This window comes from Candidatus Pelagibacter sp. HIMB1485, assembly GCF_052048055.1.
GTDB lineage: Bacteria > Pseudomonadota > Alphaproteobacteria > Pelagibacterales > Pelagibacteraceae > Pelagibacter.
The window spans coordinates 400,595-458,265 of sequence record NZ_JBNAIN010000001.1; the positions used below are offsets into that span (position 1 = coordinate 400,595).

56 protein-coding genes and 1 rRNA gene (2 of these 57 running past the window's edge) are annotated in these 57,671 nt (G+C 25.1%); 52 read left to right on the forward strand and 5 right to left on the reverse strand.

Going from position 1 to position 57,671, the window contains the following annotated elements; translation table 11 throughout:
* The 5 genes from ACTTA4_RS02115 to ACTTA4_RS02135 form a co-directional block, all read left to right on the forward strand.
* A 23S ribosomal RNA gene (locus tag ACTTA4_RS02115) occupies positions 1-1,099 on the forward strand (it extends 1,654 nt beyond the left edge of the window).
* Between the two features lie 96 nt (positions 1,100-1,195).
* The gene (locus ACTTA4_RS02120) at positions 1,196-2,203 is read left to right on the forward strand and encodes an SDR family NAD(P)-dependent oxidoreductase (RefSeq protein ID WP_440633330.1); all 1,008 of its coding nucleotides are present in this window, start codon (positions 1,196-1,198) and stop codon (positions 2,201-2,203) included.
* A gap of 2 nt (positions 2,204-2,205) precedes the next feature.
* Positions 2,206-3,249 carry an N-acetylneuraminate synthase family protein gene (locus ACTTA4_RS02125; RefSeq protein WP_440633331.1) on the forward strand — a complete coding sequence of 348 codons (1,044 nt, stop codon included), beginning with the start codon at positions 2,206-2,208 and terminating at the stop codon, positions 3,247-3,249.
* A gap of 10 nt (positions 3,250-3,259) precedes the next feature.
* Positions 3,260-4,420, forward strand: a complete 1,161-nt coding sequence (gene neuC, locus ACTTA4_RS02130) for a UDP-N-acetylglucosamine 2-epimerase (protein WP_440633332.1) — start codon at positions 3,260-3,262, stop codon at positions 4,418-4,420.
* Entirely contained in the window at positions 4,408-5,421 is a 1,014-nt protein-coding gene (locus tag ACTTA4_RS02135; protein ID WP_440633333.1) for a nucleotidyltransferase family protein, read from the forward strand. Before neuC ends, ACTTA4_RS02135 begins: the two co-directional genes overlap by 13 nt.
* A 33-nt stretch (positions 5,422-5,454) precedes the next feature.
* Here the strand turns inward: ACTTA4_RS02135 and ACTTA4_RS02140 are convergent, their stop codons facing one another.
* The 5 genes from ACTTA4_RS02140 to ACTTA4_RS02160 are packed head-to-tail and all read right to left on the reverse strand — an operon-like array spanning position 5,455 to position 10,121.
* Positions 5,455-6,270 carry an AAC(3) family N-acetyltransferase gene (locus ACTTA4_RS02140; protein ID WP_440633334.1) on the reverse strand — a complete coding sequence of 272 codons (816 nt, stop codon included), beginning with the start codon at positions 6,268-6,270 and terminating at the stop codon, positions 5,455-5,457.
* Positions 6,242-6,481, reverse strand: a complete 240-nt coding sequence (locus ACTTA4_RS02145) for a hypothetical protein (protein ID WP_440633335.1) — start codon at positions 6,479-6,481, stop codon at positions 6,242-6,244. Before ACTTA4_RS02145 ends, ACTTA4_RS02140 begins: the two co-directional genes overlap by 29 nt.
* Complete coding sequence (locus ACTTA4_RS02150; protein WP_440633336.1) at positions 6,481-7,677, reverse strand: pyridoxal phosphate-dependent aminotransferase; 1,197 nt, start codon at positions 7,675-7,677, stop codon at positions 6,481-6,483. Before ACTTA4_RS02150 ends, ACTTA4_RS02145 begins: the two co-directional genes overlap by 1 nt.
* The gene (locus tag ACTTA4_RS02155; protein WP_440633337.1) at positions 7,667-9,148 is read right to left on the reverse strand and encodes an ANL family adenylate-forming protein; all 1,482 of its coding nucleotides are present in this window, start codon (positions 9,146-9,148) and stop codon (positions 7,667-7,669) included. The genes ACTTA4_RS02150 and ACTTA4_RS02155 overlap by 11 nt, the downstream gene beginning before the upstream one ends.
* Positions 9,149-9,155: 7 nt before the next feature.
* The gene (locus ACTTA4_RS02160; RefSeq protein ID WP_440633338.1) at positions 9,156-10,121 is read right to left on the reverse strand and encodes an aminopeptidase; all 966 of its coding nucleotides are present in this window, start codon (positions 10,119-10,121) and stop codon (positions 9,156-9,158) included.
* A gap of 322 nt (positions 10,122-10,443) precedes the next feature.
* Between ACTTA4_RS02160 and ACTTA4_RS02165 the strand changes: the two genes are divergently transcribed.
* The 47 genes from ACTTA4_RS02165 to ACTTA4_RS02395 all read left to right on the forward strand — a co-directional run.
* Positions 10,444-11,151 carry an acylneuraminate cytidylyltransferase family protein gene (locus ACTTA4_RS02165; RefSeq protein WP_440633339.1) on the forward strand — a complete coding sequence of 236 codons (708 nt, stop codon included), beginning with the start codon at positions 10,444-10,446 and terminating at the stop codon, positions 11,149-11,151.
* A complete protein-coding gene (locus ACTTA4_RS02170) occupies positions 11,144-11,944 on the forward strand; it encodes an SDR family oxidoreductase (RefSeq protein ID WP_440633340.1) in 801 nt (266 codons plus the stop codon). Before ACTTA4_RS02165 ends, ACTTA4_RS02170 begins: the two co-directional genes overlap by 8 nt.
* Complete coding sequence (locus ACTTA4_RS02175; RefSeq protein WP_440633341.1) at positions 11,941-12,870, forward strand: Gfo/Idh/MocA family oxidoreductase; 930 nt, start codon at positions 11,941-11,943, stop codon at positions 12,868-12,870. Before ACTTA4_RS02170 ends, ACTTA4_RS02175 begins: the two co-directional genes overlap by 4 nt.
* Complete coding sequence (locus ACTTA4_RS02180) at positions 12,863-13,798, forward strand: Gfo/Idh/MocA family oxidoreductase (RefSeq protein WP_440633342.1); 936 nt, start codon at positions 12,863-12,865, stop codon at positions 13,796-13,798. Before ACTTA4_RS02175 ends, ACTTA4_RS02180 begins: the two co-directional genes overlap by 8 nt.
* A 5-nt stretch (positions 13,799-13,803) precedes the next feature.
* Positions 13,804-14,712, forward strand: coding sequence for a hypothetical protein (locus ACTTA4_RS02185; RefSeq protein WP_440633343.1), 909 nt, complete (start codon positions 13,804-13,806; stop codon positions 14,710-14,712).
* Between the two features lie 147 nt (positions 14,713-14,859).
* Positions 14,860-15,636 (forward strand): glucose-1-phosphate cytidylyltransferase, encoded by a 777-nt coding sequence (gene rfbF / locus ACTTA4_RS02190; protein WP_440633344.1) that lies wholly within the window; start codon positions 14,860-14,862, stop codon positions 15,634-15,636.
* A complete protein-coding gene (gene rfbG, locus ACTTA4_RS02195; protein ID WP_440633345.1) occupies positions 15,627-16,682 on the forward strand; it encodes a CDP-glucose 4,6-dehydratase in 1,056 nt (351 codons plus the stop codon). The genes rfbF and rfbG overlap by 10 nt, the downstream gene beginning before the upstream one ends.
* Positions 16,679-17,239 carry a dTDP-4-dehydrorhamnose 3,5-epimerase family protein gene (locus tag ACTTA4_RS02200; RefSeq protein ID WP_440633346.1) on the forward strand — a complete coding sequence of 187 codons (561 nt, stop codon included), beginning with the start codon at positions 16,679-16,681 and terminating at the stop codon, positions 17,237-17,239. The genes rfbG and ACTTA4_RS02200 overlap by 4 nt, the downstream gene beginning before the upstream one ends.
* Positions 17,239-18,465 (forward strand): methyltransferase domain-containing protein, encoded by a 1,227-nt coding sequence (locus ACTTA4_RS02205; RefSeq protein WP_440633389.1) that lies wholly within the window; start codon positions 17,239-17,241, stop codon positions 18,463-18,465. Before ACTTA4_RS02200 ends, ACTTA4_RS02205 begins: the two co-directional genes overlap by 1 nt.
* A 24-nt stretch (positions 18,466-18,489) precedes the next feature.
* Positions 18,490-19,320, forward strand: coding sequence for an SDR family oxidoreductase (locus ACTTA4_RS02210; RefSeq protein WP_440633347.1), 831 nt, complete (start codon positions 18,490-18,492; stop codon positions 19,318-19,320).
* Between the two features lie 19 nt (positions 19,321-19,339).
* Entirely contained in the window at positions 19,340-20,089 is a 750-nt protein-coding gene (locus tag ACTTA4_RS02215; RefSeq protein ID WP_440633348.1) for a cephalosporin hydroxylase family protein, read from the forward strand.
* A 20-nt stretch (positions 20,090-20,109) separates the two neighbouring features.
* Positions 20,110-21,084, forward strand: coding sequence for a phytanoyl-CoA dioxygenase family protein (locus ACTTA4_RS02220; RefSeq protein WP_440633349.1), 975 nt, complete (start codon positions 20,110-20,112; stop codon positions 21,082-21,084).
* 2 nt (positions 21,085-21,086) lie between these two features.
* A complete protein-coding gene (locus tag ACTTA4_RS02225; protein ID WP_440633350.1) occupies positions 21,087-22,052 on the forward strand; it encodes a hypothetical protein in 966 nt (321 codons plus the stop codon).
* Between the two features lie 87 nt (positions 22,053-22,139).
* Positions 22,140-23,204: a TIGR00180 family glycosyltransferase gene (locus ACTTA4_RS02230; protein WP_440633351.1), complete on the forward strand. Its 1,065-nt coding sequence runs from the start codon at positions 22,140-22,142 to the stop codon at positions 23,202-23,204.
* Between the two features lie 2 nt (positions 23,205-23,206).
* Positions 23,207-24,304 carry a hypothetical protein gene (locus ACTTA4_RS02235; RefSeq protein ID WP_440633352.1) on the forward strand — a complete coding sequence of 366 codons (1,098 nt, stop codon included), beginning with the start codon at positions 23,207-23,209 and terminating at the stop codon, positions 24,302-24,304.
* A 91-nt stretch (positions 24,305-24,395) separates the two neighbouring features.
* Positions 24,396-26,180: an ABC transporter ATP-binding protein gene (locus ACTTA4_RS02240; protein WP_440633353.1), complete on the forward strand. Its 1,785-nt coding sequence runs from the start codon at positions 24,396-24,398 to the stop codon at positions 26,178-26,180.
* A 13-nt stretch (positions 26,181-26,193) separates the two neighbouring features.
* Entirely contained in the window at positions 26,194-26,754 is a 561-nt protein-coding gene (locus ACTTA4_RS02245) for a hypothetical protein (RefSeq protein WP_440633354.1), read from the forward strand.
* Positions 26,751-27,647, forward strand: a complete 897-nt coding sequence (locus ACTTA4_RS02250) for a 3-oxoacyl-[acyl-carrier-protein] synthase III C-terminal domain-containing protein (protein WP_440633355.1) — start codon at positions 26,751-26,753, stop codon at positions 27,645-27,647. Before ACTTA4_RS02245 ends, ACTTA4_RS02250 begins: the two co-directional genes overlap by 4 nt.
* An 18-nt stretch (positions 27,648-27,665) precedes the next feature.
* A complete protein-coding gene (locus ACTTA4_RS02255) occupies positions 27,666-27,881 on the forward strand; it encodes an acyl carrier protein (protein ID WP_440633356.1) in 216 nt (71 codons plus the stop codon).
* A complete protein-coding gene (locus tag ACTTA4_RS02260) occupies positions 27,878-28,669 on the forward strand; it encodes an AAC(3) family N-acetyltransferase (protein ID WP_440633357.1) in 792 nt (263 codons plus the stop codon). The genes ACTTA4_RS02255 and ACTTA4_RS02260 overlap by 4 nt, the downstream gene beginning before the upstream one ends.
* Before the next feature lie 40 nt (positions 28,670-28,709).
* Positions 28,710-29,990 (forward strand): DUF4910 domain-containing protein, encoded by a 1,281-nt coding sequence (locus ACTTA4_RS02265; protein WP_440633358.1) that lies wholly within the window; start codon positions 28,710-28,712, stop codon positions 29,988-29,990.
* Between the two features lie 29 nt (positions 29,991-30,019).
* Positions 30,020-30,907: a class I SAM-dependent methyltransferase gene (locus ACTTA4_RS02270; RefSeq protein ID WP_440633359.1), complete on the forward strand. Its 888-nt coding sequence runs from the start codon at positions 30,020-30,022 to the stop codon at positions 30,905-30,907.
* Between the two features lie 139 nt (positions 30,908-31,046).
* Positions 31,047-32,048, forward strand: a complete 1,002-nt coding sequence (gene pseB / locus ACTTA4_RS02275) for a UDP-N-acetylglucosamine 4,6-dehydratase (inverting) (protein WP_440633360.1) — start codon at positions 31,047-31,049, stop codon at positions 32,046-32,048.
* 85 nt (positions 32,049-32,133) lie between these two features.
* Positions 32,134-32,691: a GNAT family N-acetyltransferase gene (locus ACTTA4_RS02280; protein ID WP_440633361.1), complete on the forward strand. Its 558-nt coding sequence runs from the start codon at positions 32,134-32,136 to the stop codon at positions 32,689-32,691.
* Positions 32,692-32,695: 4 nt separating this feature from the next.
* Positions 32,696-32,941, forward strand: a complete 246-nt coding sequence (locus ACTTA4_RS02285) for an acyl carrier protein (protein WP_440633362.1) — start codon at positions 32,696-32,698, stop codon at positions 32,939-32,941.
* Positions 32,941-34,311: an AMP-binding protein gene (locus ACTTA4_RS02290; RefSeq protein ID WP_440633363.1), complete on the forward strand. Its 1,371-nt coding sequence runs from the start codon at positions 32,941-32,943 to the stop codon at positions 34,309-34,311. The genes ACTTA4_RS02285 and ACTTA4_RS02290 overlap by 1 nt, the downstream gene beginning before the upstream one ends.
* Positions 34,311-35,348, forward strand: a complete 1,038-nt coding sequence (locus ACTTA4_RS02295) for an iron-containing alcohol dehydrogenase (RefSeq protein ID WP_440633364.1) — start codon at positions 34,311-34,313, stop codon at positions 35,346-35,348. Before ACTTA4_RS02290 ends, ACTTA4_RS02295 begins: the two co-directional genes overlap by 1 nt.
* A complete protein-coding gene (locus ACTTA4_RS02300) occupies positions 35,335-36,453 on the forward strand; it encodes a LuxE/PaaK family acyltransferase (protein WP_440633365.1) in 1,119 nt (372 codons plus the stop codon). The genes ACTTA4_RS02295 and ACTTA4_RS02300 overlap by 14 nt, the downstream gene beginning before the upstream one ends.
* Before the next feature lie 3 nt (positions 36,454-36,456).
* Positions 36,457-37,746, forward strand: coding sequence for an acyl-CoA reductase (locus tag ACTTA4_RS02305; RefSeq protein WP_440633366.1), 1,290 nt, complete (start codon positions 36,457-36,459; stop codon positions 37,744-37,746).
* 56 nt (positions 37,747-37,802) lie between these two features.
* Positions 37,803-38,309, forward strand: a complete 507-nt coding sequence (locus ACTTA4_RS02310; RefSeq protein WP_440633367.1) for a GNAT family N-acetyltransferase — start codon at positions 37,803-37,805, stop codon at positions 38,307-38,309.
* Positions 38,310-38,324: 15 nt separating this feature from the next.
* Positions 38,325-39,347 (forward strand): pseudaminic acid synthase, encoded by a 1,023-nt coding sequence (gene pseI / locus ACTTA4_RS02315; RefSeq protein ID WP_440633368.1) that lies wholly within the window; start codon positions 38,325-38,327, stop codon positions 39,345-39,347.
* A gap of 36 nt (positions 39,348-39,383) precedes the next feature.
* Positions 39,384-40,100, forward strand: a complete 717-nt coding sequence (locus tag ACTTA4_RS02320; RefSeq protein ID WP_440633369.1) for a cytidylyltransferase domain-containing protein — start codon at positions 39,384-39,386, stop codon at positions 40,098-40,100.
* Position 40,101: 1 nt separating this feature from the next.
* Complete coding sequence (locus tag ACTTA4_RS02325; RefSeq protein WP_440633370.1) at positions 40,102-40,962, forward strand: aldo/keto reductase; 861 nt, start codon at positions 40,102-40,104, stop codon at positions 40,960-40,962.
* Position 40,963: 1 nt separating this feature from the next.
* On the forward strand, positions 40,964-42,256 hold the full coding sequence (locus ACTTA4_RS02330) for an aminotransferase class III-fold pyridoxal phosphate-dependent enzyme (RefSeq protein WP_440633371.1): 1,293 nt from the start codon (positions 40,964-40,966) through the stop codon (positions 42,254-42,256).
* 2 nt (positions 42,257-42,258) lie between these two features.
* Complete coding sequence (locus ACTTA4_RS02335) at positions 42,259-43,404, forward strand: aminotransferase class I/II-fold pyridoxal phosphate-dependent enzyme (RefSeq protein WP_440633372.1); 1,146 nt, start codon at positions 42,259-42,261, stop codon at positions 43,402-43,404.
* A gap of 11 nt (positions 43,405-43,415) precedes the next feature.
* On the forward strand, positions 43,416-45,227 hold the full coding sequence (locus ACTTA4_RS02340; protein ID WP_440633373.1) for a hypothetical protein: 1,812 nt from the start codon (positions 43,416-43,418) through the stop codon (positions 45,225-45,227).
* A gap of 144 nt (positions 45,228-45,371) precedes the next feature.
* Positions 45,372-46,655 (forward strand): CapA family protein, encoded by a 1,284-nt coding sequence (locus ACTTA4_RS02345; protein ID WP_440633374.1) that lies wholly within the window; start codon positions 45,372-45,374, stop codon positions 46,653-46,655.
* Positions 46,656-47,228, forward strand: a complete 573-nt coding sequence (locus tag ACTTA4_RS02350; protein WP_440633375.1) for an acyltransferase — start codon at positions 46,656-46,658, stop codon at positions 47,226-47,228.
* A complete protein-coding gene (locus ACTTA4_RS02355; protein ID WP_440633376.1) occupies positions 47,225-48,973 on the forward strand; it encodes an asparagine synthase-related protein in 1,749 nt (582 codons plus the stop codon). Before ACTTA4_RS02350 ends, ACTTA4_RS02355 begins: the two co-directional genes overlap by 4 nt.
* A gap of 12 nt (positions 48,974-48,985) precedes the next feature.
* Positions 48,986-49,750 carry a class I SAM-dependent methyltransferase gene (locus ACTTA4_RS02360; protein WP_440633377.1) on the forward strand — a complete coding sequence of 255 codons (765 nt, stop codon included), beginning with the start codon at positions 48,986-48,988 and terminating at the stop codon, positions 49,748-49,750.
* Between the two features lie 77 nt (positions 49,751-49,827).
* Complete coding sequence (locus tag ACTTA4_RS02365) at positions 49,828-51,003, forward strand: glycosyltransferase family 4 protein (protein WP_440633378.1); 1,176 nt, start codon at positions 49,828-49,830, stop codon at positions 51,001-51,003.
* An 87-nt stretch (positions 51,004-51,090) separates the two neighbouring features.
* Positions 51,091-52,416, forward strand: a complete 1,326-nt coding sequence (locus tag ACTTA4_RS02370; protein ID WP_440633379.1) for a hypothetical protein — start codon at positions 51,091-51,093, stop codon at positions 52,414-52,416.
* A gap of 10 nt (positions 52,417-52,426) precedes the next feature.
* Complete coding sequence (locus ACTTA4_RS02375) at positions 52,427-53,554, forward strand: glycosyltransferase (protein WP_440633380.1); 1,128 nt, start codon at positions 52,427-52,429, stop codon at positions 53,552-53,554.
* Positions 53,555-53,626: 72 nt separating this feature from the next.
* Entirely contained in the window at positions 53,627-54,649 is a 1,023-nt protein-coding gene (locus tag ACTTA4_RS02380; protein ID WP_440633381.1) for an NAD-dependent epimerase, read from the forward strand.
* Positions 54,636-55,922, forward strand: a complete 1,287-nt coding sequence (locus ACTTA4_RS02385; RefSeq protein ID WP_440633382.1) for a nucleotide sugar dehydrogenase — start codon at positions 54,636-54,638, stop codon at positions 55,920-55,922. The genes ACTTA4_RS02380 and ACTTA4_RS02385 overlap by 14 nt, the downstream gene beginning before the upstream one ends.
* A 92-nt stretch (positions 55,923-56,014) precedes the next feature.
* Positions 56,015-57,169: a glycosyltransferase family 4 protein gene (locus tag ACTTA4_RS02390; protein WP_440633383.1), complete on the forward strand. Its 1,155-nt coding sequence runs from the start codon at positions 56,015-56,017 to the stop codon at positions 57,167-57,169.
* Positions 57,170-57,217: 48 nt separating this feature from the next.
* Positions 57,218-57,671: the beginning of a hypothetical protein gene (locus ACTTA4_RS02395; protein WP_440633384.1), read on the forward strand. Its footprint extends 860 nt past the window's final position; the window shows 454 of its 1,314 coding nt (coding positions 1-454); the start codon lies at positions 57,218-57,220; its stop codon lies beyond the right edge, outside the window.

The following is a 57,671-nucleotide window of genomic DNA, read 5'->3' on the forward strand; positions in this document are numbered from 1 at the left end:
ATCAAAAACACAGGGCTCTGCTAACACGTAAGTGGATGTATAGGGTCTGACGCCTGCCCGGTGCTGGAAGGTTAATGCGGTTGGTGCAAGCTAACTTCTGAAGCCCCAGTAAACGGCGGCCGTAACTATAACGGTCCTAAGGTAGCGAAATTCCTTGTCGGGTAAGTTCCGACCTGCATGAATGGCGTAACGATTTCTCCGCTGTCTCCAACATCAACTCAGTGAAATTGAATTCTCCGTGAAGATGCGGAGTTCGCGTAGTTAGACGGAAAGACCCCGTGCACCTTTACTGCAACTTTACATTGGTATTAGGAAAAACATATTTAGCATAGGAGGGAGACATTGAAGCATAGGCGTCAGTTTATGTGGAGTCATCAGTGAAATACCTCTTTTGTTTTTCTTGGTATCTAACTGATCGCCGTTATCCGGCATCAAGACATTGTATGGTGGGTAGTTTGACTGGGGCGGTCGCCTCCCAAATAGTAACGGAGGCGTGCGAAGGTAGGCTCAGAACGGTCAGAAATCGTTCGTAGAGTGCAATGGCATAAGCCTGCCTGACTGTGAGACTGACAAGTCGAGCAGAGACGAAAGTCGGTCATAGTGATCCGGTGGTTCTGAGTGGAAGGGCCATCGCTCAACGGATAAAAGGTACGCCGGGGATAACAGGCTGATACTGCCCAAGAGCTCATATCGACGGCAGTGTTTGGCACCTCGATGTCGGCTCATCACATCCTGGGGCTGGAGCAGGTCCCAAGGGTTTGGCTGTTCGCCAATTAAAGTGGTACGTGAGCTGGGTTCAGAACGTCGTGAGACAGTTCGGTCCCTATCTGCTATGCGTGTAGAAGAATTGAGAGGAGTTGACCCTAGTACGAGAGGACCGGGTTGAACATACCACTGGTGGACCGGTTGTAGCGCCAGCTGCAGTGCCGGGTAGCTAAGTATGGAAGAGATAACTGCTGAAAGCATCTAAGCGGGAAACTCACCTCAAAACTAGTTCTTCCTATAGAGCCGTGGTAGACCACCACGTTGATAGGCTGGATGTGGAAGCGCAGTAATGCGTGCAGCTGACCAGTACTAATAGCTCAATTGGCTTGATTTATGCACTGAAAAAAATTTTTATTTGATATTAAATAGTTAAGTTAAAAAAACTATATTATTCATTTTAGTTTTGTAAAAATAAATATAATTTATTTATATGAGAATTTTAGTTACAGGAGCTGCTGGATTTATTGGATCTCATTTGTGTGAGAAACTTCTTAATCTCAAATATAAAGTAAGGGCTTTCGTAAGATATAATTCATCACAATCTCAAGGGTGGTTAGAAAATCTTTCACATAAAAATTTTCAAGTAGTGAGAGGCGATATAACAGATTTTGACTCTGTAAATAATGCATTAGCAAATTGTGATTATGTCTTTAATTTAGCCGCAAGTATATCTGTACCCTATTCTTTTAAAAATCCGCAGACCTTTATAGATACAAATATACTGGGAGCACTAAATATTTTCAGGGCATCAGCTATTAAAAAAAATAAAGTGAAAAAAATAATACAAATATCATCTAGTGAGGTTTATGGAAACGATTTGACTCAAAATTCAAATATACTTACAGAAAAAACTATTACAGTCTCGGAGTCGCCATATGCAGCATCAAAAATAGCAGCTGATAATCTGGCGATATCAATGTTTAAAGCAACTGGTTTACCTGTTGTTGTCGCTAGGCCATTTAATACTTTTGGACCAAGACAATCTTTAAGAGCAGTTATACCTACAATTATTTCTCAATTTGCAACGATAAACAAAAAAAATAATATTATTAGAGTTGGAAATCTAAAAACTAGTAGAGATTTTGTATATGTTAATGATACTGTTTCTGGTTTAATCAGTTTATTGAAACCTTCCTGCAAACCGGGGGAAATTTATAACATATGTACGGGTAAATCATTTAAAATTAGAGACGTTATTGATTCATTAAAAAAAATTACTGGGCATAACCCAAAAATCATTGTTTCAAAAAATAGATTTAGAAAAGCAGAGGTATATAATCTGAGAGGTTCATATAAAAAATTATATAGCAGTTCTAAGTGGAAACCAAAATATTTAAATTATACAGGTTTTAAAAAAGCTTTAAATGAAACTTACAAATGGTTCAAAGTAGAAAAAAATTTATCTAAATACTCAAATATTCAGAAATATAATATTTAATTATGAGTCAGACTGAATATATCCAAATAGGAAAAAGGAAAATAGGCCCAAATTATAAACCATTTGTAATCTTTGAATTGGGTATAAATCACAATGGGAGTTTGAAACTTGCAAAAAAAATAGTTGATGAAGCAATAAAATGCGGGGCTGAAGTGATAAAGCATCAAACGCATATTGCAGAAGATGAAATGAGTGAAGAAGCTAAAAAAATCATACCTGTGCATACAAAAAAAAATATTTTCGACATTATAAATAATTGTGCATTAAATGAAAAAGATGAACTTGAATTAAAAAATTATATTGAAAAAAAAAAATGTATTTTTTTAAGCACTCCCTTTTCAAGGGAAGCTGTTAAACGGTTGGTAAAATTTAAGGTTAAAGCATTTAAAATTGGAAGTGGTGAATGTAATAATTATCCCTTAATTGATTATATAGCTTCTTTTAAAAAACCTATAATTATAAGTACTGGTATGAACGACATTAAATCTATAAAAAAATCAATTAAAATTATAAAAAAATATAAAACAAAATATGCAATATTACACACTACAAATCTTTATCCAACACCTCACAGATTAGTTAGGCTCAATGCTTTAAAACAAATTAAAAAATTTTTTCCAAAAACAGTTTACGGATTATCTGATCATACTGGAGATAATTATACGTCTTTTGCTGCAGTTTCATTAGGTGCTTCAATAATTGAAAAGCATTTTATAGACAAAAGTACAAGATCAGGACCAGATATAACCGCTTCAGTAAACTCATTACAAATGAGAGATTTAATGAAAGGTGTAAATCTTATTCATCAAGCAATACCTGGTGAAATAAAACCTGTTCATGAAGAAAAAAAAACTGCTGAGTTTGCTTTTGCATCAGTGGTAAGTAATAATAATATTAAAGCAGGTGAAATTTTAACAAAAAAAAATATATGGGTAAGAAGACCTGGTACAGGAGATTTTAGTGCTGAAAAATTTCAAAGTTTAATTGGAAAAAGAATAAAAAAAGACATTAAGAAAAATACTCAAATTAAAAAAACTCATTTTTAAATTATCTATTATGAAAAAATTAAATATTGTTTTTTTTTCTGCAAATAGAGCTGAGTATGGATTAATATATCCTTTTATAAAAATTTTTTCAAAAAGTAAAAAATTTAATATCAAATTTGTAGTTGCTGGATCACACTTAGAAAAAAAATTTGGGTCATCAGTAAATGAAATAAAAAAAGATAGTATTAAAATTTTTAATAAAATAAAAATTCCACTTAAAACAAATGATTTGGAAAATACAGCAGATTATTTTAATAAACTTCAAAACAAAATTAATTTATTACTAAAAAAGAAAAATTTTGATTTAGTTTTTTTGTCATCTGATAGATTTGAAACTTTAGCATTTGCTGTTGCTGCATATTTAAAAAAAATACCAATAATTCATTATGAGGGTGGTGATGTAACTGAAGGGGGGGCTCTAGATGATAGTATAAGGCATGCCATTACTAAACTTTCACATTTACATCTAACATCTAATAAAGGATCATTGATAAGAATAATTAAAATGGGTGAGGAAAAGTGGAGATGTTTAAATGTAGGCTATTCTCCATTATATTTTTTAAAAAAAAATAAGTTTGATTTGAAAAAAATTCAAAATAATTTTTCTTTAAATAAAAAAAAACCACTTATTTTATTTACATTCCATCCTATAATAAAAATTAAGCCTAATCCAAACAAAGATGTAGATGAAGTTTTTAAATCTTTAAAGATACTATCAAAGAACTATAAAATTATTATAACATATCCAAATTTTGATCCAGGATACAAATATATAGTATCTAAAATAAATAATTTAAAAATAGATATACCGACTATAAGTGTATTTAAACATCTGGGAAGAGAAAATTATCACTCATTACTTTATTATATTGGAAAAAGTAAAAAAGGGTTCTGCATGGGAAATTCCTCAAGTGGAATTAAAGAGGCCGTTGTCTTTAATTGTCCAACTTTAAATATTGGTGATAGACAAAAATCAAGATTAAAACCAAATAATGTTATTGATGTTGAGGCAGATCAAAAAAAAATAATCAAAATGATAAATAGTAGGTTAAATAAATATCAAAAAATTAATAATCCTTATAATATTAACGCGTCAATTAAATCACTGCCTGAAAGTATTTTCCTTAAATTTAAAAGAAAAGATTTTAAATTAAAAAAATGTACAATTTAAAAAAAAAATTTCCAATAATTTATAATGACCAGAATATTTCTGAAGCCATAAATAAAATCACAAAATCAAAAATAAAAATACTCTTTGTAGTTAATAAAACAAACAAACTCTTGGGGTCTATATCAAGTGGTGATTTACGTAGGTCAATAAGAAAAAAAATTGACTTAAAAGATTCAGTCGAAAAAATTATGTACAGAAAGCCTAAATATTTTAGGCAAAATACTAATAATTCTTCATCTGTTAAGGATTTTATCTGTATTCCAGTTGTAAATAAAAAGAGAGAAATAGTTGATTTTAAATTTAACACAAATTTAATACGAAATAAGAAAAATACAGTTTTTTTAATGGCAGGTGGTAGAGGTTTAAGGTTGATGCCTTTAACAAAAAAAACCCCAAAACCACTTCTAAAAATAAAAGGAATACCTATTATAGAGAGAATTATATTAAATTTTATAGACCAAGGATTTAAGAACTTTATAATATCTGTTAATTATCTAGGACATAAGATTAAAAAATATCTTGGTAACGGCAAGAGATTAAAGGTTAACATTAAATACATAAATGAGAAAAAATTCCTAGGCACAGCTGGGTCTTTATCATTAGTAGATTTTAAAAAAACGGTATTTCCACTAATACTTACTAACTCAGATTTACTTTCTGATATTGATTACAATAATTTAGTTGATTATCATAATAAAAAAAAAGCTGATATAACAATTTGTGGAAAAAACAAATTTTTTGAAATGCCGTACGGTGAAATCTTGCAAAATCATGAAAAAGTCAAAGCCATTAAAGAAAAACCAAAAATTTATCATTTAATTAATGCCGGAGTTTACATAATGGATAAAAATATTTTAAAATCTATTGTAAAAAATAAAAAATTAATGATGAATGAATTTATAACACATCAAATAAAAAAAAATAAAAAAATTTTTTGTTATCCGATTTATGAAAACTGGATAGATATTGGAAATAAATTAGATTATAAAAATAATAAGTAGATTAATTTAATTTCAATTTAAATTAATATGATATTATCTCTTGAAAACACCGTCTCTTCCTTTAGACAGTCCATCAAAAGGAATTTGCCCCTTTTTATAATTTGGTTTTTTTCTTAATAAATAGTGTGGATTTTTAGATAATTTTTTTTTTATATAATTAAAATATTCATTAGCATCTAGTAGGTGAACTTTACCTAACCCTAATAAACTGCTTTTAATTTTAACTTTATTAGTTAAATCTAAATCTCTTTTTGTTTTTTTGCGATTGAAACTTAAATCATAACCTAAGTGTCTTACATACATGCTATAAAATTTATGTTTTTTTTTATTTTTTATTTTTAACCATTTACAATAAAAATAGGGCGCTCCACATAAAGCTTCAGCAACGTGTGTGAAAGAATTTATGTCATAATGAATTCCAATTCTTAAAATTTTTGCATTTAATTCTAACAACCTAAAATAAGGTGAATTTAAATCATAATTATTTATCCCATTATTACGACATATGTAGTTTGCATTATAACCATAAGCAGTAACAGAATGTGCTGGATGGTCACTAGTCTTGGAAGAACTTAATCCTCTCAAGAAATTATCAAATCCCCCAGCATTTGATGGTGTTTTTTTACCTAAATATACTTTACCGTATCTTACTACATTAGTAGTATATGAATTGACACAAAGAGTTCCTTTTTTTCCTATAATTTTAATAATTTCGTTAAGAAAAGTTTCATAATAATTTTCAACTTGAATTCTACCTAACGAAATTAAAGATGATGACATCAATAATGTCATATTTTTCTTCAAACCAACTTTTAATAAACTATTTCTTATTTGTTTTTTTGTTATCATTGATTAGCTTAATAATTCCTTTAATTGTATTAAAGCTAGTTGGCTTTATATTTTTAATTATTTGTATTTTGTAATGTCTTTCCAATTCTATAATAATTTTCATCATTGCTAAAGAATCTAAAAGATAAGTTTTTAACTGTTTATCATTAACAATCTTCTTTTTTGATATTTTACTTATTATTTTATATATTTCTATTTTTTCTATCTTCATTAATCAAATCTCGCTAAGGAATTTTTATCAAGTTTTTTTAAAGTATTCTGTGTCGTATAATTATTTTCTTCAAGTTTATATTTTAAAATTTTTAATGACTGATAAATTTTATCTTCACTTTCTGTTCCAATCGATATTCTTAAGAAGTTATTTGTATTTTCTCCATAAGCATTTCCTGGCACGATGCTTATAGACTCGTCAATTAATAAGTTAACGCATAATGTAAAAGCATTTTGTTTATATTCAGTTATATCAATAAAAAAATAAAATGTTGAATTTCCTTCCAAAAATTTAAATTTTAATTTTTTTAAAAATGCTTGAATTCTTTGTCTCTTATAAAGAAGATTTTTAATTTGGGGTAAAGTATATGATAGTATTTTTTCAAAGTTTTTTTCCATATACATTTGTAAAAATGTTGGGGCACAAGTAATCAAATGCTGATTAAGTTTTTCAATTAATATCAAAAATTTTGGGTTTGTAATTAAGTAACCAATTCTCCATCCTGACATACCCATATTTTTAGAAAGTGAGTTAACTATTATTAAATTTTCTAGCTCAGAGTCTAAATTAGCACAGGAAAAAAATTTTTTACCTATTACAAAATCACTATATGCTTCATCTACAATTAAATATATTTTTCTTTTTCTACAAATTTTAAAAATATAATTAAGTTCTTTTTTTGTATATAGTTTACCAACTGGATTATTGGGATTATTGATAACAAAAGCTTTTGTTTTTTTACCAATATATTTGTTTAAATTTTTTAAATTTTCATTGAATGGAAAAAATATTGGTTTCCCATTTGCCAATTTGACTTGCTCTTTGTAGCTCAGCCAGGCAGGTTCATGTATTAAAATTTCTTCCTTATTATTTAATAAGGAAAGAAAACACATATAAAGAATTATTTTTGATCCTGCTGAGATTAAAATTTTTTCATAATTTATTTTTGTATTATAAAATTTATTATAAAAATTGGCGATTTTAATTCTTAATTCTTTAAGACCTTTTGAGTCTGAATAATGGTAACCTTTTGAGAAATCAACATTTTCGATACCCAAGTAAGGTATATCAAAAAAAGACTCACCTAGTGAAAGCGTAACAATATTTTTTTTTCTACTTTTTAATTCATAAACAAGCTGATTTAAATATACAGATAATGCTTGAGGTGTTTCTATAACCTTTTTACTAAAATTCATTTTTTTTAAATTTTACATTATTCAATTTATATTTTTCTATTTTACCAGTGCTAGTCGTTGGAAAATTTTTAACTAAAAAGAAAGAATCAGGCCAAAATAATTTACTAAAACCTGTGTAATACCATTTTTTAAAATTTTTTAATTTTTGTTTAATTTTATTATTTGTATTTTCTATTTTTATAAAAATATCAAAACTTTCACCATAAAGATAACTATCCTTTTTAAGGCATACAGCCTCGATTAGGTTATCAAATTTTTTGATTTTATCTTCAAGCTCTTCGGGTAAAATCATTATTCCACCTTTTTTAATTATATTTTTTTTTCGAGATTTTATTTGAATAAGATTATTTTTTGTTAAACCAATGTCTCCAGTTGGAAAAAAAGAATTTTTATTAATTTTTTTTAAATTTCCTTTATAATAATACCCTTCAAATAAATATGGTGTTTTTACATAAATTTCACCGAATTTTGAATTTTTTTCTTTTAGTACCTTTATTTTTACTTGGTTTAATTTTTTTCCTAAGTATCCATTTTTTATTGATTTTTTATTATTTGAAAGTTCAGTAGATATAAAAGTAGTTTCACTTAAACCATAATTTTCTAAAGGGTATAATCCAAATTTTTCTTCAAATTCTTTTTTTAACTTAAAGTTTAAAGGAGCTGTACCAACAAATATTTGTTTTAATCCAATCTGCTTTAAATCAATTTTAGTATGTTTATGTAGAATTAGTAAAGATCTTAATATACTTGGTACTAACCAAATATTAGTTATTTGAAAATTTTTAATTGTAGAAATAAATGATAGCAACATCGTACTGTTAAAACTCTTGTCTATAAGTATCGTGGATCCAGAAGTAGCAGGAAGTATAAGTAAATTAAATAACCCTCCTAAATACGAAAATGGCAAGTAGTTCCAAAAGACACTATTATGTGGAACTTTATGAATCCTACAAAAATTCTCTCCTGACTCCCATAGTTTTTTAAAACTTAGACATATATTTTTACTAATCCCTGTGGTCCCACTACTTTTTACAATTAAATATCCATTATTAGATATTTTTAAATTTTTCACTATTTTAACCTTTTTTGGTAGATTATTTTTTATATGCAGAATTTTTATTTTAATTTTTTTACTTTTAAATAATGATTTATCTAAAGTTATTACAATTTTTGGTCTAAATTCTTCTATCATATTTGATAACTCTAAATTGGTAGGATTCCTACTAAGAGTTACTAGTTTTAGACCATATTTTATTGCTGCAAAAATTATAATTGAACATCTAATAGAGTTTGTACAAATTAGTAAGGCAGGATCTTTCTCATTTAATTTGTTTTTTTTAAAAATTTTAATTTGATAATCTACATATTTGTTAAACTCACTAAAAGTTAAACTAATACCGTCTCGCTCTTTTAAAAAAATTTTATCTTTTAGGTTTAAGTATTTACCTTTGTTTAAAAAGAAGTTTTTCATGATTTATTTAAATTATAATTTTACCTTTTTTAATTATTATTTTTTCATCAACATATAGACTATGTTTTTTTGTAATAAAATCTAAATGAAAATCTACTTTATTTTTTCCACCAACAGAAAAATTTGAACCAAATCCAAAATGAATGCATCCGTAAGATCCTTCGTCAGTTAACATATGACCAGTTAATTTTGCTTTTTTGTTTAATCCAATGCCAATTTCAGCAAGCACTTTTGATTTTGGACCAAATTTATAAAATGTTTTTTTTAATAAATTAATTATTTTTTTTGATTCAGATTTAATTTGTACTATTTTTCCTTTTTTAATAACTAAATAAACAGGTTTATTTAATAAACCAATCTTATCATTAGCAATTGATCCATTTATCGTCAAAAAACCATTTGATTGATTTTCAATAGGAGAAATATTAGCTTCAATATCAGGAGGTGATCCGAGTGATCCTTTTTCTATTACATGACCTGGACATGAGTTCGCTAGTCTTCCATTCATATCACATTCTAGATTAGTCCCATCTTCTGATAAAATTTTGCATCTTTTTCCTAGACTTAATATTTTTGATATTTTTTTTGTAATCGCTTCATGTTTTTTAAAATTTGCTAAAAACGCTTTATTAGATAAAATTTTTTTTGAATAACCAGGCATACTTAGAAATCTTCCACCTTTTTTTGAAAAATTATTTCTAGCTTTTGAGTGTGCCATTGAATATTTTGTTAAACATAAAACTAAGTTCGAATCATTCATAGCATTAGTGATACTAACTGGAGGTTCAAAACCGTGATTTTTTTTTAAATCAATCTTTTTACAAATTGTAAAAATATTTTTTTGATTTAGTGCAGAAACAAAATACTTTAATATATTGAGAGTAGAAGAGTCATATATTATTAATGCTCTTAGTTTTGACTCAATATTAATAGTATTATTTAAAAAGATATTTATTATTTTTTCGTAAAACATGTAATTTTATTTGTTAAAATTTTATCATCTTAGTATCTCAAACTAATTATTTAATTTCATATAATAGTAAATTTTACAAATAAAAAAACCTAATTTGAAAATTAAATAGTTGATGATCACTTGTCTAATTAATAGCTTTGTTGATTTTGTAAGCAAAGATTTATCAAAGAATTTTAATAATAAAAATTTAACGAGAAAATAATTTGTTAGCAGCCAGTTAAAAAAATAAGATATTGTTTAGTTGCTCGATTTATGAAAATTGGGTAGATTTGAGCAATAGAGATAAAAAGTAATAAAAATATATTTAGAATAAAGGATTAATATGAATAAACCAAGAGTTCTATGTATAATATGTGCTCGAGCTGGATCTAAGCGATTAAAAAATAAAAACCTTAAAAAATTATTTGGCAAACCTTTGATTTACCACACTATTGCACAAGCGAAATCTTCAAAAATATTCAATAAAATTGTTTTTTCAACAGACTCAATTAAATTAAGAAAAATTGCAGTAAATTATGGTGCTGAGGCCTGGTTCATTAGACCAAAAAAGCTTTCAAATGATAAAGCTGCAAAAATGCCAGTTATAAGACATGCAACTTTAGAGGCAGAAAAAAAATATAACTATAAATTTGATTACATTTGCGATCTTGATGTCACATCGCCATTAAGAAAAATAAATGACATCAAAAATGCTTATAAAAAACTTAAACACTCCAAGCAAGATATGTTGATTTCAGGAAATAAAGCTAGAAAAAACCCATATTTTAATATGGTTCAAAAAAAAGGAAAAAATTCACTTAAGCTTGTCATAAAGCCAAAAAAATTTTATGTAAGAACGCAAGACGCTCCTGTAGTTTATGAACTTAATGCTTCAATCTATTTTTGGAAAAGAGATGCATGTTTTAAGCAAAAGGGGCCTTTTTGTAAAAAAACTTATTTTTTTGAAATGCCATATAATAGATCAATTGATATAGATAGTTTATCTGATTTTAAAATGGTGGAATTTTTTGGTAAAAAAATTAATGACTGATTTTAAGAATTTATTTAGTTTAAAAGGTAAAGAGATATTTATAATTGGTGGTAGTGGCCTAATTGGGTCTCAGATTGTAAGTGCATTAGAGCAATATGATGCATTAATTACAGTATTCGACATAGACTTAAAAAATAAAAATAAAAATAAAAATTCAAAAACAAAATATATTAAATTTAATTGTGCTAACGAAAAAAATATTAAAAACTTTTTTATAAATTATATTAAAAAAAATAAATGTCCCGATGTATTAATTAATGCCTCTTATCCCGTCTCAAAGGACTGGAAAAAAAATACATTTAAAGAAATTAAATTTAAATCATTTAAAACAAATATTGAATTACATTTAAATAGTTATGTGTGGATAGCAAAAAGTATCGCTGATCAAATGGCAAAATATAATATTAATGGAAGCATTATTCAATTAAGCTCAATGTATGGTTTAGTAGCTCAAGATAGCAATCTATATAAGAATACCAATATTAGTGAAAATATGACTTATGGAATAGTCAAAAGCTCAACTATTCATTTTACAAAACAAATGGCATCTTATTATGGTAAATACAACATAAGAGTGAATAATCTTGTAATTGGAGGAATAAAGGGACACATAAAAGGTAGCAAAAAAAAACAGGACAATTTGTTTATAAAAAAATTTAATTTAAAGGTTCCTTTAAAAAGAATGGGGGCACCTCAAGAAATTCCTTCATCAGTAATTTTTTTAGCCTCATCAGCTTCCACTTATATTACTGGTTCAAATATTATAATTGATGGTGGATATTCAATTATATGAAAAAAAAAAATTTTAAAATAGGTATAATCGGAGCCGGTTATATGGCTGAAGAATATTTAAAAGTTTTTTTAAAAAAAAAAATAATTTTAGAAGCAATTTATTCAAGAACCATATCTAAATCTGAAATTTTAAAAAAAAAATATAAAATTAAAAAAATATATAAATCACTAAATGATTTAAAAAATGATGATCAAATTAATGCTTTGATAATAGCTGTAAATGCAGAGGCAACCAAAAATATAATAGATAATTTAAATGTTTGTAATTATCGAATTCTTTGTGAAAAGCCTGTTGGTATAAATTTTGATGAGACAAAAAAAATTATTACAAAAATGAAAAACAAAGATTTTTATGTAGCATTAAATAGAAGATTTTATAGCAGCAATCTTAAAGCATTTAATTTAATTATTAAAAATAATGGTAAAAGATTGATTTCAATTAGAGATCAAGAATTACAAAATTCTAGATCAAAACTTTACAATAAAAATTTGATGTATTGGAATTCTGTTCATTTAATTGATTTTATAAATATATACGCAAGAGGTAAATTGCTTAAAATACAACGATTGAAAAAATTTGAAAATAATAAATTTTCTGAAAATATAACTAGGTTATTTTTTTCTAGCAAGGATGAGGTATTGTATCATTGTAATTGGAACTCACCTGGTCCTTGGTCAATAAATATTATTCAAAAAAATCAGAGTTTTGAAATGAAACCACTAGAAAATCTAGTTCAAGAAAAATTAATAAAAGGAAAAAGAATAAGAATTTTTCACGATATTTCAAAAATAGATTTAAAATTCAAACCAGGATTATTTATACAAGTAAATGAATTTTTAAAAATGCTTAATGATAAAAAACATAAACTAGTAAGTTTAAATGACTATTTTAATACAGTTAAGCTAATTAAAAAACTATATGTATAAAATTGCTATAGTTGGTTTTGGATCACTTGGATATAGATATTATGAAGCTATAAAAAGAATTCGAATACCTAATATACAGCTTTTTATAATTGATAAAAAGATTAATTCGATTATGAAAAAACATAATTCGATTAGAAAATATGTCAAAGCTTCAAGCAATTTAAAATCTATTCCAAAAAAAATTAATCTATGTATTATTTCAACAACTTGCCAAAATCGACATATTTTATTAAAAAAAATAATTAATATATCAAATTTTAAAAATTTGATTTTAGAAAAACCATTGACACAAAGCCCCAAAGAATTACTTGAATTGAATAATATTTTGAAACCAGTGCAAAATATTTGGGTCAATACAGATAGAAGATGTGAGGATATTTATAAGTTTGTTAAATCACAAATAAATATAAAAGATAAAGTATCAATGAGAGTCGAAGGTAATAGTTGGGGAATATGCTGTAATAGTCTCCATTACGTTGATTTATTTAATTTTCTAACTAAACAACAGTTACATTCAATAAAGGAAAAAAATATATCAAAATGGTTCCCAGCAAAAAGAAATGGTTTTCAAGAAATAGATAATGCAAAATTACAACTTAAATTTGGTTGTAATGAACTTTTTCTGTTATCAAAAAAAAATTTTTTACCAAAAAACCTAAAGATAACTATTAGAAATAATAATAAAACTTTCTTTATCAAGGAAAAAGAAGATATTTTTGAAATAAAAAATAATAAAAAAAAACTATTTTTTAAAAATGATCCACTTAGTATAAAAATGACAAATATAATAAAAAAAATACTTTTAAAAAATAAATCAGATCTTCCACATTATATAAATTCAGCAAAGCTCTACTATCCATTAATTGATTTTTTTTTAAAAAAATGGAAAGTTAAATTCCCAAATTCCAAAAAAGTTCCAATTACATAATTTTGATGGATGCTTTAATTATAGGTTTTGGATCAGCTGGCAAAAGACACGCAAAAATACTTAAATCAAACAAAAAGATAAAAAAAATTTATATAAAAACAAATCAAAAAATTAAATCTTATAATAAATTTATATTTATTAAAAAAATAAATAAATTAAATCCTGACCTGATAGTGGTAGCTAACGAAACATACAAACATTTCTCTGTTTGCAAATTTCTTGAAAAAAAATTTAATAATAAATTAATACTTTGTGAAAAACCTATTTTTGATAAATTTCATAATTTTGAACCAAAAAAAAATAAATTTTTTGTTGCTTACAATTTTAGATTTCACAAATGCTTACAGTATATAAAAAAAAAAGTAAATTTAGATAATGTTTTTTTTGTAGAAGCTGAAACTTCAAGTTACTTACCTTTGTGGAGAAAAAATATTGATTATTCTAAAAGTTATAGTGCATTTGAAAGTAAAGGTGGTGGTGTATTGTTGGATTTGAGTCATGAAATTGACTATTTAAGATGGCTTTTTAAGGATTTAAAGATCTCAAAAATATTTCAAAAAAAAATCTCCAATTTAGATATTTTTTCTAACGATATTGCTTTAATTTTTGGAAGTATAAATAAAAATACTTTAGTAAAAATTAAATTAACTTACTTTAACAAGTTGCCTAGAAGACATTTATCAATTTGTTTGAAAGATGGTGGTCAAATTTATTTAGATCTATTAAATTCTGAAATTAAATTATTTAATAAAAATAGAAAAAAAACTTTAAAATTAGAAAAGTATTCTCAATTGAAAACTTCAAAAGATATGTACACTGAGATATTTAGGAAAAATTTTAAAAATATTTGTTCTTTAAAGCAAGCACTAGATTTATTAAAACAGATTAAATATAGCAAAAAAATAAACTTTTGATCTTATTTTAAAATCTAATAAAAAATTAAATTTCACCAAATTACAAGATATTATTTAAATTAAGAAAAGATAATTTGCTCTATTCAAGGAAAATTTAGTGAAATATTGATACAAATAATATAATTAAAACTTTAAATTATTAAATTTATGAAAGCAGTAATATTAGCTGGGGGGTATGGTACCCGTCTCTCTGAAGAGACTGATATAAAACCAAAACCAATGATTGAAATAGGCGGCAAGCCCATTATTTGGCACATCATGAAAGTTTATTCCGCTCATGGTATTAATGAATTTGTTATCTGCTGTGGATATAAAGGTTATGTTATAAAAGAATATTTTAAAAATTATTTTCTGCATCAATCCGATGTAACTTTTAATATGCAAGAAAATAAGGTGGAGGTAAAAAATAATAATACAGAAGCATGGAAAGTTTCTTTAGTAAATACTGGGGAAGATGCAAAGACAGGAGGTCGATTAAAACGTGTAAAAGAGTATATTAAAGATGAAGAAGCTTTTTGTTTTACTTATGGTGACGGCTTAGGAGATATAAATATTACTGAGTTAGTTAAATTTCATAAAAATCATGGTAAGCAGGCAACAATAACAGCAACTCGTCCACCTGGTCGCTTTGGAGCTTTACAATTTGGACCAAAAAATATTGTTAAAAGTTTTCAAGAAAAACCAGATGGCGATGGTAGCTGGATAAATGGTGGTTTTTTTGTGTTAAATCCAAGTGTAATTGATTTAATTGAAGATGATCAGACAAGTTGGGAAGCTGAACCTTTGAAAAATCTTTCGAAAAACAATCAACTATATGCATTCAAGCATGATAAGTTTTGGCAACCAATGGATACTTTGAGAGATAAGAAAATACTTGATGAGTTGTGGAACAAAGATCAAGCTCCATGGAAAATATGGAAATAAATTATAATTTTTGGAGTGGCAGATCAGTTTTTCTTACAGGCCACACAGGTTTCAAAGGAGGATGGCTTGCACTTTGGTTAACAGAAATGGGTGCAAAAGTTTATGGCTATTCGCTTGATGCCACAACTAGTCCAAATTTTTTTAAAATAGTAAATTTAAAGGATAAAATTGAAAATTCTACTATAGGTGATATTCGTAATTTATCTGATTTAATAAAATCTATAAAAGCTGCAAAACCATCAATTATATTTCATATGGCCGCACAAGCTATTGTTAGAAAATCTTATGATGACCCAATTGAAACTTATACAACAAATGTTATTGGTACAGTTAACATTTTAGAGGCTGCAAGAAAAGTAGATACTGTTGAAGCAATCATAAATATTACAACTGATAAGTGTTATGAAAATAAAGAATGGAATCGGCCATATCAAGAAACTGATAGACTGGGTGGATTTGATCCTTACTCAAGTAGTAAAGCTTGCTCTGAGCTTGTAACAGATGCTTATAGAAATTCATTTTTAAAAACCGAGATAAAGGTTGCGACTGCAAGAGCAGGTAATGTAATTGGAGGTGGGGATTGGGCACAAGACCGTCTACTTCCAGATTTTTTTCGTTCTATAAACAATAATGAGGTATTACATATTCGTTCGCCTAATGCCGTTCGTCCATGGCAGCATGTTCTTGATCCTTTGTCTGGTTACTTAATATTAGCTGAAAAACTGATTAAGAATGGAAATAATTTTGCAGAATCTTGGAATTTTGGTCCAGATGAGTCTGGTTCTAAAACAGTAATGTGGATTTTAGATAGAATATCAAAAAAATTCGCAAATGCTAAATGGATAATAGAGAAACAAGAACAAAAACATGAAGCGACATTATTAAAATTAGATATTTCTAAAGCAAAATTAAAATTAGGTTGGACTCCAAAATGGAATTTGGAAAATGCGATTGATAATATAGCTGAATGGCATATTGCGTATCAAAATAATGAAAAAATATCAGAGTTTTCAATTAAACAAATCAAACTTTATCAAAGTTTATGAGTAATTTTATTTTACAAAAAACATCTATAGAAAATCTAAAAATAATTGTTCATCAACCCAGTAAAGATGAAAGAGGATCTTTAAGTAGGTTGTTTTGTAAAGATAAACTTTCTCAATTAATAGATAAAAAAACAATACAACAAGTAAATAAATCGTATACCAAAAAAAAAGGAACAGTTCGCGGATTACATTATCAGCACCCGCCATTTGCAGAAATCAAAATCATTTCTTGCATAAAGGGAAAGGTGTGGGATGTAGCTGTTGATTTGAGAAAAGGATCTTCAACTTTTTTAAATTATCATGCCGAGTTACTAAGTAGTGATAATAATAAAAGCTATTTAATACCAGAGGGTTTTGCTCATGGTTTTCAAACACTTACTCCAGATTGTGAAATGCTGTACTTTCATACTGAAAATTATAATAAAGAATTTGAAGGTGCAATAAACGCTATTGATCCAATGATTAATATAAATTGGCCAGAACAAATTACTCAAATTTCAAATCGTGACAGTAATCATTCTATGTTAACTAATAACTTTAAAGGAGTAGAATTGTGATAAATTGTCGTCACTGCAAGACACCTTTAGAACATACTTTTTTAGATCTTGGTTGCACTTCACCTTCTAATTCTTATCTAGATAAAGAAGATCTAAATCGCGCTGAAGTTCATTTACCTTTAAAGATTAAAGTTTGTAATCAATGTTGGCTAGTCCAAACAGAAGATTATATTGATGCAGAGTCTCTTTTTTCACCAGAATATGCTTATTTTTCCAGTACATCGAGTAGTTTTCTTTTGCACGCAAAAAATTATACAGATAAAATAATAAAGTATTGTGATTTAAATGATAAGAGCTTTGTTATAGAAATCGCATCAAACGACGGTTATCTGTTAAAAAACTTTACAGAAAAAAATATTTCTTGCTTAGGAATAGAGCCAACCAACAGTACAGCAGAAGTTGCTGAAAAATTAAATATTCCAGTTTTAAGAAAATTTTTTAGTGAAGCTTTAGCCAAAAAACTTGTGGGTGAAGGAAAGAAAGCAGATTTAATTATTGGAAACAATGTATATGCACATGTGCCAGATATTAATGATTTTACTAAAGGACTGAAGACTATTTTAAAGCCAGGAGGGTCAATTACCTTGGAGTTTCCTCACTTAATGCGCTTAATCAATCAAACTCAATTTGATACAATTTATCATGAACATTTTTCATACTTATCTCTTTATACTGTATCCCGTATTTTTTCTCAGTTTGGTCTTCGAGTTTGTCATTTGGAGGAGATATCAACACATGGTGGAAGTTTAAGAGTTTATGGTTGTCATCAAAATGATAAACGTGAAACCTCAAAATCAGTACATGAAATCTTAAAAGAGGAAGAATCTCAAGGACTTAAGGATTTAAAAACCTATGTTAAATTTAAAGAAAAAGTGAATAAAATTAAAGATGATTTAGTCTTATTTTTAATTGAACAAAAACGTTTAGGAAATAAGGTTGTAGCATATGGTGCGGCAGCAAAAGGTAATACCATTTTAAACTACGCAGGAATAAAAAATGATTTGTTAAAGTTTGTGGTGGATAAATCAACACACAAACAAGGAAAATTTCTTCCTTCAAGTCGTATCCCTATAGTAAGCGAAGAGAAGATAATCGAATTAAAACCTGAATATATTTTAATATTGCCTTGGAATATTAAAGATGAAGTAATTGAACAGCTCAGCTATATTAAAAAATGGGATGGTAAGTTTGTAGTAGCTATACCTAAAATTAAGATCATGAAATGATAAAATTAATAATTTAATAAAAAAATGTATTTTTCTGAATTACGAAGTAAAAAAATTGGAGTTATAGGCAAAGGATATATTGGTTCAAACTTAATCAATTATTTGAAAAGTTTGAAAATTAATCCAATATCAATCACAAAAGAAAATATAGATATTATAGAAAAAGAGTTTTTTGATTATATTATAAATTGTGCTGGTAATAGTGGAGATTTTAGACAAAAATTAATTGAAACTGTAGAGTCAAATGTTAGTCTAAATAGTTATATTCTGGAAAAAGCAAAAATAAAATATAACTATATATATTTAAGCTCTAGTAGAGTTTATGGATTTTCGAATGATGATAATTTTATTTTTGAAGAAGATTCATATAATTGTTATAATAGTTTAAATTTAGATTATATATATGATGGAAGTAAAAAATTAGCTGAGAGCTTGCTAATTAATTACTCTGATTCTGTAAATTACAAAATCGCAATTTTAAGATTATCAAATGTCTATGGCAATTTTGATTTTTTGGATGATACGACTTTAATCAAAAAGATAATCAGATATAAGAAAGAGTCTCTTAATAATTTAAGCGTTAAGGAAAACAGATACTCAAAAAAAGATTATATTCATATAAATGATGTGGTAGAAAATATTACGAATATCTTGTTAAAAATAAAAAGAACAGATGTATATAACTTGTCGTATGGAAAAAGTTACTCTATTGATAACATCTCTAATTTTTTGAATTTAAATATAGAAAGTGATGAAACTATTAAACCAATTTATTCAAATTTATCTAATAGCAAAATTAAAAAAGAATTTTCTATTGATTTTAAGTATGATTTTGAAAATGGGTTAAAAATTTAATTTTATTTAGGAAGAAATTATGGAAAAAATACAACAATTTGTTAGAGAAAGAGAAGAGAGAATTAAAAAAAACAGTGAAGATACACAATTAAGAAGCTTAGCAGACCAGTGGTTGCAACATAGCATGATGAAACAATATGTTTACAATTTTTCCTGGTTAGGTAGGCCAATAATTCAAAGTCCACAAGATATAATGGCATTGCAAGAAATTATTTGGAATGTAAAGCCTGATATAATTATAGAAACTGGAATCGCTCATGGTGGTTCGCTCATACTCAGCGCTTCTATGCTCACACTTTTGGAGGCTTGTGGTGAGATAGAAAACGGTCAAGTGCTAGGAATTGATATAGATATACGAGAGCATAATAAAAAAGCAATAGAAGCTCACCCTATGAGCAAAAAAATTACAATGTTTCAAGGCTCAAGTATAGATAAAGAAATGATTGAAAATGTGCATCAGTTTATAAAGAAAGGTAAAAAAATACTAGTATGTTTAGATAGCAATCATACTCATGAACATGTTTTGGCAGAATTAAAAGCTTATGCACCGCTTGTGAGTATTGGAAGTTATTGTGTGGTATTTGATACTCTTGTACAAGATATGCCTAGTGAGTTTTCAAAGGAAAGGCCTTGGGGCAAAGATAATAATCCAAAAACAGCAGTTTGGGAGTATCTTAAAGAAAATGATAATTTTGTGATAGATAAAAACATAGAAAATAAAATATTAATTACTGTTGCACCCAGTGGTTACTTAAAACGTGTTATATAAAATATATAATAAAATATTAAATGAAAAATGTTGGCCTAGCAGAAGTTTTAAAAATTAATGTAAAGCCAATTCTTCATAGTTTTGAAAAACTGATTGGGCCAAGTTCAAAATGGAACAGATTGTTTAATAAGTCAAATTGGTCTAAATATACAAATTTAGGTAATCAACATGTAAAGTCTCCTATATTTAAAAAAAAATATCGTGATATTTTACGTGTTGCCAGTCAACATATGGGTTTAAGTGATTTTTATCATCAGGCTCAACCTACTTTTAGAATCCAATTGCCTGGCTCTAAATCGGTAACATTTCATAATGATTATTTAATATCAGGACACGGTAAGAATATTCTTAATTTCTGGTTTCCACTAACCAATGTAAATCAAGAAAATTGTCTTTGGTTACTTGAAGATAAACAGTCTAAAATGTTACTTAAAAAATTTAAGTCTGAACAATTATCTTTAAATTTGCTAGACTCTATTGCTAGAGAAAATTCTAAGCCTGCTTTGATTAGAAAAAATGAAATGCTATGTTTCTCTAACAAAATACTCCACGGGACAGTTCATAATAACAGCGATCAGGTCAGAGTTTCTTTAGATTTTCGATGCTTACCAATTGATGAAGATCCAGGCACCAGAGTGTTAGATGTTGATTATATAAAGTTATCTCAACCAAAAAAAAAATTGTTGACACAATGTGTATCTGTTGTCTTTCAGTCTGGTGATGTTAAACATATAGGGCACAATGCGCAAAGAGTAGTAATTAATGATTACGCTATAAAGCACGGCTTTTCTATTATAAAAGAAACTTCTGAATGGCATCATTTAGATTTTTATCCAGAGATATTAGATATTTTAGAAAGTCATCCAAATACACCTATTTTAATTTTTTCTAAATCTTCATTCAATTTAAAATCTAAAGCGTGGAAATCATTAGCAATTAAGTTAAAAAATCATGGCAGCAGGATATATTTTTGTTTAGAAAATGAAATTTTTTAATAATGAAAAACATTTTAGTAGTTGGTATAGGTAACTTCGGTTCATGGTGGGTTTTATCTTTATCCAAAATTAAGACGCCAGCAAAAATTTATTGTTTTGACACTGATCAATCAAAATATAATGTATTAAAAAAAAGACTAGATAATGACAAATCGCTTGCGTTAAATGAACACAAATTGTGTTTTATAAATTCTATTAGTGATGCACAAAAAAACTTAGATGTAATTGTTGTTTCAACCAATGCAGATATTCGTTTAAAGATTATTCAAGAACTTAGACAATTATATTCTACGAAAAATTGGATTATTGAAAAAGTATTAGTTCAGTCATCGGATCAACTTAAAACTTTAGTAGACTGTCTTGATAAACAAAAAGTTTATGTAAATCATAGTAGAAGATTGCAACCTGCAACTAAATTTTGTAAGAATATATTGGATAATAACGCGCCATTAAAAAAAGTTAGATATTTAGGAGGACGCTGGGAACTTTTAAGTAATTCTTTTCATTTTATAGATTTATTTTCTTATTGGTTTGATGCTGAGTTAATAAAAATTGACACAACAGAATTAAACAATCATTGGCATCCATCAGCTACACGCCATGGTTTTTTTGATGTTAGAGGAATTCTTAAAGTGAAATTTAATAACAACATTGAATTAATAATGGATTGGAGTAAAGATAATAATGATTCAACTTGGATTTTTGATTATGTTGATGAGGAGATTAAATATCACGAATTATCAGGAGAAATTTTTAAAAATAATATTCTTTTAAAAAGCATGCCCTTGCTAAAATTTAGTGAAATGGGACAATTTTTAGAGCCAATTTTAATAGGTAATAATAAAAGTGAAAAGATACTCCCACAATTGATAGAAGTTAAAAAAAGTACATCTCTTTTGCTTGACGCTTTTTTAAACCATTGGAGAGTCAGTAATGATAAAGAAAGTCAAATCGTACCGATCAGTTAATGCCATTAAGAATGAATTATATTTATTTCTTTTTAAATCTTTATTTCCTGGTATAGATTTTTTTTATTAAAATTAAATTTTGTCCAAATGTCACAAGATATATTAAATAAATTAACGATAGTTATAATATCTTATAATAGACAAAAATACTTAAAACGAATTATCAAATTTTGGTCAAATTATAAGGTGAATATTTTAATTATAGATGGGAGCTTAAATAAATTAGAAGATGATTTTACAAATTACAAAAATTTAACATACATACATAGTCAAAAAAGTTTGTACGAAAGATATTTGAATTCAGTTGATTTTATTAAAACAGAGTTTGTTATTTTAGCTTGTGATGATGAATTTTATCTACCTTCAGCATTACGTTCATGCATTAATTTTTTATTATCAAATCCAAGCTATTCAAGTTGTGGGGGTCGCGCAATAGGTTTTCGCACTAAAAAAAAAAAAATATTTGGCATTAGGCAGTATTCTAAATTAAAAGATTTTGATTTAATTGACAATAATGCGAAAGTAAGAGCTCATACTCATTTTTCAGCCTATGTCCCAGCTCATTTTTATTCAGTGATTACAACAAATATATGGAAAATTGTAATTTCAAATGTTTTTAAAAAAAAATTTAATTTTTTTGGTTCATTTGAATTACAAGTAGAATTTTTGATTACTATATCTGGAAAATCAAAAATAATTTCAGAACTAATGTGGTTGAGAAATAATGAAGAAACAAAAATCAATATCGAAAGTGATCCAAAAATAGATATTTGGTGGAATAATGGAAAATTTGAGAAAGAAAAAGAGATATTTCTATATAATATGAAAAAAATTGTTAATAAACTTGACTTAAATCAAGAGTCAAAATTAGACGAACATACTATTAAAAATATTTTTGAAACATATGTCCAAAAAATAAATCAAAATACTAAAAAAAATTATTTAAGGAAAATTTCAAAATTAATACCATATGAAATTAAAGCATTAATCAAGTTTATTAAAAAATGGTACCATATAAAAACTTACAGGTATAGACCTATTTTAAATGAAAAAAATTTTTCAGAGGAGATCAAAGTGCTTGAAAAAGAAAAAATTTTTATTAATCAAGAAGAATTAAATAAAATAACTTCAATCTTAATTGATCAAAAATAGTTATGTTTAATATATTTTTTAAAAAAATTAAGAAACTTATCAAAATCAAATTTCTTTTTAGTTTTCCAATTAAAAAGAAAATACTTCTTTATGACGAGTCTAATGTAAAAATATTAAAGGATATAATCAGACAAGATTTTAATGTAATTAAAATTCGAGAGATAGAAATTTATTTTTGGATTTTTATTAAACAAATTTTTTTTTTAGACTTTAGTTATACTACTTATTGCAAGAATTTTATAAGTTATACATCACCAAAGATAGTTATTTCAATTAATGACTCAAAAGTGCGATTTTTTGAATTAAAGAAAAAATTTAAAAATATAAATTTTATCTCAATGCAAAGTGGAGGTCGTTATCCAACAAATTTTAAAAACAAAGAATTCTTAAATAAAAATTTTTATTGTGATAATTTTTTTGTTTTTAACGAATACTATATTAAACAATATAAGAAGATTATAAATTCAAATTTTCATGTTTTAGGAGCTTACAGAAATAACATTGTTAAAGTTAAAAAATCTAGTAATAAAAATTTTTTACTTATTTCTGAATATGATAAAGATGGAAGAGATAAAAAAGTTATTAAATCTTTCTGTAAATTATTAGAATTGCTCAATATATATTTTTCTAGATCAAATAAAAAAATTCATATTCTTTTAAGACGTAAGAATTCCACTCAAAAAGAGGAGATGGAGTTTTACAATAAATATTTTGAGTCTAATTGTGTTTTTCATAATATTTTTGATTGGAAAAAAAGTTATCAAACAGTAGATAAATTTGAGAATATTATATTCATGCAGTCAACACTTGGTTATGAAGCGACTGCAAGAAAAAAAAAGGTTGCATGTTTTCAAACAAGTTTGACAGGAAGTAAATTTTGGTTTGGATGGCCAAAACCTTTTCAAAAGAAACATTATTTTTTTACATCTAAAAATTTGTCTTATAGTGAAGTAAAAAGAATTTTGACGAATTTAAATAATTGCAGCCAATCTACTTGGGAAAAAAAATATTATAACTCTATAAAAGATTTAGTATTTATAAATAAAAATAATGAAAAATTTAGAGAAATTTTATCTAAAATACTTAAAAATTCAATTTGACTTAAATTTTTTCTAAAAATCTGCCAATTGAATGTTAAGGTATTTTTAATTTTAGTTTTTTGATTTTAGACGATTAGATAATATTTTATTTATGCAGACAGTTAAAAAAATTTTATTTTTACTCACATCTAGTGAAATCAAAAAAGCCATATTACTATTAATCATGATTTTGGTAATGGCTTTATTAGACATGCTCGGTGTTGCATCTATACTTCCTTTTATGGCAGTCCTCTCATCTCCTGAGATAATCGAAACTAATATGATATATAATGAAATGTTTGAGATTTCTAAGAATTTTGGAGTTGAGAATGCTCGACATTTTATTTTTGGTTTAGGTGTCTTACTGTTCATATTATTAGTTACTTCTATTTCTTTCAAGGCTCTTACACTTTATGTGCAAGTAAGATTTGTTCAGATGCGCCAATACAGTCTTAGCAAACGTCTAGTTGAGAGATATTTGAATCAACCATATAGTTGGTTTTTAAATCGTAATAGTGCAGAACTAGGAAAAACTATTTTAACAGAAGTAAATCAAGTAATTGGATCTGGTGTGAGGCCTTTGTTGGACTTGATTGCGGGAATTTTTGTAACTATAGCAATTGTTGCTTTACTGGTCATAACCAATACTAAAATTTCAATGATAATTGGTTTTTCACTTATATTAGCATACGCAATAGTATTGATGATTTCACGAAAATATCTTCATAAATTTGGAGATCAGCGTTTGAAAGCAAATGAATTAAGATTTATTTCAGTCAGTGAAGCTTTTGGAGCGGCTAAGGAAATAAAAATTGGGGGATTAGAGAAAATTTATTTAAAACGTTTTTCTGATCCCGCCCACATATTTGCTCGAGCTATTACAAAAGCAAGTATTTTCGCTGAATTTCCTAGATTTGTTTTTGAAATTATTGCATTTGGTGGGATTTTGTTAGTAACACTTTATTTAATGACTCAAACAGGTAATTTTAGTGATGTTTTACCAATTTTAAGTTTATTTGTTTTTGCAGGTTATAGATTAATGCCTGCATTACAAAAAATTTATGCATCTATAGCCACACTTACATATATTGGACCATCTCTTGATAAACTGTATGCTGATATAAAGACATTAAAGAAAACCGATCAACATCAGTATCAAAATACCTTATCAATTAATAAATCTATTACTTTAAAAAATATACACTTCAATTACCCAAACACAACAAGGACAGCGTTAAAAAATATTAATATTTCTATTCCTGTAAAATCTACTGTAGCTCTTGTTGGTGCTACAGGAAGTGGTAAAACAACAATAGTCGATATAATTTTAGGATTACTTGAAGCTCAAAAAGGAAACTTAGAGGTTGATAGTCAAATTATAACAAAACAAAACCTTAGAGCATGGCAGCAATCCATTGGATATGTTCCTCAAAATATATTTTTAGCTGATGATACAATAGCCGCAAATATAGCTCTAGGAGTTGAAACTAAAGATATTAATCAATTAGCTTTAGAAAAAGCATCTAAAATTGCAAATCTACATGAATTTGTAGTAAACGAACTGCCAAATAAATACCAAACTTCTGTTGGCGAACGAGGTGTAAGGTTATCAGGTGGTCAGAGACAACGTATTGGAATTGCTAGAGCTTTATATCATGATCCTCAAGTGCTCATTTTAGATGAAGCAACAAGTGCTTTAGATAATCAAACTGAAAAAGCTGTAATGGATGCAGTAAATAATATTAAGAAAGATATTACTATTATCTTAATTGCTCATCGATTAAATACAGTAAAAAATTGTGATATAATATTTAAAATTGATAAAGGTCAACTTATAAGTGAAGGCACTTATAAAGATTTAATCTATCCCGTAGAAAATTCTAACACGATAATATAAAAAAGATTAATTAATGTTTATCTATAAAGGAAAAAGAAATTACCTGCATAGTTCTGATGTAATTAGCTTTATCAATAAAAATTATTCATTTAATAAAATTGATATAAAATTTCATAAAATATTAACATCTCAACCAAAAATTATTATTACTAATACACTAAATAAAAAAAGTCATCATGCAAGTATTGTGGCCAAAATTGAAAAAAAAAACATTAAAAAATTTTTATTATTCAAAGAGACAAAAGTTAAAATAAAAAATGATTATTCTTATGATGAAAACCTCTTGAATAAATTTTTTAAATTAACTAATAAAAATGTAAAATGTGATCTAAATACAGAAATTAAATATATTGATCTTATAGTTTCAATGTCAAAATTTTGGCATGTAACAAAAATTAAAAGAAAAAAATGGTTAGTAGCAAGGGTAAATTTATATAAAAAAATTTATGATAAACAAAATAAGCAAATATCAATTAGATTTAATAAAATAATGAATAATTCTTATACAGAGTCTGAAATAATGATTAATAAAAGTATATATGGTAAAATCTATTTTCAAGGTATTGGAAAATGATTACATTAAAACAAATAGAATTTTTATTACCCAAAAAAAAAATAAAAATTAAAGAAAAATATAAGTTAGTAAGTAATGCATTTTTAAAAAATAAAATTGGAGCCACTTCATTACCAAGGTTATCTAATAAGGAGTCGGTAGTAAATCTTTGTACTAAAGTGTCAAAAAAAATAGATATTAAAAAAATAAAAAAAAAGATTGGAGCTATAATTTTGTGTAGTCAAAATCCTGATTACAATGGTCTTCCACATAACTCATCAATTATTCATAATAATTTAGGATTAGATAATAACGTAGCATGTTTTGATATATCGCAAGGTTGTGCTGGTTATCTATTTGGCTTAGTAGCATCTCAATCATTTATAAAAAATAATCAATACGCACTTTTATTTACGTGCGATCCTTATTCAAAAATAATTTTAAATAATGATTTTAATACTGATATTTTATTTGGTGACGCAGCTACTGTTTCTATTTTAAAAAAAGGTGGACCTGGAAAAAAACTAATTGATTATGAATTTTTCAGTTATGGAGGAGAATATGAGGCAATTATAAACGATAATGGTTTAAAAATGGATGGAAAAAAAGTTATGAAATTCTGCACCAGTATTGTTCCTTTAAAAATAAAAAATTTTTTAAAAAAAAATAATTTAGATATTAATTCAATAGATCAATTTTATTTTCATCAGGGCAGCAAATATATTATTGATCAAATATCTTATCATTTGAATATTCCAAAAAGATCAAAACCACCGTTTATAAAAAATATTGGTAATACCGTTTCGTCAACATTGCCAATTTTAATGAAACAATATAATTACAAAACTAAAAAAAAAATTCTTATTTGTGGTTTTGGAGTAGGTTTATCGGTTTCTATTGGAATTTTAAATTAATAATATAGAGTTAATCAAATGTTTGATAATAAAATAAAAAAAAAAATAGAAAATGAAATTTCAAAAAAAATAAATTTTGAAAAAAATTTTATGGAAAACAACTTAGATTCGTTAGATTTAATTACTGCTATCAGCGTAATTGAGGATGAATATAAAATTGAAATAAAAGAGAAAGATTTAAAAAAAATTAATAACTTTAAAACGTTATATGCTTTTATTAAAAAACATAAATGAGAAGCAATTATAATTTAGATGATTTAATCAAATGTTGGAATAAATTAAATATTACTAAAGGTGACGTTGTTTATGTAACAGGAAACTTGTCCTATTTAGGACTTTATAAAACTCCCAAGAAGATACTTCCTGATTATTACAATACATTATTAAATGCTATTGGAAAAAAAGGGACAATTGTTTTTCCAACACATTCATGGAGTTTGGTTAAAAGTAACAAAACCTTCTCTCCAAAACATACCCCAAGTGAAACAGGAGTTTTAACTGAGTATTTAAGGATACAAAAGGGAGCGTATAGACAATTTCATCCTTTTTCATCAATATCAGCAATTGGTAAATATGCAAAGTATATTACCGAAAGTAAAAGTAAACATGCCAATGGTCCTAACTCTCCTTTTGATAAAATTATAAAATTAAATGCCAAGTTTATTTCGATAGGTCTAGCCCCAAATTTAACATGTTCACAAATTCATCATATAGAGTTTATGTTAGGTGTTCCCTACAGATTTGTTAAGGAGTTTAATGTCAAAATTAAAAAGAAAAAATTATTTAGAGAAAAATTTTACCTATCTGTTTGTTATAGTGAGATTAAAGATAATCATAGAGACAAAAATAAAAAAATTTTTGATAATTTTAAAAAAAAAAATAAAATTTATACAGACAAACTGGGAAAAGGTAATATCTACTTATATTCTATAAATGATTTTTATAAAGAAACGATGAGTTTAATGGAAAATGATATATATGTTTGGTTAAAAAAAATGCCAAAAATAAAAAAATGGATCTAAAAATAATTGCTAAATTAAGAGTTTAAAAAAAATTTAATACATGATTGGTAATGATATACATAAATTAGCTAAACAGCTTTGGCCATATAATAGGAGTCTAACTGGTCAGGGAGTAATTGATACTTTAAATCAAATTTCTAATCATATACCTAATTTAAATATTAAATCTATAAAATCTGGCACTAAAGTATTTGACTGGGTAATTCCAAAAGAGTGGGAAGTTCATGAAGCTTATATTGTAACTCCTAATGGTAAAAAAATATGTGATTTTTCTAAAAACAATCTTCACCTAGTTGGATACAGTATACCTTTTAAAGGAACTCTAAGTTTAAATGAATTAAAAAAGAATTTATATACTTTGCCAAAACAACCAAAGGCAATCCCATATATAACAAGTTACTATAAGGAAAGATGGGGTTTTTGTCTATCACAAGAACAGTTTGATACTTTAGATGATGGGTTATACAAAATTGTAATCTCTTCTACTTTGTCTGATGGTAAAATGAATTACGGCGAGCTGTTAATTAAAGGTAAAAGTGATAAGGAAATATTTTTAAGTACTTATATCTGCCATCCTTCCATGGCTAATAATGAATTATCTGGTCCAACAGTTGTTACTTTTTTGGCAAAATGGTTACAAATGGTTAACCAATTAGAGTATAGCTATCGTATAGTGTTTATCCCAGAAACAATTGGTTCCATTGCTTATTTAAGCCAAAATTTCAAAGAAATGAAAGATAAAACTATTGCTGGATATAATGTAACTTGTGTTGGCGATGATAGAGCTTATTCATTTGTACCATCAAGAAATGGTAAAACGATAAGTGATAAAATTGGCAAACATGTTCTTAAGTGGATTGATCGTAATTTTGTACAATATAGTTGGTTGGATAGGGGTAGTGATGAACGTCAGTATTGTGCACCTGGAATTGATTTGCCAATCGCTTCTATTTTAAGAACAAAATATGGAGAATATGATGAGTATCATACTTCGTTAGATGATTTAGAAAACGTAGTTACTCCAAAAGGTCTTAATGGGGGTTATTGGGCAATTAGAAAAGCAATAGAAGCAATCGAAAAAAATAAGAAATATAAAGTTTCTGTTAAGTGTGAACCTCAGATGAGTAAGCGAGGATTGTACCCAACTCTTTCTACAAAAGCATTTGACAAGGAAGTTAAGTTGATGATGGATTTCATTAGTTTTTGTGATGGTGAATGTTCACTTCTTGAAATTGCTGATAATCTAAATGTACCAATGTGGGATTTGTATGATATTGCACAAAAGCTTGAAAGTCATAACTTGATTCATGTAAATAAATGATAAAAATTTAAATAGTATAAAAATGAAATATGAAAATTAATAATCTTAATTTAAGTAATTTAAAAAAAAAAAAAATTAATTATAGAGAGTACTTAATTAAAAATACAAAATTAAGTATATCACAAATTACAAGTCTTTCCTACGATTTACAGTCAGGCAGTTATATTAAATTTCATAAAAAATTATTAAAAGGCAAAAAAAAAAACATCTATCTTCAAAATATGAAACGTCTATTCAAATATATTAAAAGTGAAAATTTTAAAACTATTTTAGACTTTGGAACAGGTGAAGGAACAAAACTTCCAAGTATTTTAAAATACAAAAAAAAACTCAAAAAACTTTATGCATGTGATGTTTCATTTAATAGACTGCATGTAGGATGTAATTATTTGAAAAAAGAATTAAAAAAAAATCAATTATCAAAAATTTTTTTATTTTGTAATAAAGACTTTGAATTACCATTTAAAGAGAGCTCTATAGACGTAGTTCTTACATTTGGTGTGTTTGAAAATATGACAAATAAAAAAATGAACGATATGTTTTTGGAATTATTAAGAGTTTCAAAAAAAAGATTAATATTAGTTGAGCCAAGAAATAGCAATATTACAGATACTGAATTACAAAGGATGAAAAAATTTAAATTAAATTTTAATTTAAACAAAATTTTAAAAAAAAATAATATAATATTTGTTGAAGATTTATGGAGTAAAAGCGTTAAAGATGCAACACCATATTCAATTAGAATAATAGATAAATATAGTAAATCCTCAAATGATATTAAATTTTATCTTAAAAATGAAAATTACCCGCTTGAAAAAATAGATAATTTTTTTTCCAATAAATTTGGAAAAATTATTCCCATAATAAATAATATTACAATATTTAGGTCCCTGAAAAATTTATATTATTTTAAATAAAATTAATTTAATTTTTTTTAAAATATTTTTTAAATTATATGAATTTATTTATAATTTTATAAGACATGTCTATCAGGATATATTTGCAATAAATTAATGACAATCTTGTATATGACTGCTAAGTATTAAAATATTTGATATGATTAAAAATTCTAACATTCTGATCACTGGAGGAACGGGCTCATTTGGTCATAGTTTTGTATCACTAACTTTAAAAAAATATAATCCCAAACGTTTAGTAGTCTTCTCACGTGATGAAATGAAACAATGGGAAATGGCAAAAAAGTTTAATGATGATCCAAGAATACGTTTTTTTATTGGAGATGTGCGCGATAAAGAACGATTACATCGCGCCTTACATAGTGTGGATTATGTTGTACACGCAGCAGCAACTAAAATTGTTCCAACTGCAGAATATAATCCATTCGAATGTATCAAAACAAATATTAATGGTGCCATGAACTTAATTGATGCTTGCATAGATCAAAATGTAAAAAAGGTAGTAGCACTCTCAACTGACAAAGCCAGTAGTCCTATTAATCTCTATGGAGCAACTAAGTTTGCATCCGACAAATTGTTTGTTGCAAGTAACTCATCTTATGCAAGTGGACATGAGACAAAATTTTCAGTGGTAAGATACGGAAATGTTATGGGTTCAAGAGGATCTGTAATACCATTTTTTTTGTCACTAAAAAACCAAGAGGTTTTGCCTATCACAGATAATAGAATGACACGTTTTATGATATCTTTAGAGCAAGGTGTTGAATTAGTGTGGCATGCTTTTAAAGATATGTTGGGAGGTGAAATTTATGTTAAAAAAATCCCTTCTATGAAAGTTACAGATATTGCGAAAGTTATTGCTCCTAAAGCAAAACATAAAATTATAGGAATTCGTCCTGGAGAAAAATTACACGAACAAATGATTAGTATTGAAGATAGTTATTCAACATATGAATATTTAAATTATTATAAAATTTTACCGCAGATTAATGACTGGGGAAAAGATAAGTTACGGATCAAAAATGGTAAAAAAGTACCCGAAGGATTTGTTTATAGTAGTGAAAATAATTCAGAGTGGGTCACAAAAGATGAATTAAAAAAATGGCTTTCTTTGAATAAAAATTACATAGGTCAAATATAAACAATAATATAACTTAAAAATATTATATTAAATAAATTAGTTAAAATTTAGGAATATAAACTAAGATGTATTTCAATTATTAATAATGAACATAAATCAAATACAATTTAGAGAAATTAAAATTTCAGATGCAAAAAAAATTTTAAATTGGAGAAGAAAAGATAGAATAACAAATTTTCAATTTACTGATATTAAAAATTCTATTAAACTTCAAAGAAAGTGGATTTTAGATTCTTATAAGAAAAAAAATTATTACCATTGGATTATATTATATAAAAAAAAAACAATAGGCTTTATTAGTATAAATGACATAGATCTAAAAAAAAAAGAAACAACATGGTCATGGTACATTGGTAATAAAAATTATTTTGCTTTAGGAGGTTACGTCCCTCCATATTTATATAATTGGATATTTAGAAAATTAAAAATAAATAGAATTTATGCCAATGTTTTTATTAATAACTATAATGTAATTCAAATTCATAAATTACATGGATACAAAACTTTAAAAAAGGTATACATAAGAAAAAAAAAAAACAAGGACATAAAATATATTAGAATGATATTGTCAAAAAAAAATTGGAATTTTAAAAAATATAAAAGATATAAATCTGATTTTCCAATTTTAAACTGGAAAAAATAAAATAATGAAAAAAAATAAAGTAATAGATTTAAAATTTATGCAATCTGTTTTCAAAGTAGCTTTAAATAATAATACCAAGATAATTCTTTCTTCTAAATTTGAAAAAGTAAAAGGTTGGGACTCGTTAGGTCACATGAAGATTATAAGTGAAATTGAAAAAAAATTATCTATAAGTTTTGAAATAGATGAAATTATTGGAATTAACACAGTTAAAAAACTAATTGAGTTAACAAAGAAAAAAGTTATGTAATGTCATCATTATATAAAATATTTTCAAAAAATATTAAAAAAGAACCTAGTAAAATTTTTATTTATAGTTTTAATGAAACTTTAAATGGAGATAGCTGTAAAAAAAGAATTAATTTTTTAAGAAAATTTATTAAAAAATATAAAATAAAAAACATTGGTATAAATTATAAAAATTCGACTGATTGGTTTTTCTGGTATTTGGCAGCAGATTCTTATGATTGTCAAATAGTTTTAATAAAAAATGACACTAAAAAAAAAGAACTTAATAAAATAAAAGCTAAATATCAGATAGATTACATTGCAGGTAAAATCCCAAAAAAATTTAATTTAAAATTAAAAATCAAAAGCAATAATAAAAGTAAAAGAAGAGATATATTATTTACATCTGGATCTCTAAACTTTGCAAAAGGAGTAATTATATCTGAAAAAGCTTATTTACACGTTGCGAAAATTTTAGTTAATAAATTAAATCAAAATGATAATGATATTGAGCTGTTATCAATGCCATTTGACCATTCTTTTGGATTAGTTAGATTGAGATGTTGTATTTTTGCAGGAACAAAAATTTTTATTTCTGATGGACTTAAAAAATTCCCAGAAATATTTAAATTTTCACAAGAAAATAAGATATCTGGTCTTTCATTAGTTCCATCTGGTTTAGAATTAATTAAATTATTACTTAAAGATAAAGTCAATTTATTTTCTAAAAAGCTTAATTATATTGAAATAGGAAGTAGCCACATAAGTAAAGAAGTGCGTGTTTGGTTAAAAGAGAATTTTTTAAAAACCAACATTATACACCATTATGGAATGACTGAAGCCTCAAGAAGTTTTTTGTTATCTAGGGGCAAAAGAGACGACCTAAAAAAAAATATAAATCTAATTGGTAAAATTATACCAGGATGTAAATATAAAATAGATGAAACAAATGGTGAATTATTATTAAAAGGTAAAAATTTATTTGATGGTTATTTCGATCAAGAAAATAAGAGTTTTAATAATGGATGGTTTAGAACAAGGGATATTGTAAAAAAGAAATCAAATAATTTGTATTTAATTGGTCGAGCAGATAATCAATTTAATATTGGAGGCAATAAGATTCAAGCAGAGATGATTGAAGAATTAATTGAAAATATAAATTATATTAAAAAATGTGTTTGCTTTACTCAACCGGATGTAATTTACGGCAGTAGTTTAGCATTAACATTAGAAATTAAAAAAAATATTAAAAAAGAAAATATTTTAAAAATAATAAAAAAAAAATTAATTGATTTACCCAATTATTACATTCCAAAAAAAATTTTTTTTAAAAAAATTTTACTAACGAAAAATGGAAAAAAAATTAGAACACCACAAAAAATAATTTATTAATGTATCAAAATTTTAGTAAAAAAATTGGATTTGGAAGCAAGGGATATAGCCTTTTTCTTAAAGAATTAAAATTGATTAACAAAGTTATTTTAATATCTGGGTTAAGTTCAGATTATGAAAATGTTTTAAATAAATTAAATAAAATTTTTAAAAAAAAAACTAGGCACATTAAGATAAAAGAAGATAGAGGTAATATAGACTCAGTAAATAAAATTTATACTCAAAATAAAAATATTGATACAATTATAGCTTTGGGTGGTGGTTCTATTATAGACTTTACAAAAAGATTGGTTTTAAAATTTAAAAATCATAAAAAAATTAATTTTTATATTTTACCAACTCTTTTAGGATCAGGTGCTGAGTCTTCAATTTCATCTATTATTAATACACCCTCTGAAAAAAATTTTGTTATAGATGAAAATTTTTTACCAGATGGAATAATTTATGATGAAAATTTGATTAAAACCGCCAGTAAATTAAGTTTATTGATGGGCATATTAGACGCGTTTTCACATTGTATAGAGTCTCTTACATCAGTAAATAAAAATCATTATCTTAATTTTTTATCTGTAGAAACATTAAATTCTTTTATTTACAAAAATTCTCTTAACTCTCTACTAAATAAAAATAAATTTAACTATTTAGATTTATCTATACTTTCTTTTAATGGTGGAATTGCACAGTCTAATGCGGGATCGGGTATTTGCCACGCATTGACTCATTCTTCTGAAAAAATTTTAAAAATAAATCATTCAGAAGGAGTAAGTTTTTTTATTAAACCTGTTTACAAATACCTATTATTAAAAAATAGAAGAGATTTAAAATCAGTAGATAAAAAATTATTTAAATACATTTCTAAGTTGGCTCAATATACAAACAAAAATGAGAATTCAAAAAAAATTAAAAGTTTAATACATAACAAAAATTTTATTGATAACTTGATAGATATATCAAAAAATGATATTTGCTGGAATTTATATAATAAGAATATTGATATAAAATTGTTAATAAATTTTCTTAAAAATGAAAATTCTTAGAAATAAAATTGAAAGTTATCTTGAAGTAGATCCCTTCATTTTGGATCAGAATGTTAAAAAAAAAAAATTTATTGATATAATTAGACATCAATTAAGACATCATATTAAGAACTGTAAAAATTATAGGCTATGGTATGAGAAAAATAATTTTCTAAAACCTGATAAAATTAATAAATATGAGGAAATTCCATTTGTACCCAGTGCAGTATTTAAAAATGTTGAATTGAAAAGCATTAAAAGTAAAACTAAAATAATAAGTTCAAGTGGATCCTCTGGTAAAAATAAAAGTTCAATAGCAATAGATGAAGCAACATCTAGTTTACAAAAAAAATGTTTAAGCAAAATCCTTAAAAGTACAATAGGTCAACAAAGAAGAATATTCTTTATTGCTGACGCTGAGCCTAAAGAAAATTTCGGACAAATGTTAATATCAGCTAGGTATGCAGGTATGTCAGGTTATCTTCTTGCATCAAAAGAGACAAATTATTTATTTAAACTTAATAATAAAAATCAATTGGAAGTGAATCATGATACTGTAAAAAAATTAAACAGCATAATTGAGAAAGAACCTATTGTAATTATAGGTTATACATATATTATCTATGATCATTTAATAAGAAACAAAGAGATTAAATTACAAAATTCTTTGTGTAATAAAAATACAAAACTTGTACATTTTGGTGGTTGGAAAAAACTTCACAATAATAAAATTACTAAACAAGAATTTAATAATCAGGCAATAACTAAATTTAAAATAGATGCAAATAATATAATGGATATTTATGGTTTTTCTGAACAATTAGGATCTATATATGTTTCTAATGGTAATGGTGGATGTAAAGTTAGTAATTATTCACATATTTTAATTAGAGATCCAAAAACTCTTAAAGTAGTTGAAGATGGACAAGTTGGGTTTATGCAATTTTTATCTATTTTGCCTTTAAGTTACCCAGGTATTTCAATACTTAATGACGATATCGGTTATATCTCAAAAAGAACTTTTGAAAAGAATGTTGAAAAAATTGAATTTAAAGTTCACTCTAGGCTAGATAAACTCGAGTTGAGAGGCTGTGGCGATACTTTACCAGATCATTATTATATTTAAAGAATGAAAATTATATATTCATATCTCAAAAAAAAAAACAGTAGTAGTTCTTCTAACAACATACAGATTATTAATAAATTTTATAAAAAAAAAAATCCTCTTTATTATGAAAGAATAGAAAATATAATTGAAACATTTGATGAAATATCTAGATATTGGATTTCTGAGGATTTTAAGTCTAAACACTTATTTATAGAAAATTCTTTAGGTTTTATAATACCTTGGATAAAAAAAAAAAATTCAATTGATGTTCTCAATTTAAATTTTGTTAATTATAAGCAACTCGATAATCCGTCTATTTATTTAGATCCCAAAATTAATTCATTTGCAAAACCGCAAGGTACTGCATTGCACTGGTTAGCAGGAAACGTTCCTGTAATAAGTTTAATATCCTTATTTCAAGGTTTACTTACTAAAAATAAAAATATCATAAAGGTTTCAAAAACATTCATAAACTTGTTTTCAATAATATTTTATGACTTAGAGAATAATTTTAAAATTAAAAAAAAATTAAAAAAAACTTTTAAAAATATCTTAGAGTCTATTCTTGTTATTTATATAGATCACACTGATACAGTTGGTATGGAATATTTATCAATAAATTCAGATATAAGAGTTATTTGGGGTGGTTCTGTTTCAGTAAAAAATGTTAGTGGATTAAAAAAAAAAATTAATTGCAAAGATATAATTTTTGGACCCAAAGTTTCTCTAGCTTACATTTCGAGAAAAAAAATTAAATCTGAAAAAGATTTAAAACTTTTTTCTGATTTATTTGTTGATGATGTTTTTAATTTTGATCAACTAGGTTGCAATTCTCCTCATAATTTGATCGTTGAAAGAGGTACAAAATTTAGTCTCAGTAAAATTTCGAAGATAATCGCGAATTCTTTCAACAAAAGAAAGATTAACAGTGAAACTGATCCAGTTAATAAATATAACTTATTGGTTAAAAATTTTATTTATTCTTTAGACAAGTCAAATTCAATGGTTTTTGCAAAAAACTATGAATGGAACATTTTTTTAAGTAAAAACATGAAAATTCATGAACCAATTTATAATCGATCAATTTTTATAAGCTATACCAAAAGTTTAAAAAATCTATGTGATGCATTGCCTGAAAATACACAATCAGTTGGTTTATATGTGTCAAGTTCGGAAAAACCAAAGATAGTTAGTAAATTGTCAGAAAAAGGTGTTGATAGATTTCCTTCAATTGGAACAATGTCAATTTATTCTAATCCTTGGGATGGATATTTGCCAATGCAAAATATGGTAAGGTGGATTTCTTATTAATATTAATTAAAAAACCTTAGCAAAAATCGATTATTAATTATAAATATAAATAGTAAATGAATATAACTTATCGCAAATTAAAATTTTTTGATGCCGAAAAAATAAGAATATGGAGAAATAACCAAATAAAAGTATTAAGACAAAATGAAAAAATAAAAAAACAAGAACAAAAAGTATATTTTAAAAAAAATATACTTCTAAAAAATCCCAAATTAGATTTGTTCGCTATAGATTTAAATCAAAAATTAATTGGATATGCTGGTTTAGTTAATATCTCAAGTCATTTCAAAACTGCAGAAGTTTCATTTTTAATAGATGATAAAATCAAACATAATTCAAACATATACCAGAAAATTTTTAATCACTTTTTACTTTTTATAAAAGAATACTCTTTTACAAGAATAAAGTTAAGGAGGCTTTACACTGAAACTTTCTCTTTTAGAAAAAAACATATAATGATATTAGAAAATTCAGGATTTAAGTTAGAGGGAATAATGAAAAAGCACGTAATTAAAAATAAACAAGCTTATGATTCCTTGATACACGGAATTTTAAAAAAATGAATTTTAAATTAAAATATGAGTATAACTTTATCTAAATTAAAAAAACCATTTATAATTGCTGAATTATCAGCAAACCATAATGGTAAAATTAATAATATTTTTAAATTAATTGATAAAGCTAAAAAAAATGGAGCAAGTGCTATTAAAATTCAATCATATACACCAGACTCAATGACACTTGATTGTAAAAATAAATATTTTTATATTAAAAATGGTCCTTGGAAGAATAGTTATCTATACGACTTATATAAAAAAGGGACAACACCATATTCGTGGCATAAAAAAATATTTAATTACGCCAAAAAAAAAAATATTTTATGTTTCAGTACACCATTTGATATTGATGCAGTGAATTTATTGGAAAAATTAAAAGTTAAATTATATAAAATAGCTTCTTTTGAAATTAACCATATTCCATTGTTAGAAAAGGTAGGAAAAACAAAAAAACCAGTCATTGTATCTACTGGAATGGCTAGTATTGAAGACATTAAATTTGCAATTAAAACACTAAAAAGAGCTGGTTCCACAGACATTGCAATACTTCATTGTATTAGTGCTTATCCTAGCAAACCACAAAATTACAATTTAAATTTTATTAATAAATTAAAAAAATTTAATCTTCCAATCGGACTTTCAGATCACACTGTCGGGAATTCTGTTGCTAAAACGGCAGTGGGCATGGGAGTAAAAATTTTTGAAAAACATTTAAAATTAGATAGCAAAAAAGGAATAGATTCAAAATTTTCTACAAATCCATTAAATTTTAAAAGTTATTTAGATGAAATTAATTTATCATTTGCTTGCATGGGAAATGAAAATTTTAATAGAAAAAAAATTGAGGGAGATAATAAAAAATATCGTAGATCTATTTTTATTTCAAGAAATGTGAATAAAAATGATACAGTTTCAGAAGATAATATTGTGGTTATTAGACCTTCAAACGGAATGCATCCAAAATATTTAAAAAAAGTGTTAGGTAAAAAATTTAAGACTAATTTAAAAAAAGGGTTTCCATTAAAATTAAGCCATACTACTTAAATAATTATTTAAGATTTAAAATATTTTTTTTATTAGATGAGAAACAAAAATAAAATTGCAATTTTTCTTGCAGCAAGATCAGGATCAAAAAGATTACCTAATAAACATTTTTTAGAAATTAATTCAAATTATAGATTTATAGATTTATGTATATTGAGATTAAAAAAATCGAAATTAGCAAATAAAATTTTCTTGTGTACTACTAAAAAAAAAGAGGATTATAAATTTGATAATATATGCAATAAACATAAAATAAAACTGTTTAAAGGGAGCAACATAAATGTTGCGAAAAGAATAATAGATTGTGCCAAAAAAAACTCTATTGAAACAGTTGTTAGAATTACTGCAGATTGTCCTATAATAGATCCACAATTAATTGATAAATGTGTTAAATTGCATTTTAATGAAAGATCAGACTATACATCAAATACATTAAAACTTACTTTTCCTGATGGGTTGGACGTTGAAGTCATACAATTAGATGCTTTAATAAGGTCACAAAAAATTTCAAAAAGTAGAAATAATAAAGAGCACGTAACTTATTTTATAAGGAAATCAAAATTGTTTAAAAAAATTAATTATGCAAACCATTTTAATTATTCAAATAGAAGATGGACATTAGATAAATTTGAAGATTATTTATATTTAAAAAAAGTTGTAAGATATTTTTTACCAAAAATTCATTTTTCTTGGAAAGATTTGATCAAAGCAGAAAAAATAGATAAATCTCTCGTCAATATAAAAGAAAGATAGAATGAGAAAAAATAACTTGAAAAAAAAGATCGTAATTGGATCTGCAAATTTTACTCAAATATATGGGGCAGATCCTACAAAAATAAAACATAATGAAATAAAAAAGATATTAAATTTAGCAAAAAAAAATAATATTTATAAGATTGATACAGCCGAGGCTTACTTAAATAAAAAAAATGTTTTTAAAAATATAGATAAAAAATTCAAGTTTTATACAAAGATTACTCCTGATTCTAGGTGGGTTTCATTAGAGTTTTGTCAAAAAAAATTAGAAAAACACTTTAAGATTTTTAATACAACAAAAATTGAGACAATACTTTTTCATGATATTAAAGTTTTATTTACAAAAAATGGATTAAAAATATTTAGAAATTTAGAAATATTAAAAAAAAAAAAATATTTTAAAAAAATTGGAGTATCAATTTATGATACAAAATGTTTAAGTTATCTTATTCAAAAATATAATTTTGATGTCGTGCAGTGTCCATATAATATATTGGATAGAAGAATATTAACCTCCGGATGGTTTGATGACTTAAAAAAATATGGAGTAGAAATTCATGCAAGATCTATATTTTTGCAGGGATTACTAGTAAATAAACTTATTCACAAAAAAAAATATTTTAAAAAATGGAAAATAAAGATTTCAAAATGGTTTATATGGTTGGAGGATAATGATATTTCACCAATTGACTATTGCATGAGCGATTTATTAAATCGTGATTTTGATAGAATAATAGTTGGTATTAATAACTCAAAAAATTTAGATGAAGTTATAAATTTTAAAACTATAAATAAAAAAAAAATGATTAATTTTAGTATAAATGATAAAAAATTAATTGATCCAAGGAATTGGGAATAAAATGAAAATTAGGAATGGAATAAATTTATACAAATATGCAAAAACTCTAATCCCAGGAGGTACTACTTTATTTTCTAAGAGGTCAGAGCTGTATTTACCAAATAAATGGCCTGCTTATTTTAAAAAAGCAAAAAAAATAAATGTCTGGGATTTAAGTGGAATAAAATATCTTGATATGTTTTGTGCAGTTGGAACAAGTATATTAGGTTATGGTAATGAAAGTGTAAATAAGTCAGTTTTTAAAAATATAGATAATGGCAATCTGTCAACTTTGAATTGTCCTGAAGAAGTAACTTTGGCAAAAACAATTATTAATCATCATTCTTGGGCATCAATGGCAAAGTTTACAAGGGGTGGCGGAGAAGCAAATGCTTTGGCAATAAGAATTGCAAGATCCTTTACTAAAAAAAAAAATATTGCATTTTGTGGTTATCATGGTTGGCATGATTGGTACCTATCAGCAAATATAAATTCAAAAAACAATTTAGACCAACATTTAATGTCGGGATTAAATTATGATGGAATACCTGAAAATTTAAGAAATACCTCGTTTCCTTTTCCTTATAATGATTTGGATTACCTGAAAAGATTAATAGAAAAAAAAAATATTGGAATTATCAAGATGGAAGTAATGAGAAACTTCAAACCACAAACTAACTATTTAAAAAATATAAGGAAAATTTGTAATAAAAAAAAAATTGTTCTGATTTTTGATGAGTGTACATCTGGATATAGACAAAATATGGGGGGTATCCATCTAAAATTTAATGTATTTCCAGATTTAGCAATTTTTGGAAAGGCATTAGGTAGTGGTTATGCAATTAATGCTGTAATTGGCAAAAAACATATCATGAAGAAAGCTGAAAATACTTTTATTAGTAGTACCTTTTGGGGTGAGAGAATTGGATATACCGCAGCGCTTGCATCAATTAAAGAATTCAAGAGATTAAATATTTTTAAAAAAATTGAAATTAATGGAAAAATGATAAAAAAAATTTGGTTAGAATTATCAAAAAAACACAATGTTCCAATAAAGATTATGGGAACAAATGCTATACCATCATTTGAATTTCAACATGATAATGAAAAAAGAAAAACATTTGTGTCTCAAGAAATGTTAAAAAAAAGAATATTAGCAACGAATGTTATTTACATTACTGTTTTTCATACAAAAAAAAATATCAGTAAATACATAAAAACTTTGGACAGTATCTTTAGCGATATATCAAAAAAAAACATAAATAAAATTTTAAAGTCCAAAGTAAGGTTTAAACCAATTAATAGAATAAATTAAACATGAAAAACATTCCCTACGGAAAACAATTTATTGATAATAAAGATAAAAAATCAGTAATAAATTCATTATCACATGATTTAATTACCACAGGTCCATATGTTGAAAAATTTGAAAAAAAAATAAAAAAATTTCTCAAATGTAACTATAGTTATGTGTGTAATAGCGGAACAGCTGCCATTCATTTAGCAATGCTATCAATTGGTTTAAAAAAAAATGATATAATTTTAATGCCAGCTGTGAATTTTATAGCTTCTTATAATATGGCTAAATCTATGCAGTTAAAAATTTACTTGGTTGATGTTGATGAGCAAACGGGTCAAGTAACTCCCGGTAAAATACAAGAATGCATCAACTACAATAAGCTTAAAAAGATAAAAGCACTTATTGTAATGTATAATGGAGGCTATCCAGAAAATATAGAAAAGATTTATAAAATTAAAAAAAAATATAATTTTTTTATAATCGAGGATGCTTGTCATGCACTTGGTGCCGAATATAAATATAAAAATAAATATTATAAAGTTGGATCTTGCAAACATGCAGATATTTCTACCTTTTCTTTACATCCTTTAAAAACTATCACATCTGGAGAGGGAGGTATAATAACAACCAATAATCACTCTATTGCTAAAAAAATTACTTTATTTAGAAGTCATGGGATCTTGAGAAATAAAAAAATGCATTGGAAATATGATATAATAGAAAATGGTTATAATTATAGATTGTCCGACATAAATTGTGCACTTGGATTTTCTCAATTATCTAAGATAAATTTTTTCTTAAAAAAAAGAAAAAAAATTTATGAAAAATATTTAAATGAATTAAAAACTTTTAATTTAAATTTAATAATACCAAAATATTCAAGTGATATTAAATCATCTTTTCATTTATTTATAATAAATATTCTTTTTCATAAATTAAAAAAAAATAAAGATCACTTTATGAAATATTTATTGCAAAAAAAAGTTATTGCACAACAGCACTACATTCCAATTTATAAATTTAGTATTTATAAAAAAAAAATTAGTTCATTAATTGGTTCAAAAAAATATTACAACAATTCGATAAGCTTACCTATTTATGTAAACCTAAGTAAAAAAAAACAAGATAAAATTATTAAGATTATTAAGAACTATTTTAATTAATAAATGATGATGTGAAAAAGTTACTTATTACAAATAATTGCAGTTTAATTAAAAAAACTTTTGACGAAATTTTTACAGACTCACCTAGTGTAATAGAATATTGTAAAGGAGCAAAATATTTAGATTTATTTTTAGATCATGAATATCATAATCAAATAAAAAGAATTAAGGAAAAAGGCATTCAATTAAATAAAAAAATAAAGCAAGAATTTTTTTCAAAATATAGTGACAAAAGTGTTGATATTCTAGATCTTGATCGTGGCTATACAAATATTTTTATAAATATTTATAAACTTGTAAATCTTATTAATTATTATAGTGATTATGAGATAACGATAGCAATATCTGAAGATGAGTTATACAATTATGACAGTACAAATACCATTGATAGATTTACAAATGTTTATTATTGGGTTGCTAAAATTTCAAAAATAAAAAATATAAAATTTGTATGTGAAAATTTAAAACGATCTGATTTATTTCAAGACCATTTACCAATGGATTCCTGGTTTTTAAGATTGGTTGATTTAGATAAGAAAGTTTTATTTTATAACTTATTGAAAAAAATTTCTTTCAATAAATTAAGGAATAATAAAATCTACATTTATCGTTGGAGCAATGTTCTGAGAGAAATAGAACCATATTTGTATGATTTAGGATTTAGCTTTGTCCACATGCCGCAAATGAGCAATGAAATTGATAATTCAAAATTATTATATGATGAAAAAAAATTAGAATTATTAATTGATAATTATTTTGGAGAAAATGAGTTTGAAAAAATTTTTAAATATGCGCTTAATATAATTTACAAAAAAAGAGTACATTACTATTTGAGTAAAAAATTATTTATCAATCAATATATAGAAAAATTAGACAAAAATATAAATACAATTGTTACAAATAGTATTTATGGCTTTGATAGATTTATTTTATTAAAAGAATTACAAGATAAAGGTTATAAAGTTGTTAACATTATGCATGGATTAACTTCAAGTTTTCGAAGAGATACAGCAAATTTAAAAGCTTTCAAATGTTCAGATCTAGATATGTTACTTTGTTTTAATAAATCTGAACTAAACATGTATCAAAAAATTGACCCAAAAGTGAATGTTTTTCCAATATCATCAGTTCAAGAGGCAAAAAAACCTAGATTTAATAAAATTAAAAGATTCATCGTACGTAGAAAGTTTAAAATAAGAAAAGAGACAAATGTATTTTATGCTTCCAATACATTTCCCCTAAATAATAACAGAGTATATCAACTTACAGAGTCTGATGAACTAAATTATAATTTTGAAAAGAAAATGATTAGTTTATTATCCAATATAAATAAAAAAGTTATTTATAAAACTTATCCAAGACGAAATTATATCGATCCTAGTCCTATGACAGAATATGCAAAAAAATTTGATAATATCAAAGTTATAGATGGAAATTTTGACTTTAGATATATCAATTCTATAGGAGATATTTTTATTTTAACAAGTATTGGAATCTCAAGCACAGTTACCTGGTTAATAAACTTAAATAGACCAGTAATATTTTTGTTTTCAAATAAAAATAAACTAATTAGTGAAGAGGCTATAAATTTAATGAAAAAGATTTTTATTTTTGTAGATAGAGATAAACAAAATTGGGAAGACAATTTGAAGAATACACTGAATAAATCATATGAGGAATTAAAAAAAATTTGGGAAGATAAGCAAGTTTTTAGAGATCAATATGATGCAGAATGGTTAACTGATAAAAATTCCCATGCAGGAAAACTTGGTGCTAAATATATAAAAAATTTTACCCAAAAAAGAATTAACAAAATAGAATGATATAAATAGTTATTTCTGGTTTTAAATTATCAAATAGAATATATTTTAAATATTTTAATAATTAATAACTGTAATAATAAGATAAGATTAATTAGAAATTTTTTTAAATTTTTTAATTAATAATTTTAATAAATAAATTAATTTATGTTTGAAATTGATAAAAAAAATTTAATTTTAAGAAATAAATTAACTAAAAATAATCAAGAATTAATAACAATAAATATTACAGGTGATTTTGCGCCTATTATTAGAGAAGCTTGTGATTTGATGTTAAAAAAAAATTATTTTGAAAATTTATTACCATTTTTTCAAAAAGGAGACTTGAATATCACAAATTTAGAAACTGTTATTGACCTAAAAAAAAGAAAGTTTAGCAAAAATGCGATTAAATTTATAAATGAACCGAAAATTCTTAATTGTCTAAAAAATATTAATTTAAATTTAGCCTGTCTTGCTAATAATCATATAATGGATAACGGTTATGTTGGATTGAAAAATACTATAAAGTATTTAAAAAAATATAATATAAATCATGTTGGAGCTGAATTATCTCTTAAAAATATTTATAAACCTTTTTTATTCAAAAAAAATAATCATAAGATTGCAATTATAAATACTTCTGAAGGAGAGGAGGCAAATGAAAAGTATAATAATCATATAGGATCTTCAGATATTGAATCATATAAGGTTATTGATCAAATAAGAAGTTGCAAAAAAAAAGGTTATTTAACAATCTTAATAGCTCATGCTGGTATTGAGTATATTCCTTTTCCGCCACCATATATCAAAGATATTTACAAAAATTTTGTTGATGAAGGTGCTGATTTAGTTGTTGGACATCATCCTCATGTACTACAAGGTTTTGAAATTTATAAAGATGTTCCAATATTTTACTCATTAGGAAATTTTACGATGTGGAAGAAAAATTTAAGAAAAAATTGTTACAGTTCAATATTCTTAAATATAAAGATTCGAGACAATAAAATATCTACAATTAATTTTGTACCCTATCAAATTGATAAAACTAATCTAAAGTTACTTTCTACAAACAAATTTACTAAAAAAATTACTGAATTAAATAACTTTTTAGTTCAAAGTGATAAATTATGGCTAACATACTTAAAGAGAACCAATCCTAATAATAATTTCTTCTCAGAGAATCTATCTTTTTTTTACAATTTTGATTTATATAGAAATAATTTAATTAATAAGTATACAAACCTTTCAAAAAAATATTCAGATCTAGATTATATGAGAAATGAATTTAAAAAAGATTATAATTTTGATCACATTTTAGATAGATGGCAAATTAAAAAGAATAAAAACTTTTTGTCATTATCATTATTTAAAAATATATTTTATCCAATATATAAAATTTTTTTTATTTTAAAAAATATACTTAAAAATTTAAGGAGAAAATTTCTTTAGATGATACAAACTTTATTAAATTATTTTTTTAGATATTTTCTATTTATCAGAAACAAAAATGTAATTTTGAATGGTAAATTAAAGATTAAAAATAAACCCTTAGTTCATATTTTAGATGGAACAAAATTGATAATAGGAGACAATGTTACTCTAAATTCTAAGAATGCAAAATATCATGTCAATATGTTTGCGCCTGTAAAGATTTATTTAGATAAAGTTGGAGCTAAAATTACAATAGGAAATAATAGTAGAATTCATGGAAGTTGTTTACATGCCTACAAATCTATCAATATAGGTGATAATTGTTTGATAGCAGCGAATTGCCAAATTTTTGATGGTAATGGACATGAAACCTCTTTAGATGATCCAACAAAAAGACTTAAAATTACTGGCATTTCAAAACCTATTCTAATAGGAAATAATTGTTGGATTGGCACCTCAGTAATAATATTACCAGGTACAAAAATAGGCAATAATTGTATAGTTGCCGCTGGATCAGTTGTTAAAGGAGAATTTAAAGATAATAGTTTAATAGCAGGTAATCCAGCAAAATTTATAAAATTTGTTAAATGAATTACTTTTCAGTGCTGAATAAAATTCCTAATGTTATTAATTACATAAATTTTAATAATAAATATATAACTTTAAATAGAAATTGTAATTTAAAGCATTGGAATTCTCATTTTGATAAAAAAAATAATATACAATTAATAATTTTAGGTAGACCAATAATTGAAGTTTCAGATTGGGAAAAATTTAAAAAATCAGAAGAAAGCTATATTACAAAACTTTTAATTGAGAAATATATTAATTTACAGATTGATGATTTTTGTAATCAGCTGAATGGAGCTTTTAGTATTTTAGTTGTAGATTATAAATTTAATAAACTAACAATAATTACAGATAAGCTTGGAATTTACCCAATATATACTTATGGATGTGATAATATAAACTCATTTCAATTTTCATCTAATTTTAAAACTTTAATAGATAATATAAATAAGAAAATTAATGAAGATATTGTATCTATTGCTGAATTTTTAAAAAAAGGGTTTATTTATCATCCAAATACTTTTTATAAAGAAATTAAAACTTTAGATAATGGCTCTTATTGTATTTTAGATTTTAAAGAAAAAAAAATTATTAAAAAGAAATATTTTACAGTTAAAGCAAAACCTATTTATAATTTTGATTATTTAGTAAATGAACTTTCAAAAGCATTGTTAAAATCTATTGAAAGACGAACACTAAAATATTTTGGAAAAAAAGCTGTTTTTTTAAGTGGTGGATCTGACTCTAGAATGATCTTGGCAAATTCCTCTGACCAAAATACTGATGCTGTAACTCTCTACAATCAGAAAAACCATGAAATAGAAATAACAAAAAATATTGCTAAATCATTAAATTCAAAACATGAGTTAATAAAAAGAAATGATGATTATTATCTTGATTCATTCGATGATTCAATTGAGGCCAATAGTGGTAGAAGTTTACCTATTGATGATCATTTTTTGAACCTTAGAAATGACAAAATAATTGCAAAATATGATACAATCTTGACAGGTTGTTATGCAGACTGGTTATTTAAGGGTATAGCTTTAGATAGAACTAAGCTTTCATTTTCTTTTATAGGAAAATTACCTTTGTATAGATTAAGAGAATTTAACTATAATTTTTTCGCAAAAAGAACTCAATTAAAAAAAAAATATGAAAAAATGATTAGAGATAGAGAAGATTTAATTTTTAATCATAAAGAATCTCATTTAAATAATGAAATTGTAAGATTATTTCCTTTATTTCAAGAGGAAACTTCAGCCACTAGAATGACATTGCAACAATTTTTTCCATGGGATAGCATTTTTTCGGATAATGATGTGATTAAAATTTACCAACAGATACCAGCAAAGTATAAAATTAATTCTGAAGTTTATGATAAAGCAGTTGCAAATATTTTGAATAAAACAAAAAATATTCCTCATGCAAACAAAAAACATAAAATTGGAATAAACAAATATTTTGGAGCAATCATTTATGTTGTTAGCATAATAAAAAATAAACTTTTCAAGTTAATAAAAATTAAAAAAGATAATTATATCGCTGGAGATGGGTCTTGGATTAATTTTAAAGAGTACACTAAGAATGATAAAATAAAAACACTTTGGATGAAAACCCAAAATATCAAGTTATTTAAAGATATGCTGGATATTGATAAAATAGAATTTAACGACATAATAAATAATGATTATCAACTAATATATAAATGCATTGTATTAAATAAAATTTTATCTCAAGAAAAGGAACATAAAAATAAATTGTAACTTTATTGTAAAATGAAAAATATAATCGCAAATTTTTTTAAAAAAAATTATTACTTAGTTATTTTAAAAAAATTATTGAAAAGATTTGAAAAAAATACCTCAGTTGAAGCAAAAAGATGGGCCGTAGAAAATAAAAATCAATCAATTGAGGATTTTTTTTGTTCAGTAGATTCTAAATTATATGAACAAGTCAAAATCGAAATTAAATCTATACAAGAATTTGCAGAAAATAAAATTTCTAAGTTAAATATGTCATTTGGAGGTGGAGGTAATTATATACTTTTATACTTTTTGATAAGAAAATTTAATTTGATTAATATTGTTGAAACTGGAGTTGCAGCAGGTTGGACTAGTTTAGCAATTTTGAAAGCAATAAAAAAAAATGGTAAAGGCTTTCTTTATTCGAGCGACTTTCCATATTTTAGATTAGAAAATCCGGAAAAATATATTGGCTATTTAGCAAAAAATGACAACAACGAAAATAATTGGTTTTTAGATATAAGAGGAGACGATGTTGCTCTTCCCGAAATTGTAAAAAGATTAGATAACAATATAGATCTATTCCATTATGATAGTGATAAATCTTATTCGGGAAGAGTAAATGCTTTGAAAATTTTAAATTCAAAAATAAACTCAAATACAATTATTATTTTTGATGATATTCAAAATAATTTACACTTCAAAGATTATGTAGAAAAAAATAAAAAAAAATTTAGAGTTTTTGAGTTTGAAGGAAAATTTTTGGGTATTGTTGGTTTGAATGAAAACATTACTTAAATAAAAATTTTGCTATCATTTATTTTTTATTAGATTATCATAAAAAAACTTATTATCGTTTCTAAAACAAGTTTTAAATGAAGATACTTTTAGTTAGTAGTAAATATTATCCTGAATATTCTGGCTCAGGATTTAGAGCTCATAATTTATACAAAAGGTTATCCAGAAAATTTGACATTAGCTTTGATGTAGTTTGTAATTCATTGATACAAAAGAAAAATAAAATATACGAATATCAAGGTGTAAAAATTAATAAAATTTCATATCCAATAGAAATTGAGAAATTTAAAGGCATATTAAGAAAATTTCATGTTTTTTTTTCAATGATATATGAATTTTATTTTTCATATAAATTTATCAAAAAACACAATGTAAATAAATATGATTTAATTCATACTTTTGGAAATTCTTGGTCTGTAGCTTTTTTAACGTTTTATTTTTACTTACACAAAAAACCTATTTTGCGTGAATTGGTTAACAACATGAAAACACCATATTATCCAATTCAGTTTAAAAAAATTTTTAAAATAATTTTTAAAAAAAATAATACAATGATGATCCCAATTTCCAAAAAATTAGAAAATTTGTGTGAAATCCAAAATGTTAAAAATTATTGGTTAAGACCAAATCCAATAAATGAAGATAAATTTTTCTTTATTAATAAAAATTACAAACAGAGATTAAGAAATAAATTAACTAAATTTTCTGAAAAAGATATTGTGTTAGTACACATAGCTAGTTTTATGAGACAAAAAAATCATATTTTTATTTTAGAAATATTAAAGGAATTACCTACTAACTATAAAGCTTATTTAGGTGGACCAGTTGCAAATTCAGATCAAGAAAGAAATTTTCAACTTGTTCAAGATAAGATTAAAGAACTAAATCTTAATGAAAGAGTTTTTCTAAAAAAAGGTTTTGTTGAAAATATTGATGAATATATAAAATTAAGTGATATTTTTCTATTTCCTACTTGGAATGAAGCACTAGGTACTCCTATTTTAGAGGCTCAAGCATGTGGCGTTCCAGTTGTTGCAAACCAAATGGAAGGTTCGTCTGACTACTGGATAAAAGATGGAGTTGGAGGTTATTTAGTCGAAAAATTTGATGTGAAAATTTGGATAGAGAAAATTAAGTTAGCCCTAAATATATCTAATAATATTTTGCAGAATAATAGTTTAAATATCTTAGATAAGGCATCTACTACAAAAATTGACCAACAGTATTATAGAATACTAAAAAAATTATTATGAAAAAAATTATATATTATACTATAACACTCACGGCTCTTATAAGCGTTCAAAAATCTTTATTAAAAATTTTAATATAATAACTGCTAAATGAAATTATTTTTGGGTAATAAATTATTAAATTATAATAAAAAAGAAAATTTTATTATATTTGCTATTTTATGCTCATTGACAACATTTGCAACTATTCAATCTGATATAAGAGGTCTTATAAGTTTAGTATTAGTTTTTATTTTCACAATTTTAATCTCAAACAAATTTAAATCTTTATCTTTAATTTTATTAGTATCTTTACTTATTAGATTAATCACAATTATTTTAGGAAATAACTTTATTGAACTCCCTGATAGTTGGGGTGACACAAATGCATTTGAAAAAAAAGCTTGGGAAATGTCTCAGGGAGGTTTTTTTGAAGTCTTTAATCAATTTCCAAAAGATAGTTCGAGTTATTATTTGAGTTGGATTTTAGCTTTTTGTTACTCACTTACAGGAAGGAGCATGATATTAGCTCAATCAATTAGTTTGTTATTTGGTATGGCAAGTGTTTTTATAGGTATCATTATAACAAATAAAATTTGGAATAAAAAAACCGCAATGAAAGTAGGATGGATCCTAGCTTTTTATCCATCATTAGTATTATATTCATGTATATTTTTAAGAGAGTCTCTTATTTGGTTTTTTTTATTATTCTCAATTTATGGGATTGTAATTTGGACAAAAGAAGCAAGCTTTAAATCATTAATATATATTTTAATAGGTTTTTCAGGAGCAACTTTTTTTCATGGAGGAATGTTAATAGGTTTTGTAATTTTTTTAATTATATTGATAGGACTTAATTTTTATAATTTTTATAAAAAAATTCTTGATTTAAAAATATCGTTAAATTCGTTTTTTTTTTTAATTATATTAATTATTTCTTTTTTAGCTATTTTAATCAATATTGGAAATATTCCAAAATTTGAATTTTTAAGTGAAAAGTTTATCTCTGATGTCCTTCTTGAAAAAATTGCTAACAGAAATATTAATAATGCAGCTTATCCTGAATGGACTATACCTATTAATGTTTTTGAATTAATTTATAAAGGTCCCATAAGAGTTTTGTATTTTATATTTGCGCCTTTTCCTTGGGATGTAAGCCAGATAAAACATTTTATAGGCTTGTTTGATTCAATTTTTCATATGTTTTTGTTTATTTTAATTTTTAGGAACTTTAAAGTAATATGGAATGATAAAACATTGAAAATTATTTTGCTCATTTTAATATTTTATTTAATATCTTATGGTCTTATTACTGGAAATTTTGGAACTGGATTGCGTCATAGAACTAAATTTTTAATGATTACAATTATATTAGTTGCACCTTTTATTCCGAATTTAATTTTTACAAAATTTAAACATAAAAAACAAAAAAATTAAATATTTCTAAATGAAAATTTTACATATTATCACAAGTTTGGGAGATGGTGGTGCTGAGCATACTTTGTTTAAAATATGCAAAGTAAATGTTTCTTATGAGCATGTTGTTATTTCCTTAAAAGGTCCAGGAAAATACTATTTAAAATTAAAAAAATTAGGTATAGAAGTTTATTATTTAAATTTGAATTTTTATTCAGTAAATAAATTTTTTTACTTAATTAAATTGATAAGATCTATTAAGCCAAAAATTATACAAACTTGGCTTGTTCACGCAGACTTAATAGGTAGTTTCGCAGCAAAATTATCAGGAGTTAAAAATATAGTTTGGAATATACGATATTCAAATTTAGCATTAGGAAAAGCTAATTTATTTACAATCTTCTTAATATCAATTTTAAAAAAATTATCATATTCTATTCCAAAATTGATAATTATAAACTCTAAAAATGCAAAAGAATTTTATGCAAAAAAAGGCTTTGATAAAAAAAAATTAAAGTTTATTCCAAATGGGTTTGATTTAAATTTTTTAAAATCTAATAGATCTAGTAAATTAAGTTTTAAAAAAAAATTAAAAATTAAAAATAAAATTCCAATAATTGGAAATGTTGCACGTTATGATCCAAAAAAAGATCATTTAAATTTACTAAGTGCACTTTCAATTATTAAAACAAAAAATAAAAAATTCTGCTGTGTATTGGTTGGGTCTAATATAAATAAAAAAAATATTAAATTAATTAAAGAAATAAAAAGACTAAAACTAAGTAAAAACATAAAACTATTGGGACAAAGAAAAAATATTCCAAATATTATGAATGGTTTGGATCTTTATGTTCAGTGTAGTAGTTATGGTGAAGGTTTTCCTAATGTTGTTGCTGAAGCAATGGCCTGTGAAACACCTTGTGTAGCAACAGATGTTGGAGATGCATCTTTAATAATAGATAAAACTGGCTGGATAGTACCACCAAATAATCCATATGAATTAGCCAAATCTATAGAAAATGCTCTTTCTGAACTTAATTCAAAAAAATGGATTAAAAGATCTCTTAAAGCAAGATCAAGAATTAAACAAAAATTTGGAATAATTAAAATGATTAATTCATACAATCAAATATGGAATAAAGTTTCTAATAAAAATTAATAAATGAATTTTTATGTTATAAAGAATAAATTTTTAAATTCTATTTTTTAATAAATCTTATGTTTAAATATTGTGAGTAAAGAAAAAAATATTATTGTTACTGGTTCAGCAGGATTTATCGGATATCACACAAGTTTAAATCTTTTAAGCAGTGGAGAATATATAATAGGAATAGATAATCATAATGATTATTATGATCCTAAGATTAAAGATCAAAGAGTTAATAGATTAAAAAAAAATAAAAATTATAAGCACTATAAATTAGATATATCTAATAAAGAGAGTTTAAGTGATGTTTTTAAAAAAAATAAAATTTATAAAGTAATTAATTTAGCAGCACAGGCAGGTGTGCGATATTCTATAAAAAATCCTTTAGCTTATATAAAATCTAATATTGTTGGATTTGCTAATATTCTAGAAAATTGCAGAAATCATAACATCGAACATTTAGTTTATGCAAGCACGTCAAGTGTTTATGGTGCTAATACAAAAATGCCTTTTTCAGAGCACGATTCTGCTAACCACCCTTTATCTGTTTATGCTGCCACAAAAAAATCAAATGAGCTAATGGCTCATAGTTATAGCTACCTTTATAAACTTCCAACCACTGGACTTAGATTTTTTACAGTTTATGGGCCATGGGGGAGACCCGATATGGCTTTGTTCAAATTTACAAAAAATATTTTGTCAGAAAAGCCAATAGATGTATTTAATTACGGCAAACATAGTAGAGATTTTACATATATAGATGATATTGTTCAGGGTATTACTAAAACACTCAATAATTCTGCTACTAGTAATATAAATTGGAATAGTAACCAACCAGATCCGGCTACAAGTATTGCTCCATGGCGAATTTACAATATAGGAAATAATAAACCTGTTCAGCTTATGGAATATATTCATGCTCTAGAAAAGCACTTGGGAAAAAAAGCAATAATAAATTTTTTGCCAATACAACAAGGTGACGTACCAGATACATATGCTAATATTGATAATTTAAAAAATAAATACAATTACAAACCTTCCACTTCAGTTTTTGAAGGAGTTTCAAAATTTGTAAAATGGTATAAATCTTATTATGAATATGATTGATAGATTTAATGATATCAAGTTAGCCGTTATAGGCTTAGGATATGTGGGCTTACCTTTAGCCTTGGAATTTGCCAAAAATAGACCTGTAATTGCATTTGATATAAACAAAAAAAGGGTTAATGAATTAAATTTTGGTTTTGATCGGAATTTAGAATTTAATAAAAGAGACTTAAATACAAATAAAAAAATTAAGTTTACTCACAAGGTACAAAATATTGTAGCTGCTAATTGTTACATAGTTACCGTTCCGACCCCAATAAATGATTTTAAAAAACCAGATTTTAAGCCTTTACTTGAAGCCTCTGAAATGATTGGAAAAATAATTAATAAAGATGATATCATAATTTATGAATCCACAGTTTATCCAGGATGCATTGAGGAAGTATGTGTTCCAATTTTAGAAAAATTTTCTAGTTTAAAATATAATAAAAGTTTTTTTTGTGGCTATAGTCCTGAGAGAATTAATCCTGGCGATAAAATCCACACTATTTCAAAAATCAAAAAAATTACGTCAGGATCAACACCAAAAATAAAAGATTTAGTAGATGATTTGTATAATGAAATTATAACTGTAGGTACTCACAAGGTAGAAAGTATTAAGATCGCTGAAGCTGCAAAAGTTATAGAAAATACCCAGAGAGATTTGAATATTGCACTAATAAATGAATTATCTATATTATTTACTAGATTAAATATTGATACAAAAGCTGTTTTAGATGCAGCAGCAACAAAATGGAATTTTTTACCCTTTAAACCTGGTTTAGTAGGTGGTCACTGTATCGGCGTGGATCCTTATTATTTAACTTATAAAGCAAAAAAAATTGGGTACAATCCAAAAGTTATTTTAGCGGGTAGGCAAATAAACGACAAAATGGGCTCATTTGTTGCTTATAGGTTAATAAGAGAAATGAAAAACAAAAAAATTAAAATTGATCAAGCAAAAGTTTTAATTATGGGTCTAACATTTAAAGAAGATTGTGCAGATATTCGTAATTCAGGTGTAAAAAATGTTATTAAAAAATTAAAAAAATTTGATTGCAAAATAGACCTTTATGATCCTTGGGTAAAAAGAAAAGAAATAAAAGAAATTTATAATCTTAATCCAGTTAGAATACTCAAAAAAAATAGCTATGAGGGAATAATTATTGCTGTTGCACATAAAAAATTTAAAAAAATGGGATTAAAAAATATTTTAAACTTGGGCAAGAAGAATAGTATTATATATGATTTAAAATCTATATTACCAAAAAATAAATCAACTATAAGATTATAAAAAACTCAAAAACTATATTAAAATTAGGTAGATCATTAAAAATTATATAATCTAAATAAATTTAACATATAATATTTTGGAACCTTAAATTTATGAAAAAAAAAAAACTTTTGATTCTAGTAAATTACTTAAGTTTTTTTTTATCTCATCGTGTAGAAATTGCTGAAGCTGCATTGCAGGAGGGATTTGAAGTATTTATTGGATACGGTGAGCTTAGAGGCGCGGATCCAAAATTATTACAACAAATGGGCTTTAAATTAAATTTAATTCCAATGCATCCAGGAAGCATTAACTTTTTTAAAGATTTAAAAACACTATACCACATTTGGAAATATTTTAATAAGGTTCAACCTGATATTGTACACCTCGTTACTGTTAAACCATATCTTTATGGAGGAATCATCTCTCGTTTACTTGGTGTTAAGAATTTAGTTACAGCAGTTTCTGGTTTAGGAACTTTATTTATTGATGAAAATATAAAAACAAAATTTATACGATCAATTCTTTATCCTTTATACAAATATGCTTTTAATCACAAAAATCAAAAAATTATTGTTCAAAATAAAGATGATTTAAATACTTTGGTAAGTTGGGGGGTATTAAAGTCTTCAAATGTAAAGCTAATTAAAGGATCTGGAGTACGATTACAAAATTTTATAGATCTTGAAGAACCTAGTGGAATAATTACTGTAACTTTTGCTGGTCGATTATTAAAAGATAAAGGAGTTTATGAATTTATAACAGCAGCAAAGATATTAAAAAAACGTGGTATTAATGCTCGTTTTTTTCTTGCTGGAGATTTGGACAAAAACAATCCATCAGGAATTAAAAATCATGATTTATTAAAAATAAAGAAAGAAAATTACGTAGAATTTATAGGTTATCAAAAAAACATTTCATCTCTCTATAAAAAATCACACATAGTATGTTTGCCATCTTACAGAGAAGGTTTGCCAAAAACATTAATTGAGGCATCAGCAGCAGGTAGAGCAATTGTAACAACTGATGTTCCGGGTTGTAGAGATGCAATAATCCCAAATACCACTGGTATACTTGTGCCTCCAAAAGACTCATCTAAATTAGCAGATGCAATTCAATGGCTTATTAATAACCCACAAAAACGAATTTCTATGGGTAAAGCTGGACGAAAACATGCTGAAAAAGAGTTTCCGTTGGAAATGATTGTTAAAAAACACATTGAAATCTATAATGATCTTATCAGTAATAAAAATAATTTTTCTATTTAATTTTTATAAATTTATTTATGACTAATTTTGTAATAAAATTTTATTTAAATGGATATTAAATTTTTATTAATTCAATTAAATGAAATTAATTTTGATCTTGTTGATAAATATTTAAATCAATCTAATAAAAAAAAATATCCTAATCTTAAAATTTTAAAGAAAACATATAAATGTTTTAATACGCATTCTGAGAAAGAATACAAAAATCTAGAACCATGGATCCAGTGGGTGTCAGTATATCTTGGTAAAGATTATAATCAGCATAAGATTTTTAGATTGGGAGATATAATTAATCATCCAAATGAAAAACAGATTTTTGAAAAAATTGAAAGTAAGGGTTTTCAGGTTGGAGCAATTTCTCCAATGAATACAGAGAACAGATTAAAAAATCCTTCTTACTTTATTCCAGATCCTTGGACAAATACATTTCCTGATGACTCAAATTTTTCGAAGAGAGTATCATTAATGTTAAAACAAACTGTTAATGATAATGCATCAGGAG

Bases quoted from the DNA above. Each gene is read 5' to 3' on its own strand.
- ACTTA4_RS02185 (WP_440633343.1), top strand. From the start codon at position 13,804: ATGGATGCTTTAATTATAGGTTTTGGATCAGCTGGCAAAAGACACGCA.
- pseI (WP_440633368.1), top strand. From the start codon at position 38,325: ATGAGTATAACTTTATCTAAATTAAAAAAACCATTTATAATTGCTGAA.
- ACTTA4_RS02165 (WP_440633339.1), top strand. From the start codon at position 10,444: ATGAATAAACCAAGAGTTCTATGTATAATATGTGCTCGAGCTGGATCT.
- ACTTA4_RS02210 (WP_440633347.1), top strand. From the start codon at position 18,490: ATGTATTTTTCTGAATTACGAAGTAAAAAAATTGGAGTTATAGGCAAA.
- ACTTA4_RS02225 (WP_440633350.1), top strand. From the start codon at position 21,087: ATGAAAAACATTTTAGTAGTTGGTATAGGTAACTTCGGTTCATGGTGG.
- ACTTA4_RS02240 (WP_440633353.1), top strand. From the start codon at position 24,396: ATGCAGACAGTTAAAAAAATTTTATTTTTACTCACATCTAGTGAAATC.
- rfbG (WP_440633345.1), top strand. From the start codon at position 15,627: ATGGAAATAAATTATAATTTTTGGAGTGGCAGATCAGTTTTTCTTACA.
- ACTTA4_RS02280 (WP_440633361.1), top strand. From the start codon at position 32,134: ATGAACATAAATCAAATACAATTTAGAGAAATTAAAATTTCAGATGCA.
- ACTTA4_RS02245 (WP_440633354.1), top strand. From the start codon at position 26,194: ATGTTTATCTATAAAGGAAAAAGAAATTACCTGCATAGTTCTGATGTA.
- pseB (WP_440633360.1), top strand. From the start codon at position 31,047: ATGATTAAAAATTCTAACATTCTGATCACTGGAGGAACGGGCTCATTT.
- ACTTA4_RS02370 (WP_440633379.1), top strand. From the start codon at position 51,091: ATGAAATTATTTTTGGGTAATAAATTATTAAATTATAATAAAAAAGAA.
- ACTTA4_RS02170 (WP_440633340.1), top strand. From the start codon at position 11,144: ATGACTGATTTTAAGAATTTATTTAGTTTAAAAGGTAAAGAGATATTT.
- ACTTA4_RS02125 (WP_440633331.1), top strand. From the start codon at position 2,206: ATGAGTCAGACTGAATATATCCAAATAGGAAAAAGGAAAATAGGCCCA.
- ACTTA4_RS02290 (WP_440633363.1), top strand. From the start codon at position 32,941: ATGTCATCATTATATAAAATATTTTCAAAAAATATTAAAAAAGAACCT.
- ACTTA4_RS02265 (WP_440633358.1), top strand. From the start codon at position 28,710: ATGATTGGTAATGATATACATAAATTAGCTAAACAGCTTTGGCCATAT.
- ACTTA4_RS02305 (WP_440633366.1), top strand. From the start codon at position 36,457: ATGAAAATTATATATTCATATCTCAAAAAAAAAAACAGTAGTAGTTCT.
- ACTTA4_RS02310 (WP_440633367.1), top strand. From the start codon at position 37,803: ATGAATATAACTTATCGCAAATTAAAATTTTTTGATGCCGAAAAAATA.
- ACTTA4_RS02325 (WP_440633370.1), top strand. From the start codon at position 40,102: ATGAGAAAAAATAACTTGAAAAAAAAGATCGTAATTGGATCTGCAAAT.
- ACTTA4_RS02350 (WP_440633375.1), top strand. From the start codon at position 46,656: ATGATACAAACTTTATTAAATTATTTTTTTAGATATTTTCTATTTATC.
- ACTTA4_RS02335 (WP_440633372.1), top strand. From the start codon at position 42,259: ATGAAAAACATTCCCTACGGAAAACAATTTATTGATAATAAAGATAAA.
- ACTTA4_RS02140 (WP_440633334.1), bottom strand. From the start codon at position 6,270: ATGATAACAAAAAAACAAATAAGAAATAGTTTATTAAAAGTTGGTTTG.
- ACTTA4_RS02120 (WP_440633330.1), top strand. From the start codon at position 1,196: ATGAGAATTTTAGTTACAGGAGCTGCTGGATTTATTGGATCTCATTTG.
- ACTTA4_RS02330 (WP_440633371.1), top strand. From the start codon at position 40,964: ATGAAAATTAGGAATGGAATAAATTTATACAAATATGCAAAAACTCTA.
- neuC (WP_440633332.1), top strand. From the start codon at position 3,260: ATGAAAAAATTAAATATTGTTTTTTTTTCTGCAAATAGAGCTGAGTAT.
- ACTTA4_RS02145 (WP_440633335.1), bottom strand. From the start codon at position 6,481: ATGAAGATAGAAAAAATAGAAATATATAAAATAATAAGTAAAATATCA.
- ACTTA4_RS02285 (WP_440633362.1), top strand. From the start codon at position 32,696: ATGAAAAAAAATAAAGTAATAGATTTAAAATTTATGCAATCTGTTTTC.
- ACTTA4_RS02345 (WP_440633374.1), top strand. From the start codon at position 45,372: ATGTTTGAAATTGATAAAAAAAATTTAATTTTAAGAAATAAATTAACT.
- ACTTA4_RS02250 (WP_440633355.1), top strand. From the start codon at position 26,751: ATGATTACATTAAAACAAATAGAATTTTTATTACCCAAAAAAAAAATA.
- ACTTA4_RS02375 (WP_440633380.1), top strand. From the start codon at position 52,427: ATGAAAATTTTACATATTATCACAAGTTTGGGAGATGGTGGTGCTGAG.
- ACTTA4_RS02180 (WP_440633342.1), top strand. From the start codon at position 12,863: ATGTATAAAATTGCTATAGTTGGTTTTGGATCACTTGGATATAGATAT.
- ACTTA4_RS02235 (WP_440633352.1), top strand. From the start codon at position 23,207: ATGTTTAATATATTTTTTAAAAAAATTAAGAAACTTATCAAAATCAAA.
- ACTTA4_RS02215 (WP_440633348.1), top strand. From the start codon at position 19,340: ATGGAAAAAATACAACAATTTGTTAGAGAAAGAGAAGAGAGAATTAAA.
- ACTTA4_RS02360 (WP_440633377.1), top strand. From the start codon at position 48,986: ATGAAAAATATAATCGCAAATTTTTTTAAAAAAAATTATTACTTAGTT.
- ACTTA4_RS02230 (WP_440633351.1), top strand. From the start codon at position 22,140: ATGTCACAAGATATATTAAATAAATTAACGATAGTTATAATATCTTAT.
- ACTTA4_RS02220 (WP_440633349.1), top strand. From the start codon at position 20,110: ATGAAAAATGTTGGCCTAGCAGAAGTTTTAAAAATTAATGTAAAGCCA.
- ACTTA4_RS02295 (WP_440633364.1), top strand. From the start codon at position 34,311: ATGTATCAAAATTTTAGTAAAAAAATTGGATTTGGAAGCAAGGGATAT.
- ACTTA4_RS02390 (WP_440633383.1), top strand. From the start codon at position 56,015: ATGAAAAAAAAAAAACTTTTGATTCTAGTAAATTACTTAAGTTTTTTT.
- ACTTA4_RS02355 (WP_440633376.1), top strand. From the start codon at position 47,225: ATGAATTACTTTTCAGTGCTGAATAAAATTCCTAATGTTATTAATTAC.
- ACTTA4_RS02365 (WP_440633378.1), top strand. From the start codon at position 49,828: ATGAAGATACTTTTAGTTAGTAGTAAATATTATCCTGAATATTCTGGC.
- ACTTA4_RS02155 (WP_440633337.1), bottom strand. From the start codon at position 9,148: ATGAAAAACTTCTTTTTAAACAAAGGTAAATACTTAAACCTAAAAGAT.
- ACTTA4_RS02260 (WP_440633357.1), top strand. From the start codon at position 27,878: ATGAGAAGCAATTATAATTTAGATGATTTAATCAAATGTTGGAATAAA.
- ACTTA4_RS02255 (WP_440633356.1), top strand. From the start codon at position 27,666: ATGTTTGATAATAAAATAAAAAAAAAAATAGAAAATGAAATTTCAAAA.
- ACTTA4_RS02175 (WP_440633341.1), top strand. From the start codon at position 11,941: ATGAAAAAAAAAAATTTTAAAATAGGTATAATCGGAGCCGGTTATATG.
- ACTTA4_RS02135 (WP_440633333.1), top strand. From the start codon at position 4,408: ATGTACAATTTAAAAAAAAAATTTCCAATAATTTATAATGACCAGAAT.
- ACTTA4_RS02270 (WP_440633359.1), top strand. From the start codon at position 30,020: ATGAAAATTAATAATCTTAATTTAAGTAATTTAAAAAAAAAAAAAATT.
- ACTTA4_RS02150 (WP_440633336.1), bottom strand. From the start codon at position 7,677: ATGAATTTTAGTAAAAAGGTTATAGAAACACCTCAAGCATTATCTGTA.
- ACTTA4_RS02160 (WP_440633338.1), bottom strand. From the start codon at position 10,121: ATGTTTTACGAAAAAATAATAAATATCTTTTTAAATAATACTATTAAT.
- rfbF (WP_440633344.1), top strand. From the start codon at position 14,860: ATGAAAGCAGTAATATTAGCTGGGGGGTATGGTACCCGTCTCTCTGAA.
- ACTTA4_RS02300 (WP_440633365.1), top strand. From the start codon at position 35,335: ATGAAAATTCTTAGAAATAAAATTGAAAGTTATCTTGAAGTAGATCCC.
- ACTTA4_RS02200 (WP_440633346.1), top strand. From the start codon at position 16,679: ATGAGTAATTTTATTTTACAAAAAACATCTATAGAAAATCTAAAAATA.
- ACTTA4_RS02385 (WP_440633382.1), top strand. From the start codon at position 54,636: ATGAATATGATTGATAGATTTAATGATATCAAGTTAGCCGTTATAGGC.
- ACTTA4_RS02320 (WP_440633369.1), top strand. From the start codon at position 39,384: ATGAGAAACAAAAATAAAATTGCAATTTTTCTTGCAGCAAGATCAGGA.